Source organism: Desulfovibrio sp. 86 (assembly GCF_902702915.1).
Taxonomy (GTDB): Bacteria; Desulfobacterota; Desulfovibrionia; order Desulfovibrionales; family Desulfovibrionaceae; genus Desulfovibrio.
Window position 1 is genome coordinate 2,518,043 of record NZ_LR738849.1, and the last position, 57,671, is coordinate 2,575,713.

Consider the following 57,671-nt stretch of genomic DNA (forward strand, 5'->3'; position numbering starts at 1 on the left):
TATTGTGCTGGGCGTACTGTACGAAAGTTACATCCACCCCGTGACCATTCTTTCCACACTGCCTTCCGCCGGGGTAGGGGCTTTGCTGGCCCTCATGGTGGGGGGTATGGAACTTGGCGTGGTGGGCATTATCGGCATCATTCTGCTCATAGGCATTGTCAAAAAGAACGCCATCATGATGATAGACTTCGCCCTCGACGCCGAACGCAATGAGGGCAAAGCGCCGATAGCCGCCATACGGCAGGCCTGCCTGCTGCGCCTGCGCCCCATCCTCATGACGACCATGGCGGCCCTTTTGGGCGCGCTGCCCCTCATGGTGGGCTGGGGCATGGGCGCCGAACTGCGGCGTCCCCTGGGCGTGACCATGGTGGGCGGCCTTATTGTCAGCCAGATGCTGACGCTTTTTACCACGCCTGTCATCTATCTGTGGTTCGACCGCCTGAGCCGCCGCGTGCGCGGCAGGGGCGAAGCTGACCCGGCTGCGGCATCCGCAAGTGAAGCCGGGGGCATGAACGCGCCTGCGCGGCCCCAGGAGGACAGGTCATGAACCGCCCCCCGGAAGCCGGAACAGGCGGCAAGCCGGATACCCCCCGTGTGCGCAGAAAAGCGGAGCCCGGCCATCGCCTCGGCCCACTGGTGCTGCCCCTGAATATTTCCGCGCCCTTTATCCGGCGGCCCGTGGCGACGGCTCTTCTGACCATAGCCATAACCCTGGCGGGCATTGTGGCCTTTGGGCTTTTGCCCGTGGCCCCGCTGCCGGACACGGATTTTCCCGTGGTTATGGTGCGGGCGAACTTGCCCGGCGCAGGGGCGGAAACCATGGCCGCCACGGTGGCCACGCCGCTGGAACGTGCTTTGGGGCGCATAGCCGGCGTTACGGAAATGACCTCAAGCAGCAGTCTTGGCGCCACCCAGGTCATTTTGCAGTTTGACCTCAACCGCAATATCGACGGCGCGGCCCGCGACGTGCAGTCGGCCATCAATGCGGCGCGTTCCACTCTGCCGACCATGCCGTCCAATCCCTCTTACCGCAAGGTGAACCCGGCTGGCGCGCCCATCATGATATTGTCCATCACCTCGGACGTGCTGACCCGCTCGCAACTGTACGATGCGGCCTCCTCGGTGCTGGCGCAAAAAATATCCCAGCTTGCAGGCGTGGGGGAAGTCATTGTGGGCGGCGGGGCGCTGCCTGCGGTACGCGTGGAGGTCATACCCGACGCCCTCAACAGGTTGGGCCTGAGCATGGCGGATGTGCGCAAGGCCCTTGCCGCAGCCAATGCCTATCTGCCCAAGGGACAAATTGAAAACGAGACCAACTACTGGCTGGTGAGCGCCAACGACCAGTTGGACAAGGCGGAAGACTACAAGCCCCTTATCGTGGGCCGCAGCAACGGCAGGGTCATACGCCTCGCTGACGTGGCCGAGGTGGTGGACAGCGCGCAGGATGTGCGCGCCATGGCTGTGTCCAACGGCAAGCCCGCCGTGCTGCTCATTGTTTTTCGTTCGCCCGGAGCCAATATCATCGAGACTGTGGACAGGGTGAAAGAAATGCTGCCCCAGTTGCGCTCCTGGCTGCCGGAAAGCGCTGATCTTGATCTGCGCATGGATCGCTCGCTGACTATCCGCGCCTCGCTGCATGAAGTGGAAAAAAGCCTGGTGCTGGCCATGGCCCTTGTGGTGCTGGTGACGTTTCTTTTTCTGCGCAACGGTCGCGCCACAAGCATTCCGGCGGTGGCCGCGCCTGTGTCGCTCATTGCCACCTTTGGGGTCATGTACCTCTGCGGCTACAGCCTGGACAACCTCTCGCTCATGGCGCTCACCGTCTCCACGGGTTTTGTGGTGGACGACGCCATTGTGGTGCTTGAAAACATCGTCCGCCGTCTGGAACTGGGCGAAAGCCCCCTGCGGGCCGCCCTGCGCGGTGCGAGGGAAGTGGGCTTTACCGTTGTGTCCATTTCACTTTCCCTGGTGGCGGTGTTCGCGCCCATTCTTTTCATGGGTGGCGTGGTGGGGCGGCTGTTCCGCGAATTTTCCGTGGTGCTGACCACGGCGGTGCTTGTTTCAATGGTGGTTTCACTCACCACCACGCCCATGATGTGCGCCATGCTTTTGCGGCCCATGAACCAGAGCGCGCACGACGCCAGGGCCGCTGCCCAGGCGCAGCGGTTGAGCGCTGGCGGCCTTTGCGGCCTTGTACGCAGATTTTTCGCAAGGCTGGGTGACGCGTGGGGCCGGGTGCTTTCGGGCATGCAGTCGGGCTACGCCAAAAGCCTGCCTGTGGTGCTGCGACATACGCGCCTGACCATGTTTGTGCTGCTGCTTGTGGTGGCGGCCAATGTGTGGATGTATATCACCGTGCCCAAGGGCTTTTTTCCCGAGCAGGACACGGGCGTCATCATGGGCGGCATCCGCGCTGACCAGAGCGCGTCCTTTCAGGCCATGCAGGTCAAGCTGGCCAAACTTGTGGAAGTCATACGCGCAGACCCGGCGGTGCAGCAGGTTTCTGCCCATATTTCCGGTGGGCGTGGCGGCGGCGTCTTTATCGCCCTCAAGCCCCTGTCCGAACGCAAGGTGAGCGCGCAGGCCGTCATAGGCAGGCTGCGCGGCAAGCTTTCCGGCGAACCCGGCTTGCAGATATTTCTGCAACCAGCGCAGGACATCATGATGGGCGGGCGCGGCTCGCGTTCGCAGTACCAGTACACCCTTCAGGCCGATAATCTGGACGATCTGCGCACCTGGGGCCGACGCATGCAGCGGGAGCTTGCGTCATTGCCCATATTCAAGGATGTGGACAGCGATATTGAAGAGCGTGGCCTGCAAACGACGGTCACGGTCAACCGCGACGCCCTGGCGCGGCACGGGCTGACCATGAAGGACGTGGACTCGGCCCTGGGCACGGCCTTTGGGCAAAGCCAGGTCTCCACCATTTATCGCGACAAGAACCAGTACCGCGTGGTGCTGGAATACGGGCCGGACTGGCTGCAAAGCGAAGATGCCCTTGAAAAGGTCTATCTGCCGGGCAAAGAGGGGCTGGTTCCCCTGCTGAGCGTCGCCCATGTGGTTCCGTCCTTTGCGCCGCTCTCCGTCTCGCATCAGGGACAGTTCGCCGCCGTGACCCTTTCCTTCAACCTTGCGCCGGGTTCGGCGCTTTCACAGGCGCAGACGGCCATTGATGAAGCGCGGGTCAAGATTGGCATGCCCTCCACCATTGTGGGCAGCTTTCAGGGCACCGCCAAGATGTTCACCGATACTGCGGGCAATCAGGTCATCCTTATACTGGCGGCCCTGGCCGCGCTGTATATTGTTCTGGGCATGCTGTACGAAAGCCTCATCCATCCTTTGACCATTCTGTCCACGCTGCCTTCAGCCGGGGGCGGGGCCTTGCTGGCGCTCATGCTCTTCAAGATGGAGTTCAGCGTCATCGCCCTTATCGGCGTGCTGCTGCTGTGCGGCATCGTCAAAAAGAACGCCATCATGATGATCGACTTTGCCCTTGAGGCTTCGCGCAGCCGTAATCTGCCCCCGGATAAAGCCATTTATGAGGCATGTCAGCTACGGTTTCGGCCCATCATGATGACCACGGCAGCCGCTATCCTTGGCGCGGTGCCTCTGGTATTGGGCCAGGGCGACGGGGCCGAGATTCGCCAGCCCCTCGGCGTGACCATTGTGGGCGGTCTTCTGGTGAGCCAGATTCTGACGCTCTATACCACGCCCGTGGTGTACCTGTGCCTTGACCGCGCCCGCTTGCGCACGCGCCGCTGGTGGTGGCGCGTACGCTACGGCGAGGCCGTGGCGACCAGATTGCAGGTTTTAAGCAAGAAAGCGTAGGCGCAGGCAGGACGCAGAGAGTGAAGCAACGCCGCCAAACGGTATAAATCAGCGTTTCCTTTGAAATGTTTTGTGGGGGAGGGACCCTTTTGCAAAAGGGTCGCCTCCCCCACACCCCCTCCCCCTAAAACTCTTATTGTGGGTCAGAGTATTTTAACTTTGAAAAAGTGTAATGCTCTAACGCTGCACGAAAGTGCACCGCGCCACAACGTGGTGTGGATTCGGCCAAGCTTTAGCCGTTGCGACGAAGGAAGCTACGGATGCTTAAAGCGTTGTGACGCAGGAAACTACGCTTGAAGACAGCATGAGTAACTATACGTCTTGTTCTGTGTAATCGCTGTCGCCATTCGTAAGGCTCGCAGACTCGCTAACGACTGCCGCAAAGACAGCAATTGGTTAATTGAACGGACAGCCTACTGATGGCTGTCGCTATCCGTAAGCGGCAAAGAACCGCTAACGGCTACCGCAAATCGCATTTTTCGGCTGAATGAAAACTGCCCTAGCATGTTAAGGCTGCGCGCAACAGCCCATCGAGTATGCGAAAACGCCGTAACGTGCGTGGCTTCAGATCAGGTGCAAAGTAAAAACCCCCGTAAGGGGGGTTTTACTTTGCACGCGGGGATATTGAGTGAAGTGTCGGTGGTCGCGGGCAATCTGGATTTCAGGGGCGCACCGTAATGCTGTGGATGTTTTTCACAAGGATTTACCCATAATGCCATACGCAAGCATCATGAGATCAAACCATATAAACATGGAAATTGGCTGTAAGAACAGGCACATGACAAAAGTAGTCAGGGGTATTTTAATAAGAATTGAAGGGCAGGCCCTACGGCGAAAGCGTAAAAAATACAGCCCTGCTGACAGCAATGCAACTACCCCTGTCCACAGTGCGGCTTCTACTATTCTGTATACCCAAATGTCGTCAAAGGCGTCCTGTTGCAAGGCGCTCGTCAGTTGCGTTAGTTCAACATTAGTGAAGAAGAAAGTAACGCCAACACCTATAAAAACCTGCGCATACATCCAGAAGCTACGCTCGAACCGAAATATTTTCAGACAAGCAACCGTGCCCGCAAAACTTGTGATAGCAATGGCAGTATTGGTGACAACATCAGTCGTATCGGTGAATTCCAAAGATAACCGTACATTCTGCACAGCCCATAACGTAAGCAGCAATAACGGCCACTGCCGCACCCATAAATTTACTACGAACCTGGTCGTAGTATTTACCACATACTCAATACGTTCAACGATCATGCGCGCATCCTTGGGATAGAATGTAGCTCAATGTAGCATGACAGCATCTGTTCAAAATAAAATGGGACAGCGAATATTTGGTTAAAGAGTTTGTTACGCCATTGATAAAGTACATTTGAGATATCTAGAGCAGATTAACTTTGAGAATATATACTCTCAAAATTTAAGGCACGCTCACTACGACGGTTAACCGTGCAGATAAACTGCGCTTACGCCTCCGTAGCGAACGTCTGCTCTCGCAACCATCAGAGCATGTAAAAGTTAACGAACTCTATACAATGCGTATGTGATTAAGTAGGTTTTTGGCTATGGTGTTGTCAACAATATTTTTTATAGTTAACAAGCTATAAAAAATGGAGAAAACAAAAAACTGCACAGGTAAATATTTTTTTAATTAACTGGTTTCATTGATATAAAATTTTATAAAAGTGACCAAAAGCGCCCTTCGGTACCGGATAACCCGCACTAATCAAGCAAATAGCGGTGCTGAACCCGTTCAGTCTTACATCTCCGCGCGACTGGGCTATACTTCCGCCAAATCATCAACCATTGTCATACAGGAGGTTTCATAATGGCAGGAAGTTATGGCGGCAGGCACGGCGGAGCAGGGCATGACGTATCAGGGCAGCCCCGGTTGAAAAATGGGCAGTTTACCTTTGTGGCGGATAAGGCCAGGGCGGAGATGGCCGCAAAGCAGACTCAGGCGGCTCTCACCGCGCCCATGCCTGTTTCGCCCGACGCGCCTCTGGAAGAACGCATGTACGCCGAGAGCGTGGCTGATGTGGTCAAGAGACATTCAAAAAAAGATCACTCCGAGCTCAAACCCTATACAGCGGAACCCAATGCAACGGTGCCATACTATCGTATGGGTGTCAGGCCGATAGATGGGAAATATGTGCAAAGACTGTATGGCGATCCCGCTTGCGGATTCGGTCCACACTGGGACCATATGCACTTTGTGGGCAGCGACGGCAGTAACTTCGGCTTCTCATTGGGCGGGACATTCTCTGAGGACGTGAAAAAGCTGGAAACCTATCAGGTAGAAACGCCCAAATACCGTAAAGAGTATATTGACCGCGCGCGTGCGGAAATTGATGAAGAACACGGCCCGATAGAAATTTTTCATACTCAGCAAGATAGAAGCTTACGCTATCTTATTGATGTTAACTGCCAAAGTTATTTTGCTAAAGTACTCCAGAAAGCCAAACAGTATGAGACAAAGGCCAAACCCTTGGTGCTCCCGTAGAGGAGTTTACTCATATGTCTCATTTTTAAAAACATGTTCTGACAATCAAGCCCCGGTGGCATCAGAACTGCCGGGGCTTGCCTTTTATTCTGGTATGCCGAGAATGCCATATACCTGCATTATCAGGATAAACCATGTAAGCATAAAAAAAGGCTGCAAGAATAGGTACATGACAAAGGTAGTCAGAGGTATTTTAATAAGAACTAAGGGACTGACCCGATGCCGGAACCGCAAAAAATAAAGCCCGACTGACAGTGCTATAATGACTCCAGTCCATTGCACTGCTTCTGTAATTCGCCATATAATATTGTAGTCTAACGCTTCCAGATGCAGATATTTCTGTATTTCATGTATATTGACTGGATCAAAGGCTACAAAGGGAAGGCCCATAAATGCTAGTCCGTATATCCAGAAGCAGCGCTCAAGGTGAAACGCCTTCAGACAAGCAACTGTACCCACAAAACTCGCGGCGAAAACAAGCCTGCTTATGATGTCATCCGCGCCCAGGAAATCCAGGACAGCGCACAGGATGAGCAGCAATAACGGCCAGTGCCGCACCCAGAAGTCTACTACGAACCTGGTCGTGGTATTTACCACATACTCAATGCGTTCAACGATCATGCGCGCACTCTTTTGAGCAGATTTATGTTCGCCGTAATTTTCGCAATACCGGTTCCATAATGGACGGGGCCAGCCACAGGCATAAAGGCAAAAAAAGCAGCAAAAAGGCGCAGCCGCCCAGGGCAAGAGCCAGCAGGGCGGCCCACAGGGCATGCAGGCCAAGATCAGCCGCGCGGCTGAGGGTATAGGCGCTCAGCCACCACGCGGCAGCAGTGCCGGGCAGGGAGCAGCCTGTGGCGCGTAACGCAAGACCGCACAGGCCGGCAAAAGCGCCCTGTCCCTGCCGCCTGGCCCACAGCGCCATGAGCCACAGCACGTAAAGGCTCACGCTCAGGCCGGAAAGGGCGGCAATAGCCCATGCCCCGTGCGGCACAGCCCAGTAATAGTAAATGGGCAGGCAAACCACTGTCATGATTGTGCCGGTGACAGCCGGGGTTATGGTGTCGCCGTGAGCGTAATAGGCCCGTACCAGCACCATGTAGATGATCCAGAACGGCGTGGCGGCCAGCATGATTTGCGTGAGCGGGGTGGCGGCAAGGGTTTCGGCGGGGCCAAAGCGGCCGCCCTGAAAAATGACGCCCAAAATAGGCCCGGCGCAGGCCGTCATGGCCAGAGCGCAGGGGATGATAAGCCCCAGACTGGCCCGCAATGCCGTGCGCAGGGTGCGGTCAAAGCCCTCCCTGTCGCCATCGGTGAGCAGCTTGACCAGAAAGGGATACGACGCCACGGCGGCGGCCTGCCCCATAAGGCCCACAGGCACCTGCGTGATGCGCCGCGCGTAGTTGAGCAGGCTTACGGCTCCGTCGCCCACCAGTGACCCGAAAACGCGCAAGAACTGCTCGTCCAGCATCATGATGGTCTGCCCCAGCATGAGGGGCAGGGCGGTGACAAGAAATTTGCCCATGAGGGGATGCCGCCACACGGCCCGCAGGCGCATGCCGTCCTGCAGGGCAACCATGAGGGGCAGAATGAAGGTGCCGATGGCGGCCCCGAAGGTCACGCCGACGCAGTAGCCCGTCATGCCTTCAAGGTGTTTGAGTATGGAGGCGGGCAGCGCGTTCTGCACCAGGGGCAGCCCGGCCAGCCAGGGCAGGGTCAGGCCGCCAAGGATGATGCCGCCGTTATAGATGATGGGTGCCAGCGCGGGCACGCGGAACTGCCGCCGCATAAAAAGCAGGGCGGTTATGCAGGCCCCGCAGAGAAAGAAAATCTGCGCGGGCAGCACAATGCGCATGAAAAAGGCCAGCCGCAGCCACTGCTCCGGCGTAAAGCCGGGGGCTATCAGGCGGGCCAGCGGTTCGGCGGCCAGCATGCCCGCCAGGGTAAGGGCCAGGGAGGCTGTGCCCATCCAGCAGAACACGCAGGAAAAAAACTTCCAGGCGTCGTCCTCATCCTCCTGAAAGCGGCGCGACAGCAGGGGGATGATGGTGATGGACATAAAGCCGCCAGCCAGCATGTAATTGATGATGTCCGGCACCACAAAGGCGGCAAAGTACATATCCGCCTCGCCCCCGGCCCCGAACTGCCACGAGATGACCTTGTCGCGCACAAGGCCCATGAGGCGCGAAACAATGGTGCTGGCGGCCAGAATAAGGGCCGCCGCACCCATGCGCTGTTTGGCGGACAGAAGGCCCATCAGCCGCGTTTTCCTGCTGATTTCTTGCCGGGCCTGCCGGATTTTGCGGGCGCGGCCGGACCGTTTTTGCCGCCCTTGCTGCCTTGGCCGCCTTGGCCGTTGCCTTTACGGGCCGACGGTCTGCCGGGCTGGGCAGGTTTGCCCGCGCCGTTCTTTTTGCCTTTTCTGGCGGGTTTGCCCGATGTTCCGTTTTTGGAGCGGCCATCGCCGTCGCCGGGTGAAACCAGCTTCCAGCCGGAGGATGAACCCTTGCGGCCCCCGGCAGCGCGGCCCGCCCCGGCGCCCTTGCCGCGCACGCCTTTGCCGCGTGCGTTTCGCGCGCCCCGGCTGCCCATGCCCTTGGGCAGCTCCAGCGGCATGAGGCGGATTTCAAGGCGGCCCAGATTCACTTCGCTCAGGGCCACGTCCAGCTTTTGGCCCATGTGCCAGATGATGCCGGAATGCTGGCCCACAAGGCTCATGGTGCGGGCGTCAAAGTCGTACCAGTCGTCGCCCAGGTCTTCCACGCGGATCATGCCTTCCACAGGCATTTCGGTCAGTTCCACAAAGACGCCAAAGTCCGTCACGCCCGCCACAATGCCGCTGAAATGTTCGCCCACGCGGGGCAACAGGGCAAGGCAGCCCAGGCGGCGGTCCATCTCGCGTTCGCAGGCCATGGCCGCCCGTTCGCGCCTGTTCAGCTGGTCGGCGATGCGTAAAAGCTTCTGACCGGCGGGCACAGGCCCGACATCCAGCCCCAGCGACGTTTTGAGCGCCCTGTGGGTGAGCAGGTCGGCATACCGGCGGATGGGCGAGGTAAAGTGACAATAGGCCACGGAAGCCAGCCCGAAGTGCCCCTCGTTAACGGGCATGTAGCGCGCCTGGGGCATGGCCCGCAGGCAGAGGCGGTTGACCAGGAATTCCTGCGGCGTGCCCTGGACAGCGGCCAGTACGCCCTGCATGGAGGCCGCCGTGGGCCGGGGCGGCAGGTTTTCAAAACCCGTGGCTTCCAGCGTGTCAAAAAGGCTTTCAAGCCTTTCGGGGTCCGGTTCGGGGTGTATGCGGTAGAGAAAGGGAATGTCCGCGTCACGCAGGTGACGGGCCACGGCCTCGTTGGCCGCGATCATGAATTCTTCAATGAGGCGGTGGGCATCGTGCCGCAGGCGGTGCCCAAGCCAGGCCACGCGGCCAAGGTCGTCCAGCCGGCATTCCGCTTCGGGCAGGTCAAAGTCCAGCGTGCCGCGCTGGCGGCGCACGTCGCGCAAGACGGCATAAAGCGCAAAGGCCTTGTCCAGCATGGCCAGCACTTCTTCGCCACGATCCTGCGCCTTGAGGTCGGCGAGGGCGGCGGCGTCCTTGTCCAGCAGGCAGGCCTTGACCTGATCATAGGTCAGGCGCGCCGCCGAGCGCATGACAGCCTGCGAAAAACGCGGCTTGCCTGGCTGCCCCTTGGCGGTAAAGGGAATTTCCGCCAGCATGGCCAGCCTGTTCACGTTGGGGCGCAGGCTGCACAAACCGTTGGACAGAATTTCGGGCAGCATGGGTTCCACGGAGCGGGGAAAATACCAGGAATTGCCGCGCGAAAGGGCTTCGGCGTCAAGCGCGCCGGGGCAGCCGCGCCCGCGCGGGCGCACATAATGGCTCACGTCGGCAATGGCCACGCGCAGAATCCAGCCCTTGCCTCCGGGCTGCTCCTCCACGTGGATGGCGTCGTCAAAGTCCCTGGCGTCAGCGCCGTCAATGGTCACGAGCGCGAGATGGCGCACGTCCTGTCGGCCCTTGAAGTCGGCCTCTTCCGGTTCTCCGGGCAGGGCCTGGGCCTCGGCCAGAACTCCGGCGGGAAAGTCGCGGGGCACTTCGTGATTGAGCTTGACCAGTTCTTCCTGCACGGCCACGTCGTCCTCGCGCCCGTAGTCGCCCAAGAGGCGGGCGCTCCACAGGTCGGAGGCCAGCGACTTGACGGGTTCCAGCAGCACAAGGGTTCCCAGGGCCGGGACTGGCGTGCCTTCGGGCAGTTCCACATTGAAGTCGGCGGGCAGGCGGCTGTCCGCCGGGCGGCAGAAGAGGGTCTTGCCGTGGCGGTCGATCACATGCGCGGGCACTTCCTTGAGGCCGCGTTCAAGCACTTCAAGGACGCGCCCTTCAGCCGAAGGCCCGCGCGGCGCGCCGGGCGCAAGGGCCACGCGCACCATATCCTTGTGCCATGCGCCGCCGTTCTGCGCGGCGGGGATGTAGATGTCCTTGTCTCCGGCAAACTCCCAGCGCGCACCGCCCAGGTCGTCAGCATCGGCAAGACGCATGGGCGTCACAAAACCCGCGCCCTCGCGCAGGGCGCTGAAGCGTCCGGTAATGCTTTTCAGGCTTTCGGGCCGTATCCACAGGCCCCCGCGCAGTCGTAGCGCGCGGCCCTGCTGTTCAAGGTCTTCCAGCGCGGCTTCCAGTTCTTTTCTGTCGCGGCGGGCAAGTCCCAGAATGCGTAAAAGGCCGTCCAGGCGCATGGGGCGGTTCTGGGCGGCAAGCGTTTGCAGCAGTTCTTCATGAGAAGGAACGCTGCCAGCGATCGCGGTGGCACCAGTGCCGCCGCGAAGATTTTTTTGTTTTTTCATAAAGTTCATTCACTCTGCAAGGCACGAAAAAGGGGCAAAAGGCCAGACCTTTCGCCCCTCACTGCGTGCTTGCTCTCAGGCTGTGCCCAAGGCGCGGCTATCAGTTGCGGTTGCCGCCGAAAAGGCGCAGCAGCATGAGGAAAAGATTGATAAAGTCCAGATACAGGGTCAGCGCGCCCAGGATGGCGCCACGGCGCACGGCCGTCGCATCGTCCAGAGGGGCGCTTTCGCCGAACCGGCGCAGCTTTTGCGTGTCATAGGCGGTGAGGCCCGTAAAAATAAGTACGCCAAGGCAGCTCACCACAAAGTCCATCATGGCGCTCTTCAGGAAGATATTGACGACCATGGCGATGACAATGCCGATGAGGCCCATGAACAGGAAGCTGCCCATGGCGGTCAGATCGCGTTTGGTCACTGTGCCGTAGACGGTCATGGCCAAAAAGGTGCCTGTGGTGACCAAAAAGGCGTTTGTGATAGACGCGATGGGGTAGATTACAAAAATGGATGACAGCGTAGCCCCTGTCAGCGCCGAATACAGCAGAAAGAGGCCGGTGGCCGTGCCGCCGGACATTTTGTGCACGGCGGCTGAAATGGCGATGACCAGGCCGAACTGGGCCACGATCAGGGCAATCATGATCAGCGAATTGCCAAAAATGACCTGCTGTACGGCGGGCGTGCTTGCGACAAACCAGGCCATAAGGGTGGTGACGCCAAGGCCCACGGTCATCCACTGGTAAACCTGACGCATGTAAATGGAAGCAACGCTACTGACGCCGCTTTGCGCGACACTGCGGGTATTCAACATTATATCCTCCGAAAAACTGTTGAAGCCTGACCGGCCCCGGCATTCCTCCACGGACTGCCGCACGGCGCTGCCGTGAGGATGGTTCCTTTGCATGCCGGACAAGCCGTATCTCCTGTCTTCTGTCATATACTATATGACACAAGCCAGGTTTAGCAAGTCCCGCCCGGCGCAAAACGCCGCCAATGCCGGATGCGGCCACGCGCAAAGGCCGTATGTGGGCGCAGAATGCCGCACGAGGCGGCATGTGACATTTGTGCGGCCAATATGTCGCCAAAACGGCGTACAGCCGTTATCTGACAGTAACTTGATGAGCGCAGCCTGCCGTGGTAGCGTTGCGAAGCGGCCGGGCGGACGTCCGACCATCATACCGCAGCAATGTAAGGAGTTACATATGAAATTTTTCCGTTCCGGCGTCATGTTTCGCGCCCTGGCCCTGTCTTTCTGCCTGATGGCGGCCCCGCTCATGGCCGTGGGGTTCGGTTTTTCTTCCGCTCATGCCGCCACTCCCGATCCGGCTGTGAAGCTTGAGACAAACTATGGCGACATCATCGTGCGCCTGGACGCCCGCAAAGCCCCCATCAGCACCGCCAACTTTGTGCAGTACGTCAAATCTGGTTTTTACGACGGCACTATTTTTCACCGTGTCATCAAGAGTTTCATGATTCAGGGCGGCGGTTTCACGCCTGACCTGAAGCAGAAAGAAACCCGCGCCGCCATCCGCAACGAAGCGGACAACGGCCTCAAGAACAAAAAGTACACCATCGCCATGGCCCGCACCGGCGAGCCGCACTCGGCAACCGCCCAGTTCTTCATCAATACCAAGGACAACGATTTTCTGGACTTCAAGAGCCAGACGCCCCAGGGCTGGGGCTATGCGGTCTTTGGCAAGGTGCTCAAGGGGCAGGAAGTGGTGGACAAGATCGCCGCCGTCACCACTGGCAAAAAAGGCTATTATGACGACGTGCCTATGGAAAACGTCATCATCAAGAAGGCCGTGATTGTTGAGTAGTGCTGCTGCGCAGTGGTGATATGCGCTTTGGCGCAGGAAAAGGGGCCGCAAGGCCCTTTTTCAATACCCATAAACTTACGCAAAAGCAGACACGCTGTAGTTATTGGGGGGAGTATAGTAGGGTTTGTCCTTTGAGATGTGTTTTCTGTGCCCTGCGGGCGCGGGAGCTTTTCTTTTTTTGTTGTTCTGGCCGCCGCGCATACCCATGCCCCGCCGCGCTGGCGGCCAAATTGAAAAAGCCTCTACTTCCCCGCTAGGGCGGCAAAGCGCCTCATGGTCAAATGGCAGATGGCCACGGCCAGAGCGTCCGAAGTATCCAGCGCCCAGTCGGCGTTTTTGACGTTGAGCAGACGCTGCACCATAAAGGACACCTGTTCCTTTTCGGCGCGGCCCGTGCCCACAAGAGATTTTTTTACGAGCGTCGGTTCATAGTCGCGAATGACAAGTCCGTAGGCGGCGCAGGCGGCCACAGCCACGCCCCTGGCCTGCCCCAGCTTGAGGGCGCTGGCCGCGTTTTGTGCGGTAAAAACCTGCTCAATGGCGGCTTCGTCGGGTTTGAGGCGGGCCACGATGGCTGAAAGCTCATGATAGATGCGCGCCAGACGGTCAGAAAATTCCTTGCCCGCCGAGGCTGTGCGCACCACGCCGCAGTCCACCAGCTGCAAGACGCCTGAAGTCTCGCGCACCACGCCCCATCCCGTACGCTGCGAGCCGGGGTCGATGCCCAGAACCGTGACGGTTCCTTTGGTGTTGCACGTCGCCATGTTACAGCAAAAATGAAGTGATGACGTAGTCCGCCGCCAGAATCAGCACGCAGGATATGACCACGGCCGAGGTGGTGGCGTTGCCCACGGCTTCGGGGCCCACGCTGTCACGGCGCATGTTGGTGTAGTAGCCCTGGCGGCAGCAGATGGTGGAGACCAGCAGCCCGAACACAATGGCCTTGATGAAGCCGCCGGACACGTCCGTCATGGTTACGGAACTGGAGATGCGGTAAAAGTAGGCGCCCTGGTTGATGCCGAGCATAAGCACGCCCGTGAGGTAGCCGCCAATGATGCCGATAACGTCAAAAACCGCCGTAAGCAGGGGAAAGCTGATGAGCGAGGCCACAAGGCGCGGGCTGACAAGGTAGCCCATGGAGTTGATGTCCATCACGTCCAGAGCGTCGATCTGGTCGGTGATGCGCATGACGCCGATTTCCGCCGTCATTGAAGATCCCGCGCGGCCTGTGAGCATGATGGCCGTAAGCACCGGGCCAAGCTCGCGGATGAGCGTCAGCGACACGGCGGAGCCGAGCATGCCCACGGAGCCGAACTGCACAAGGCTGTAATACCCCTGCAATCCCAGCACCATGCCGCAAAAAACGCCGATGAGCATGATGAGAAAAAAGGACTTGGAGCCGATGATATATAGTTGCTGCAGGGTGCGCCGAAAGATCTTTCTGCTGCCAAATATCTGGGCGATCCCATCAAACATGAAGATGGCCGTGCCGCCCAAAGCGTCCATGCCGCGCAGGCAGGGACGGCCAATAAGGCGTAAAAAGCCTGTGAAGGTATGGGTTTGTGTCATGTGGACTCCTTCTTACAAGCTTTAGCGGCCCGTGCTGCGGCTTTTGCCGGGCACAGCCTTTTTGGACTTCTGTATGGGCGCGCCGAGTTTCATGCGGCCAAGCTCTTCGCGCAGGTTGGTTGCGTCAAGATCTGTGCCGCGCAGATTGACCATGACCAGTTGAACCTTGCCGCTTTTTTCCAGGCGTGTGCGTATGCCGCGCTCTTCAAGCTTTTTGCGCAGCTTGTCGGCGTCATCGGCGCTTTTGAACGCCGCCACCTGAAAAACAAAGTCGTACTGTGGCGCTTGCGGGGCCGCAGGCTTCTGGGCCTGAGCCGATGCCTGCGTGGCGGGAGCTTTTGAGGCAGCCTGCGCACCAGGTTGCGCGCCAGGCTGCGCTCCTGCCTGAGAGGGCTTGATGCCCCAGGCGGCCAGGCTGCTGGCGCTGGGCCGATCAAAGGGATAGGCCGAGGGGTTGGCCGGGCTGCTAGCCTCGGCGGCTGGAGGGGCGGCGGGCACTGCCGCCGCCTGCGGCCCTGCAGCAACGCCGTCGGGGGCGGGGGCTTCCTGCCCTTTGGGGGCTGCGGCGTCGGATTGATCCCCGGCGGCAGCCGCTATCGGCGTATTCGGGGCATCCACGCCGCCTTGCGCCGTCTGCTGGGCCTGTTTGTCCAGTTGCAGGCCGGTCATCTGCTCGACGCGCTGTTCCGGGTTTTGTCCCCGGCCCACCATAAAGCCCATAAAGAAAGACCAGCCCACGGCGGCCATGAGTATAAGTCCCAGCAGGGTGGCCATGGGGGCCGACAGGCGTAGGATGAGCCGTTTTTTATCGCTTGCGGCGGGGCTTGCGGCGGTTTTTTGTCTGGGCTTGCGTAGCGGTGGGGGCATTCCTGATCCTCGTGTGTGTTCTTGGAGCAATTTCACTGGCAATGCTGTCACCATCCGTAAGGCTTCTTCGTCGCCTAACGGCTGCCGCCTGAAATTGCTCTGGCGACTGCGTGAGCAGGCGCCTGCCGCGAAGGCGTAAGCGCAGTTTATCTGCGCGGTTAAACGCCGTAGTGGGCGTGTCTTAAACTTTGAGAATGTATATTCTCAAAGTTAATCTGTTCTACTGGCGTATGCGCCGGGCGGACAGGCTGAACCGCGCCCGCCCGGCGTCACAAACAAATCCTGCGATGTTACATGCTTTCCGGCGCGCTGACGCCGAGCACATCCAGGCCGTTGCGCACGACCTGTCCAACGGCACGCAGCAGGGCCAGGCGGGCCAGGGTGCGCGGGGCATCGTCGGCCAGCAGCACCTGATGCTTGGCGTAATAGCTGTGCAGAAGCCCGGCCAGTTCCGTCAGGTAGTGGCTCACATGGTGCACGCCCAGGCACTGCGCGGCGGATTGCAGCATGTCTTCGAAACCGGCGACCTTGCGCAGCAGGGCCATGTCTTCGGGCGTGTCCAGCGGGGCCAGCAGAGCGGCGTCCGTTTTTTCAGGCAGCTCGAAGCCGCGTTCGGCGGCCCTGCGCAGCACCGCGCAGATGCGCGCGTAGGCGTATTGCACGTAGTAGACAGGGTTGTCCATACTGCGCTGTTTGGCAAGTTCCAGGTCAAAGTCCAGCGGGCTGTCGCTTTTGCGCGATAAAAACATGAAGCGCGCCGCGTCCGCGCCCACTTCCTTGATAACGTCGGACAGGGTTTCAAAGGTTCCCGCCCTGGTGGACATGCTCACGGGCTGGCCCTCGCGCAGCAGGTTCACAAGCTGGATGAGCACCACGTCAAAACTGCTCTGATCCTTGCCCATGGCCGTGATGGCCGCGCGCATACGGGGAATGTAGCCGTGGTGATCAGCGCCCCAGATGTCGATAAGCCAGTCAAAGCCGCGTTCGAACTTGTCGTGGTGATAGGCGATGTCGGAGGCAAAGTAGGTCAGCGTGCCGTCGGACTTTCTGAGCACGCGGTCCTTGTCGTCGCCGAGCTGCTCGGTGGCGAACCAGAAGGCATTGTCCTTGTCATAGGTATAGCCGGATTTGCCCAGCGCCGCAAAGGCCGCGTCCACCGCGCCGTCTTCCACAAGGGTTTTTTCAGAAAACCAGCGCAGATGCTCCACGCGAAAATCGCGCAAGTCGTCCTTGATGCCGTTGAGGATGTCGTTCATGGCCTTGTCGTAGCACACGTTCTCGCCCTCGGCTGCGGGCATGTCGGGCAGGGCGGGATTGGCTTCAAGCATTTCGCGGGCGATATCAATGATATAGTCGCCTTTGTAATAGTCTTCGGGCCATTCCACCGTGCGCCCGGCCAGTTCCAGCACGCGCAGCCATACGGAAAGGCCCAGCAGGCGCATCTGGCGACCGGCGTCATTGATGTAGTATTCCGTATGCACGTGGTGCCCGGCCTTGCGCAGCAGGCGCGCCAGGCTGTCGCCCACGGCGGCCCCGCGCCCGTGACCCACATGCAGCGGCCCTGTGGGGTTGGCCGAAACATATTCCAGAAGCACCCTGCGGCCGGGTTCCTTGCTTTCGCCGTAGCTCTGGCCCGCACTTTCGATGTCGGCGACGGTTTCACGCCAGAAGGTCTGGCTGAAGGTCACGTTGCAAAAGCCCGGCCCGGCGACTTCGACCTTTTCCACGTCTGGGCAGCGTTCCTGAAGCTTCTGGGCAAATTTTTGCCCAAGTTCGCGGGGATTGGTTTTGGCTTCCTTGGCCAGCAGCATGGCCGAGTTGACGGAAAGGTCGCCGTGGCGGGGATCGCGGGGCGGCTCGATGACCGTTTTGGCGGGCCAGGCAAGGCCCTCTTCTTCAATAATGGCCGCCAGGGCCGTGCGCAGGGTTTCAATGGCGCGCATAGTGCTTTCGATCCTTTACGTATACAGGTTCTACTGATGCGGTTTGTCGCTGCGGCGGGGCAGTCGGCCCGCGTCCGTCAGTCGGCTCCGGCGTGGGGCCGCACACTCTTGCAAATGTATCTTCGCAAGGGTTCAGGCGTTCCCGCGTGGACGGGCAACCGCCCATTTCATTTGGTAACGGCTCTAGCCCGCCAGGGCCGCGGCGCTTTCGGCATTATTGACAAGCTCCACGGTCAGTTGATCCGCCTGGGCGCGGTCGGCCAGGCAGGGAGCGATCATCTTGCCAAGCACGGCCTTGGGGCCCAGTTCCAGCCAGCGGCGAGCGCCGTCATCATATTGATTGCGCATGGTGTCAATCCACTGCACGGATGAGGTCATCTGGGCCAGCAGACTTTCAAGGGCGCTTTCGCCCTCGTGAACGGCCTTGCCGTGGGCATTGCAGTAGACGGGAAATCTGGGCCTGCTCCAGGTGGCCTTGCGCAGTTGCGGGGCGAGCTCCTTGCTGGCGTCAGCCATCATGGGGCTGTGAAAGGCTCCGCTGACCTTGAGTTCAATGCCTCGGCCCTTGGCTTCCTTGGCCTTCTGGCAGGCCAGGGCCACGGCGGCCTTGGCGCCGCTGACCACAAGCTGTCCCGGCGTATTGTAGTTGGCCACAAGGATCATCTCGCCGCATTCAGCGGCGGTGTCGGCCACAATTTTTTCCACCTGGGCAAGATCCAGTTTGAGCAGGGCGGCCATGGCCCCCTTGCCTTCAGGGTCAGCCTCGGCCATAAGGCGGCCGCGCAGGCTGGTCAGTTCCAGCACGCTTTGGGGCGAGAGCACCCCTGCGGCGGCCAGGGCGCTGAATTCGCCAAGGCTGTGCCCGGCGGCAGCCAGGGGCTTCACACGGCCGGCCACGGCGCTCCAGAGGTTCAGGTTCACCACGGTCAGGGCCGGTTGCAGGGCGCGCGTGTCATTCATGGCGGCGTCGTCGCCGTCCCAGTAAATTTCGCGCAGGGGCAGGCCGCTGGCCCGCTCGGCCAGTTTCCAGAGGTTCATGGCGTCGGCTGAGGCTTCAGCCAGATCGCGGCCCATGCCCGCTTCCTGTGATCCCTGACCGGGAAAAAGCAGAACGGCTTGTGTCATCGGAATGTATCCTCCAAGGGCGCGGCAGGCAGGCCGCATATGGTCAAAAATGGCGCGGCGTGACCGCAAGCCCCCTTTTTTACGTTATCGGCGCGGGGCTTGCAAGTCCCGTTCGGCGGGGCTATGAGTATGCACCGGCATGCACAGTGAAACGCCGGACGGTAAACAGTACAGGAGCAGCACAAGACCATGCAGCGACAAGTGGTAGACAGGAAGGAACTGGCCCGGCTGGCGGCGGCCACAGGCGCGGACGTGCCGCAGGAGGCCCTGGAGCCTCTTGGCGTATACCTTGAGATGCTCTGTCAGTGGAACAAGGCCATGAACCTTGTGGGCCCGCACTCCTGGCAGGATATGCTCACCCGTCTTGTGGCGGACAGTTTTCATCTTGCGTCCTTTCTGGAAAGCCTGCCCGTGCCGGCCGCTCCCCTGACCTGGGATCTCGGCGCTGGCGCTGGGCTGCCGGGCATACCCCTGCGCATGTTGTGGGCCAGGGGCGCGTATTATATGGTTGAAGTGCGGGAAAAAAGGGCGCTTTTTCTCTCCAGCGTGCTTTCGCAGACCCAGTTGCCCAACACGCACGTTTTTCGCGGCCCTGTGGAGCATTTTTTTCACGGCCAGTATTATCCGGCGGATTGCATTGTAAGCAGGGCCTTCATGCCCTGGCGGCAACTTCTGGATCTGGCCTTGCCCAGGCTGCGCCGCGAGGGACACCTTGTGATTCTGGCGCTGGAGCCCGCGCCGGAAGTTCTGCCAGCCCCCTGGCGTCTGGCCGGGCAGCGCAGCTATGTGGTCGCGGGCAGTGGGCGCTGGTTCTGGGCGCTCACCCCCGATATGCCGGAAAGCGACCGTAAAGCTTTCAATGCCGGTCAGCATAAAGAAGACGGAGCATAGCATGCCCCAGCAGAGCCCTGCACCTGAACACAATCACTCGGCGGAACTTTCGCCGGAAAACGCGGCGCACGGCCTTTCCGCCAGCGCCGGGCCCATGCCGGAACCCTCTGAAAATTCCGGCGCCACTGGCGGGGCCTTGGGTGACGCCAACGGGCATGCGGGGCGCGAGACGCGCGTAAACCCGCAGGCTTTGGCGCATCCGTGGGCCTTGCCGCGTGCCGTGAACCTGGGTTTTCCGCCAGGGCCGGATGTGGCCGGGTACTGGCTGCGGGGATTTTTCTGGGGCGTCGTGACGCTTGTGATGGCTTTCGGGCTGCGCATGCTGGAATGGCCCTGCTGGCAAAATCCTGAATACCGTTTGGGCAGCCAGTGGCTCCTGGCCACGCACGACGCCTATCACTGGGTGGCCGGAGCAGAGGGCATCGGCCTGGCTGTGGGGCACCCCATGGCGGTAATGCTGCGCTTGCTGGCCGACGCCCTGGGCACGTATCCCGCCGCTGTGGCCTTCTGGTTTCCGGCGGTGCTGGCGAGCTTTGTGGCCCTTATCGTCTATGCCTGGGTATGGGCTTTGGGCAGCATGGAAGCGGGCGTGGCGGCCGGGCTGCTCACGTCGCTTGCGCCGGGCTTTCTGGCCCGCACCATGCTCGGCTATTATGACACCGATCTGGTGACGCTGTTTTTCCCCCTGCTCATGACCCTGGCCCCGGCCAGCTGGGCCATGCGCTATATGCTGCTGCCGCAGATGGTCTTGCGCCGTCTGGCCATAGGATCTGGCATCATGACGGCCCGGCGGCTGTTCAGCCGGGGCCTGCCCGAAGACGGGCTGGTCGAGCGGTTGCGCCATGCCGAGCACCTTGGCAATCCTCTGCGTTGGCAGTGGATCGTGCTGCTGGGCTGTTCGGGCGTCATTTCGTGGTGGACGCAGGAATGGCACTCGGTTTTTCCCTATCTTATCCGCTACAACGTGCTTTTGCTGGCCTTCATGAGCCTCATCATGGCTCCGCGCGGGCGGCGCGCGCTGCTGCTTCTGGGCAGCCTCGCGTATGCCCTGCCGACGCTGTCGGGCCCGGTGGGTCTGAGTTTCAGCCTGCTGCTTCTGCTGGCGGGCACAAAGTCCGGCCTCAAGGCGCGGCGCATGCTCTGCCGTCCGTGGGTTCTGGTGCTGCTGTGGGTGGGCGTTGCGGCCCTCCTGGTGCACGGTGAAATTCTCACCACGCTCATGAACCACGTCAACGCCTACCTGAAGCACGCCGGCGACGTCAAAAGCACGGGCGAGGGGGCGGTGCTCATGTATCCCTCGGTGAACCAGTCCATCATCGAGGTGCAGGATCTGAGCTTCGCGGCCCTGTTCCCCTATTTCCATCCCTGGACGGAAGCGGCCATCCTCGGCCTTCTGGGCTTTTTTGTGGTCATAGTGCGCCGGCCGGGAGCGCTTTTTCTGCTGCCCCTGGCGGCCCTTGGGCTTCTGAGCACCAAGCTTGGCGGGCGTATGGTCATGTTCGGCGCCCCCGTGGTGGCCCTGGGTCTGGCCCTGCCCCTGTACTGGGTCTGGCAGCGCCTTTTGCGCACCAACCTGCGCGGGTCCGTGGCCGGGCTGCTGACCTCAGCCGTGCTGGTGGCCCTGATGGTGGTTCCCTTTGTGGAGATGATCCCCGCCATGTCGCAGGGGCCCATGATCAACCGCCGCCACGCCGAAGCCCTGACGCGGGCGCGCACCATGACGCCCCCGGACTCCATGCTCTGGCTGTGGTGGGACTGGGGCTACGCCGCCCACTATTTTTCACGCCGCGCCACCATTGCCGACGGCGCGCAGCACGCCGGGCCGTCGCTGTACTTGCCCGCCGCCGTTTTCGCCACCGACAACGCCCGTTTTGCCCGTCAGCTCATCCGCTACACGGCCTTGCGCGGCAATGAAGCCGGCAACGTTTTTGAGGGGCTGGACGGAAATTCGGCCCAGGCCCTCATGGACAAGCTGCGCTCTGACGAAACGCCGCTCATTGAGGCCAAGGGCAAGCTCTATCTTGTGGTAAGCTTTGAAATGCTGCGGCTGGGCTTCTGGATAAGCAATTTCGGCAACTGGAATTTTGTCACGCACTCTGGCGAGGGCGGGGCGCTGTCCATTGTGCCGCAGGAGCTTGCCTACCGGCTGGACACGGGCGAAGTGCGCCTTGAGGGCAGCACCAGCGCCATCTACGCCTCATCCATCACCGTGTTTGAGGAAACCGGCGTCACGCGGCACAACTATATTCAGGAGTGGTTTGACGCGCACCCCAACGCTACGCAGCAACAGCAGCAGGAATTTTTGTCCAATCGGCGCAACATCAACTTTTTCTTCAACCGTGTGACGGACGAAAAGCTGGCCATGGACGAAGGGCTGTACAATTCCCTCATGGTGCAACTGCTTATGGGCGAACCGCAGAATCCGCGTTTTTCGCCCTATTTCAAGCTGGTGTATGACAACGTGTTCGCCAGGATTTACGAAGTGCTGTAAGAAGACGCGCCGCGCTGCCGCGTCAGTGGTGGTAGGGAACCTTGCGCAAGATGCATTCCGCGCGGTAAATCTGCTCCAGCAGCACCACGCGGGCCAGTTCGTGCGGCAGGGTCATGTCCGACAGGCGGATCATTTTACAGGCTTTCTGGCGCACGCAATCGTCCAGGCCCCAGGCTCCGCCGATAATAAAGCAGGCCCGGCCGCGCGCGTCCTGATCCATCTGCTGCAGCAGGGCGGCCATCTGGGGCGAGGTAAGCCCCTGGCCGCGCTCGTCCAGCACAAGAACCACGTCCTGAGGCGTCAGGGCCTCAATGATGCGCCTTCCCTCAAGGGCATTGCGCTGATCAGGGGGCAGGGCGGCGTCGCCGTCGCGCACTTCGGTATATTCCAGGGGCCGCCAGCGGTTGATGCGCGTGAGGTAGTGGGCTGCGGCGTCTTTCCAGAAAGGTGTTTTTAACTTGCCCACGCTGATGCATCGTAAGGGTTTGCCTGCCATGTCTCTCCAATCATTCTGTCAGGATCTGCAAGAGGCCGTTGCCTGTCTGCGCGGCGGTCATGCGCTGATTTTTCCCACCGAAACCTTTTATGGTCTGGGCTGTCTGGCCACAGACAGCGTGGCCGTGGCCAGAGTCTACCAGTTGAAGCGGCGTCCCGTCCATAAGCCCTTGCCCCTGCTGGCGGCCAGCGCGGAACAGGTGCGGGCCGTGGCCTGCCTTGAGGGCATGCCCGAAGCCCTTGCCGCCTTCTGGCCGGGGCCGCTCACGGTGCTGCTGCCCGCGAGGCCCGCAGTGCCTGCGGCTCTTGTGAATGAACGCGGTCAGGTGGCGGTGCGGGTGACGCCGCATCCCGTGGCGGCGGCTCTGGCCCTGGGCGCGGGCGGTCCGCTGACGGCCAGCAGCGCCAATCTCAACGGGCGGCAGCCCGTGTCTCGCGTGGAACAACTGGACCCCGAACTCCTGGCCGCGCTGGAACACGAGGGGCAGAGGCCCTGCGTACTGACCCTTGGCCCGTTCCCGCAGGGAGGAGAGCCTTCAACCCTTGTGGAACCCCTGGCGGACGGAGAAAGCGCCGGAGGGAGCTCGCGGCGGCTGCGTATGGTTCGCGCCGGGGCTGTGAGCGCTCAGGCCCTGAAGGCTGCGGGCTTTACGGTTGTCTAAGGTCACGCTGAAATATTTTTTGGCATGCTTTGTGGGGGAGGGACCCTTTTGGAAAAGGGTCTCCTCCCCCACGCCCCCACCCCCTAAAACTTTTATGGCGGGTTGGTATAGTACAAGACGCTATTTACTGATTTCGCGCCACGCCGGTTGTTTTCGGCCTGGGTCTTTACACCTCTGGCCGAAACCGTTGGCGGCTGGTCAGGGGCATTGCGCGGAGGGCCGTAATGCGGCGCTGACTGCCGGGGCAGCGGGCACACGGGGAGTCTCAGGGGGCTACGCGGGCTTCACGAAAACCTGCCGCCGTATTATGACGTTGATGTACTGGTCTGCGATCTGAATAAGCCCCAGCTTTGCGCAGATGTCCGCATAGCTGTTTTCACGGTTATCGCGGAACTTTTCTGTCAGGGCCATGAGCGGGCGCAACACAAGCCCCCACCCGCGTAGCTGCGGTTTTGCCACATCCACCAACAGAAATTTGCCGCCGGGTTTCAGCATGCGGGCAATATTGCTCAAGGCGGCGCGGCGCACCTCCGGGCTTGCCTCGTGCAGGGCCAGTGAGGTCATGGCAAGATCCAGCGCCCCATCGGGAAAAAGCGCCTCATCCATAGACGCCGTGCTGAAATGCAAGGCCCCGCCCTGACCGCCAGGGCGGTTGCTGGCATAGATCGTCTGATCTTCGGAAAGATCCACCCCGTGTATGGTGCAGCGCGGCGACGATCTGTGCGCCAATGCAAAACTCAGGGCTCCCGTGCCGCACCCCATGTCCAGAGCCTTCATGCCGTCTTCAAGACGCAGGTCGCCAACGGCGCGCTTGTAAAAGTCCTCGTTCAGCCCGAATATTCTGGCCATGCGTTCGTAGTGTTTGCCCGCGCGCATCCCTGTAAAAGCCTCGCCTTTTTCCACTGTGTTGTGGCTGTTCATATTTTTCCCATCACTGGTTAGGGTGAAGCCGTGCAGGCCAGGGCGCGCCTTGCGTCAATGATGCCGCGCATGCCGCTTGCGATGCCGGTGGGCGTGGCATGTATCGATATTTTGTATGGTAGCCATACAAAATATCCCAAAAAAAAGGCCGCCGCGATCAGCCCTTGCTGTAGGCGACGAGCCTCATCAGAATGTTATTGAGCATCTGCGTAAAACTTTTCAGTAGTTCCGGGCCATATTCTGCCACCACTTCAAGCACAAGATTGTCGAGTTTCTGGTGCAAACAGATGTGGTTCTGGTGGGCGAGCAATCCTTTATCCGTAAGATAAATGTTCAGCCTGGTCATTTTCAGCGGGTCCTTTTCCTTGCGCACAAGCCCCTTGCGTTCAAGTTTGCGCAGCATTTCAGAAACGCTGCCCTTGGTTATCCTAAGTTTTTCGGCCAGGCCGTTCACATGAATGCCCTGGGCATTGTGAATGGTCATGATCATCTGGATTTCCGCCAGATGAATCTCCACATCAGTGCCAAAATTGCGGCATTGACGTTCCAGCATGTAAAACTGGTTTACCAGCGAGAGCAGAGCGAAGCAGATGTGATTATTGCGCAGGCGCTGGATGTCCGGGTCGTCGTGGTCGTCGAGAATTGACTGCTGAATGCGCAGTTCGACGGCGGTTTTTTTGTAGTCCTTATCGTACATGTGGGGTATGTATGGTAGCCATACTATTTTGTCAAGAACTGGAGACGCCCGACTTTGCATGCTTGCGGCCCGACCCGTGCTGGCTTAATATGCCTGTGCCTGCGGCAGTCGCCGCCTGGCAAAGACACTGAGGCTGAAATGAAAAAAGACGTCGTCTGCCCCCACTGCGGCAAGCCCTATTCCTGCTTTCGCAATCCCGCGCCCACGGCGGATGTGATCATTTACGAGCCGGGCAGGGGGGTGGTGATCATCCGGCGCAGGCACACGCCCATCGGCTTTGCCCTGCCGGGCGGATTCATAGACGAGGGCGAGCAGGCTGAAGAGGCCGCCGTTCGTGAAATGCGTGAAGAAACAGGGCTTGACGTGGAACTGACGGGATTGCTGGGCGTGTATTCACGGCCCAAGCGCGATCCCCGCCAGCACACGCTTACCGTGGTTTTTACGGGCAAGGCGCGTAATCCTGACGCCATCTGCGCCGGGGACGACGCGGCCCAGGCCGCTTTTTATCCGCTGGACGCCCTGCCGCAGCCGCTGGTCTTTGACCATGCGGAAATTCTGGAGCATTTCAGGCAGGCCCTGGCCGGACAGCGGCAGGTGGCGGCCGTGCAGCCCCTGGCCTGCCACCATCTGCCCGATATGAACGCCGGTACGGACAAAAGCGTGAGCTCAGCCGTATCCGCCGCGCCCGCCACATCGTCAGGACATGAAGGGGAGAAGTGCTGATGGGCTACCGCAACATGCAGGAATGCCTCGCCGATCTGGAGAGTCGTGGGCACCTCAAGCGTATCGACGCAGAGGTGGACCCGTATCTGGAACTGGCGGCCATCCAGCGGCGGGCCTTCAGGGCCAAGGCTCCGGCCCTGCTGTTCACGCGGGTCAGGGGCACGTCCTTTCCCATGCTGTGCAATCTTTTCGGCACGCGCGAGCGCCTGCAGTATATTTTCAGGGACAGCCTGCCTGCCGTGCGGGCCGTGCTGGCCGCCAAGGCCGATCCTGCGGCTGCCCTTAAAAAGCCCTGGGCCGCGCTGCCTGCGGTGCCGGGACTCTGGCACATGCTCCCCCGGCTGCGGCGCGGCAAGGGCGGCAGCCAAGGCGGCAACGTGCCCGTGCTGGAGCGCCGTTGCGCGCCCGCCGACCTGCCGCAACTGACCTGCTGGCCTATGGACGGCGGGGCCTTCATCACCCTTCCCCTTGTGTACAGCGAAGACCCCGCCAAAACGGGGGCAGACGCGTCCAACCTGGGCATGTACCGGGTGCAGCAGAGCGGCAATGACTACGCGCCGGACGAAATGGGCCTGCACTACCAGATACACCGTGGCATCGGCGTGCACCACGCCCACGCCATCGCGCAGGGGCGTCCGTTGCCCGTGCACGTGTATGTGGGCGGCCCGCCAAGTCTCACCGTGGCGGCGGTGATGCCCCTGCCCGAGGGCCTCAGCGAACTGCGCTTTGCCGGTCTGCTTGGCGGACGGCGCATGGATATGGCCAGGGTTGACGGCCTGCCCTTGCCCGTGCTGGCCGAAGCGGATTTTTGCATCAGCGGGCATATCATGCCCAGCGCCAAGCCCGAAGGCCCCTTTGGCGATCATGTAGGGTATTACAGCCTTACCCACGATTTTCCCGTGCTCAAGGTGGATGCCGTGTACCACCGCAAGGGGGCGGTGTGGCCCTTTACCGCCGTGGGGCGGCCGCCGCAGGAAGACACCGTTTTTGGCGAATTCATCCACGAGCTCACAGGGCCGCTGGTGCCGCAGGTTTTTCAGGGCGTGCGCGAGGTGCACGCCGTGGACGCGGCAGGGGTGCACCCCCTGTTGCTGGCCCTGGGCAGTGAGCGCTATACGCCCTATGAAGCCGCGCGCAGGCCGCGCGAGCTTTTGACCATGGCCCTGCATCTGCTGGGAACCACGCAGACGGCCCTAGCCAAGTACGTTCTTGTGGCCGCCCACGAGGATGCTCCCGGTCTCAGCGCGGCCCATGCGCCGCAGTTTTTGCGTCACCTTCTGGAACGCACGGATTTTGCGCGCGATCTGCACTTTATCACGCACAGCACCAATGACACTCTGGACTACACGGGGCTTGGCCTCAATGAGGGGTCAAAGCTCATATGGGCTGCCGCCGGGGAAAAACGGCGCGACCTCGGTCAGGAACTGACAGGCCAGGCGTCCGATCTGCCGCCCCTGCCCCAAGGCTTTGGCGACGCGCGCGTGGCTGGCCCCGGTCTGCTTGTGCTGCGCGGCCCACGGCACGCCCTGGGCAGAAACGAGCCTGATCCGGCAATGGAAACCCTTGCGGACGCCCTGGCCCACTGGCCCGGACGCGAAGCCTTTCCCCTGGTGGTGGTTGCGGACGATGCGGCGTTCTGCGCCAGGGATATGGACAACTTTCTCTGGGTGGCCTTTACCCGGTCCGACCCGGCCACGGATGTGTACGGGGCCCGTGCGCAAACGCGGGCGAAGCACTGGTCGTGTGAAGCGCCGCTGGTTATGGACGCCCGCCTGAAGCCCTTCCACGCTCCCCCCCTGGAAGAGGACCCGGCCATCACCCGCAGGGTGGATGCCCTGGCCGCACCAGGCGGGCCTTTACACGGATACCTTTAACATGGGGGAGGCAGCGGCATGAAAATAGCCCTTTTGCAGTGCAACAGCGTCACTGGCGATGTGGCCGGAAATATGGAACGCATACTTGACGATGTGCGGCAGGCCGCCGCAGCCGGGGCGGAGTTGTGCGTGACGCCTGAGCTGGCCTTGTGCGGCGTGGCTCCGGGGCACTACCTTTGTGCGGATGATTTCGCGGCGGGGTGCCGTAAGGCGCTGGACCATATGGCTGAAGTTCTCAAGGACGGCCCGGCCCTGCTGGTGGGCACGCCCGTGCCCAGCGTGTACGCCTCGGGATTGCTTTCCAATGCCGCCGTGCTGGTTCACAAGGGCGCGTGGCAGGTGGCCTCGCGCAAGGTCTACCAGAGCGGACAGGGCGGCGCACAGGGATCCGGGCCGGATGGCGAAGACAGCCGCTATTTTGACAGGGGCATTTCATGCGGCATTCTGACCCTGGGCGGCTGGCGCATGGGCGTTGTGCTGTGCGAAGACGCCCAGCGCGAAGAAGACGCTTTTTGGAAAACCCGCTACGCCAGCGGACACAATCCGCTCATGGAACTGGTGCAGCGCGGCGTTGACGCCCTCATCCACATGGCGGCGGCTCCGTATACCGAGGGGGCGCAGGCCGCGGGCGAGCATATGCTTTCGCACGTGGCCGCTCGGCACCATGTGCACCTTCTTTCCGTCAACCTTGTGGGCGGCAATGACAGCCGCGTGTACAACGGGCAAAGTCTGGTTTTTGATCCCACGGGGCAGTTGCTGGCACGGGGAAAGGCTTTTGACGAGGACGTGCTTCTGGTGGATACGGCCCGCAATACCGCAAGCGGCGCGCCATCGGGCGGCAAGGCTCCGGAGCCGCTGTGCGCCAGCGTTGAGGAAGACTGCTGGCGGGCGCTTACCCTGGGCACGCGCGACTTTGTGCGCAAATGCGGCGCTGCAAAGGCCATTGTAGGCCTGTCGGGCGGTATAGACTCGTCCCTTGTGTGCTGCGTGGCCGTCGAGGCTCTGGGCGCGGAAAACGTCACCGGCGTGCTCATGCCCTCGCCCTACAGCAGTGACGGCTCCATCGGGGATGCCCTCGGCCTTGCCAGCAACCTTGGCATCACCACGGTTACGCTGCCCATTGAACCTGTCATGAAGGCCTTTGCCCAGACGCTGGCTCCCGGCCTTGATCTTTTTGAGGCCCGCCCCGGCGACACCACCTTTGAAAACCTTCAGGCGCGCATTCGCGGAACGCTGCTGTCCTCCCTGGCCAACCGCGCCGGGGCTCTTGTGCTCAATACGGGCAACAAAAGCGAGGCCGCCATGGGGTACAGCACCCTGTACGGCGACACCGTGGGGGCCCTGGCCGTCATAGGCGATCTGACCAAGACGCGTACCTATGCCGTGGCGCGCTGGTATAATGAGCACAAGGGAGAACAGATCATTCCGCAGCAGGTTTTTGACAAGGCCCCCTCGGCGGAGCTGCGCCCCGGCCAGAAAGATGCGGACAGCCTGCCGCCCTACGAAGAGCTTGACCCCGTGCTTGAAGATCTGCTGCTGCCCACGACGCCGCCTGTGGCCGGGCATTCCTCGCCCCTGCGCCTTGAGGTGCGGCAGAAGCTTTTTGCGGCCGAATTCAAACGCAGGCAGGAGCCATTGACGCTTTTTGTCAGCCGCATGCCCTTTGGCGAAGGCTGGCAGGCCCCCGTGGCCGGACGTTATAGGCTGCCCTAGAGCAGTTTACGAATGAAATGAGTTAAATGCTCTAGAGCGTTGCAAGGAAACGCTGATTTATGCCGTTTGGCGGCCTTGCTTCACGTTTTTTGAAACAGTCGAGGGCGGAAGAGTCCACTCCTGCTTCAAAAAACGATCGCGCCTTGCCAAACGAAACAACTGCGCGTTCCAGGAGGCTCTTTAATCAGTGTTTTCGTAACCTTGAAAAAGGGCACATGCTCTAAGACTGCTCGCGGCGCAGCGCGCCGCAACGTGGTGTACATTTTGCCGAAAAATACGATGTTCGGCAGAATGACAAATTGTACTATAACGCATTTCAAAGTGTATCTGTTCTCGTGGCATCGTACTGTGAGAGAAGGGTTTTTCGCCATGCTCTCACTGAGGGGATTTTGGAGTGGGGGCCGGGCGTGCGCGTCAGGCCGGATTGGCTGTGGTCATGCGCCCCGGCGCTGTAGGCGTGCCTGTATGCTCTTTGCCGCAGCGGCTGCGGGCGTATGGAAGGCCCGGGAAGGGCGGCCCGCCTGAGGCTTGGCGGGCTGGGGTTTTTTCTTGAAGACGGCGGCGCGCTGGGGTAAGAGCAGTGTGTTGCACAACGCAGAACGAGTGGAGGAAGGTATGGTGGAAGCACCGGAAAAAAATCTGGCCCTGGATATTGTGCGTATTACCGAGGCGGCGGCCCTGGCGTCAGCCCGCTGGCTCGGGCGCGGCGACAAGGAGGCCGGAGACGGCGCTGCCGTTGACGCCATGCGCATCAGCTTTGCCACTCTTCATATCGACGGTCTGGTGATCATCGGCGAGGGCGAAAAAGACAACGCCCCCATGCTGGCCAATGGCGAAAAAGTGGGCATGGGCGTCGGCCCCTGCCTTGACGTGGCCGTGGACCCGGTGGAAGGCACAAGCCTTCTGGCCTATGGCCGCCCCAACGCCATCTCTGTGGTGGGCGTCGCCCCCCAGGGCAGCATGTTCAATCCCGGGCCGAGCTATTACATGCAAAAGCTCGTGGTGTCCCGCGAAGCCCGCGATGTGGTCGATCTGGACGCGCCCGTCAAGGTGAACCTGGCCAACGTGGCCAAGGCCATGGGCAAGAGCGTGCAGGACCTGGTGGTCTTTGTGCTGGACAAGCCCCGGCATGAGAAGCTCATCAGTGAAATCCGCCAGGCTGGCGCTCGCATTCAGCTCCACACCGACGGCGACGTGGCTGGCAGCCTTATGGCTGTGGACCCGCGCTCTGAAGTGGACATCATGATGGGCACGGGCGGCACCCCTGAAGGCGTGCTGGCCGCTTGCGCCATCAAGGGCATGGGCGGGCAGCTGCTGGCCCGGCTCGATCCGCAGTCCTATGTGGAAAAAGAAGCCATCAACGAGGCCGGTGTTGACGTGCGCGAAGTGCTCACCGTCAATGACCTTGTGCGCAGCGATGACTGCTTTTTTGCGGCCACCGGCATCTCCGGCGGTGATTTCTTGCGCGGCGTGCGCTACAGTTCCAAATACGCCGTGACGCATTCCCTTGTTTTACGTGGTAAAACGGGAACGTTGCGGTATGTGGAGTCGTATCATAATATGGATAGGCTCTCGAAATTCAGCGCGGTTCGGTATTGAATGAATACTTTGTTGTCGGGCTCAGGGGCGCAGCCGCGCCCCATGGCGTCACTGAATATGAATTTTTTTGCACGTGCGGCCACCATGGCTGCACGTGCGCTCCTGGTCGGAACGGTCATCCTCTGCCTGACCCTGGCGTCCGGTTTGCCGGGCGGAATTTTTTCCGGCCAGGCCCTGGCTGCTACCAGCCATGCGAAAAAACCGGCTCCAACCCCTTCCACTGTCTATGAAAAGCAGCCGCCGGTTACGGACAAGGAGTTGCTGAACTTTCTTGAAGTGCTGCCGCAATTCCGCTCCTGGGCCAAGACCAATAATGAAGAAGCCCACCCCACGCTGAACAACGGCAAGGCGGACTTCATGTACTCGCCGCAGGCAGCCGCCTGGGTGCAGCAGCATGGATGGGACCCGGTGCGCTTTTTCTGCGTCATGGGCCGCATGGCCGCCGCTCTGGCCATTGTTGAAGAAGGCAATGACATGACCGGCGTCCGTTCCAAAGACATGCCGGAAGTGACGGAAAGCGAGCTGGCTCTGGCCAGACGCCACCTTGGCACCATGCTGAAGGTCAGCACCGATGTGCCGCCCATAAGCCGGTAGGCGAGGGCGTGCCCGGCGCGCGGCGCGGCTGGCGACGATGCTTTTGGCGGCGGCGCAGACACGGGAAAAGCGGTTCGGACTCGTAACATGAAAACCAGCCGCAGGCTTGCCTCCTGTGGGGCATTGTGGGCGATCCGGGGCGGAGCTCGCCAGTTTTCGTGGCCTGCTGCGAGCGACAGTGCCGCGCAACACAGGCACAGCATAAAATCCGCAAAGGTGGTTTTGCATGTCAACCCGGCGGTATGCGTTCAGTTGGGACTATGTCGGCAATGTTCATGACGGTCGGCCAAATCTCGGCAACAGCGCGCGCATCGAGGTATACCGGCTGTTTCAGTATACCCTGCGTGACGTCATTGAGGTGCGCTACGGTACGGCCGAATCCGAAGAAATCATGCGCGAGAGCGGAAAGCTGGCCGGGCGGAAATTCTGCGAAAGATTTATCGGCCGCCGTGAGCGGTTTGACGATTTTGTGGCGGCGGCGCAAAAAGCCCTGCTGGACTTTGGCATCGGCATCATGCGCATCGAAAGCGCCGACTACGAAGCCTTGCATTTTACCCTGACCGTGGCTGAAGATCTGGACTGTTCCGGCCTGCCGGACAAAGATCACACGGTCTGCCACTACGATGAGGGATTTCTGGCAGGCATGCTTCTGATTCAGACCGGCGAGGAGTTTCACGTGCGTGAAATCGATTGCTGGTGCACTGGCGACAGAACATGCCGCTTTGAGGTCAAACGGCTGCTCCAGACAGATACTGGCAAGGCAGATACTGGCAAGGCGGTTCCTGACACGGTCTGAAGCAACATCCCGCAGCGTGTATGCCGCCTTCCAAGCCCTCCCTCCTTTATGCAAAAAAGCCCCTGTCCGTTGTAGTGCGGGCAGGGGCTTGATGTGTTATGGATCAGGAACCAGGCAGGTTGCGAATAAAAAGAGTTAACCGTCCTGCAGGGATTTTCCTGAAAATCCTTGCCGCGAAGTGCTCTGTCGATTGCGTGAGCAGTCGCCCGCAGCGAAGGCGTAAGCGCAGTTCATTTCTAGTGGTTGGCCGCTTCCAGACCCGTATCGTCAATGACTTTGGCGGACTGCGGTGAAGCGAGATATTTCAGCAGAGCCTTTGCCCCTTCCGGATTTTTGGCTCCCTTGACCACGCCGGCGGAAAACAGCGTCACTTCCTGCACGGCATCGGGGATCAGGCCCACGATGAGGATGCCTTCAACGGGCTTGAGTTCGCTGAGCTGCTGAAAGCCGATCTCGGCTTCGCCTCGGGCCACCACCTTGCCAACAGGTTCAGCGGGTATCATGCGGGCCTTGTCCTTGAGGGCGTCCGCAAGACCCAGCTTGGGGATCATGACCTTGGCGATATACGTGCCGCTGGCGCTGTCAGAATAGGCAATGCTTTTGGCTTTGAGCATGGTCTGCTTGAGGGCATCCACCGTTGCGATATCAGGGGCGGGCGCTCCGGCGCGCACAGCCAGCGCGATCTTTGAGCGCGCCAGCAGTACAGTGCTCGACGGATCCACCTTGCCTTCCTTCACCAGTTTGTCGAGTGAATTGCCCACCATGATGACCACGTCAATGGGTTCCCCGCGTTCCAGGCGCTGGGGAATGGCGTTGTGGGTGTCGCCCATGGACGGCCCCCATGCGGATTTGAGGGTATTGCCCGTGGCTTTTTCAAATTCCGGGGCAAGGGCCTTGTAGGCGGCGGCAAAGCCGCCGGAACTGACAACGTTGATTTCAGCAGCGCTGGCAAGGCTTGTAAGGGCCAGAAAAGCCATGCTCCATATGACCAGACGTACAGACCTGAGTAGCATTTTCATCTTGGTTCCCCTTGGTGCAGAGTATGGTTGAACACGCTGTCAGCTACAGCGAAAGAGCTTTTTTCAGCCCGTCAGGGGCCACAATGAGCCTGTCCAGCCCGATGGAATCGTGCGGGGCTCCCAGCGCAAGGGCCAGCAACTGGGGCAGATGCAGGGCTGGCACCGTCGCCTTACTGCCTGTCACGTCAGCGGCATTGCCCTGATACATGTCCAGTTGCATCTGGCACAGGGGGCAGGGCGACACAACGCAGTGGGCCTTGGATCTGGCGGCATCCGTCACCAGTGACGAAACCATTACCATGGCGTCGTGTTCTGCGGGATACACCGCGTGGAAACCGCAGCAGTCGAGACGACGGGGGTAGGGAACCGGCGTAGCGCCCAGGGTGGTGACGATATCTTCCAGGCTGTGCGGTGTGCGCGAGCTTTCAAAGTTCATGATGGGTTCGGGCCGCACGCTGTGGCAGCCGTAAAAACAGGCCACGTTAAGCCCCGTGAGCGGCTTTGCAACTTTTGCCTTGAGGGCGGGCAGGTCTTTGGCCAGTTCCCACAGAAGCGTAGTGACTTCGGCCGTGCCTTTGTATTCAAGGCTGGCAGCCGAAAGCCACTGGTTTGCCTGATCTTTTTTGCCTTGATCCAGTTGGGATTTGGCAGTGCGCAGCATGAGGGAGCAGGTGCTGCACGCGGTAATTACCGGTGCGCCAAGCTGCTCGCCCAGCGCCAGATTGCGGGCATTGGCCGCCAGCGCCTCGTTGGGGGCGATGTCCTGCACATGTGATGCGCCGCAACAGCTCCAGCCCGGTATTTCCACCAGTTCCACATCCAGCAGTTTTGCGCTGGCCTCAAGGGCTGTGCGCGCTTCACTGGCGGCGGCATTCAGCACGCAGCCGGGAAAAAAAGCATAACGCTTCAGCATGTTTTACTCCTTACCCTTGGCATCAGCTTTTGCCAGATCAAGAATGCGGACAAAGTCGGCCTGCCCCTTGATGGGGTCGTTGCCCAAAAGCTCTGTGGGGTGAACCTTGCCGTGACGCAGCAGATCGACGGCGAGCCCAACCCTGGTCATGGCGCTTATGCCTTCCGTTCGCAGGGCCATTTTCATTTCGTTGAGGCGGCCCGTGTCGCGCATGTCGGTCAAGAACGCCTCGGCATGTTCCGGCCCCTTGCCCTTATTGAGGCCCCGGTTCACGGTGATGTTGCGCATCATGCTTATGCCTTCCACCGGCTTGACGTGCTTGGGGCAGACGTTGGAGCATTCCTGGCAGTGCACGCATTTCCACAGGCCGGAGTCATACGCCGGTTTGGCGTGTACCATGGGGTCCTTGCTGCGCGAGTCCACCGACATGCGGGCGGCGGTGTTGAAGACAAAGGGCTCAAGATAGTCCGCCCGGTTCACGGTAAGCTTGTTGCAGGAAGAGGCGCAGCATCCGCAAAGGATGCAGTCCCACATGCCCACAATCTGATCCATTTCTTCGCCGCTTTGCGTACAGCCTTTTTCCTTGGAAAACTCTTTGCGGGCCACAAGCGAGGGGTGAACCTTGCGCAGATTTTCAAGCGCGGGCTCCCAATCCACGACCAGGTCTGAAATGACCGTAAAATTGGCAAGCGGCGCAATGGTCACCTTGTTGGTGTTGTACAGGGCCAACTGGTCTTCCATGCTCGTGTCGCAGGCGATGATGGGTTGGCCGTTGAGCCTGACGCCGCAAGCGCCGCAAATGGCCATGCGGCACGCTGCGGTAAAGTTGAGGGTGGGGTCCAGATGTTCCTTGATAAAAATCAGTGTGTTGAGCACCGTTTTATTGTGCACGTCCGCGCGGGTCAGCGTATACTCCTGCGGGTACCGCTTTTTGCCGTCAAAACGCTCGATAACTATGAATACTGCGTCGCTCATCAGTACTTACGCTCCTGAGGCTTGAATTTGGTGATGCTCACATCGCGCCAGTCCAGCTTCATGCCGCCGTCAGCCAGGGTAACGAGCGAGTGCTTGAGAAAATGCTCGTCATCGCGTTTGGGAAAGTCCGTGCGGTAGTGCGCGCCGCGTGATTCCTGTCTGGCCCTCGCGGCAAAGGTGGCCGCCTTGGCGCAGGCGAGCAGGTTGCCCAGCTCCACGTACTGCGTATAAAGCGTGTTGTAGTTCGGATTGGTGCAAGGGACGCTGGCGTCCTCGTACGCCCTGGACAGGGAGTCCAGATCGTCGGCGGCCTGCCGCATATTGTCTTCAGTGCGGAAGATGCCCATGTTGTCCCACATGACCTCGCCAAGGCGCTCACGGATGGCAAAGACGTCAGTTTTGGCGGTGCGGGCCGTGACAGTGGCATAGTGGTCTGTCCACTTCTTGCAGAGTTCGAGCAGGTTTGTGCCCTCGGCAGCGGGCGAGTCCCCCCTGGCATAGGCAGCGGCCCCCTGCCCGGCCCAGTTGCCGGTGGCGGAAGCCTCAGCCAGAGAATTGCCGCCAAGGCGGTTGGCGCCGTGGATGGAAACGTTGGATGCCTCGCCAGCGGCGTACAGGCCCGGCAGGCTGGTGTTCATCTCGTGATAGTTGAGCACGTCAATGCCGCCCATGCAGTAGTGGGCCGTGGGCCTGATAATCATGGGTTCCTTGACGAGATCGATCCCCTCAAAAAGCTTGCCGATGTGGCGGATCATCGGCAGATCCTTGTCGATTTTGGCTTCACCCAGGTGGCGCAGATCAAGGTAGACGTATGCCTCCATGCCTTCGCCAAAGGCCCGGCCAGCGAGAATTTCCGATTCTATGGAGCGGGATACGATGTCGCGGGGGGCCAGCTCCATGCGATCCTTGGCATAGCGGGACATGAAGCGTTCGCCCAGGCGGTTGACAAGGTAGCCGCCCTCGCCACGGGCTGCTTCAGTGATGAGCACGCCGCCGTGGACAACGCCTGTGGGGTGAAACTGCGTCATCTCAGGGTCCTTCATGGGAACTCCGACGCGCAGGGCCGCCGCAGGCCCGTCGCCTGTGGCCACGTAGGGCGTGGAAGAGCGGTTCCAGTACACCCGGCTGTAGCCGCCGCTGGCCAAAATCACAGCCTTGGCCCGCACGGGCATGATCTCGCCGGTGCGGATGTTGCGCAGCACAACGCCCTCCAGCGCGCCATTGCTTTTGCCGATGTCGAGCAACTGGTAATCCATGAGAAACTTGACCCCGCGCGTAAGGGCCTCGGCAAACAGGGTCTGGATGACGATGTGGCCGGTTTTGTCGGCCGAATAGACACACCGGACTTTGGACGCGCCACCGGCGTAACGCGCCTTGGGCAGGCCAGCCTCGTCACGCGAAAAAGGCATGCCAAGGTAATCAAGGGCGTGGATGGTGCGTCCCGCTTCTTCGCAGAAATCCAGCACAGCGTCCTGATCCACAAGGTAGTCGCCGCCTTTGACCGTATCAAAGGCGTGCAGGTCAAAGGAATCGCCCTTGCTGAAATCAATGACGCCGTTGATGCCGCCCTCGGCCATGGCCGTGGCGCAGCGGGTGGGCATGGTTTTGGCTACCACACAGATTCTGGCCTTGGGATTGGCCTCCATGGCGGAAACAGCCGCGCGCAGGCCAGCGCCGCCGGAGCCGATGACGATGATGTCGAAATCCAGCAGGGGTTTATTGTTGGCGGCCCACAGGGTGGAACCCAAGCCGCCCAGACCCAGGGAAAAGGTCAGGGCGCCTGCGGTGACCACTGAGGCCTTGATAAAGGTGCGTCGATCCATGAACAGTCTTTTGTCTGACATTGTTTCCTCCAGATGCAATGAACAAAGAGGGAATTTACAAGTGTCCGCCTTTAACAATATTTGTGCCAAAAAGCGCAATTGACGGCGCGATGGGCAGGCAATGGGTGTGTCATACATTATTTTTTAAATAAAAATGCATAGTTATGTATATTTTTCCAGGTGGTGCTCCATGTCGCAAGCGTCCCTTGTCAGGGCAATAAGGCGTTTCAAAAGCATTTCAAACTGCTTCATGAAACATGCTGAAACTTGCCTTTGTGCGACGCGCGGCCTATCCTGCCGGACAGCAAGGAGTTTGCATGAACGCTTCCCCTGTCATTGGTCTGGTTTTTTCGTCGCAACGCAATGTGGACAATGTGCGCAAGGTGCTGGAGGGCAAGCCCTGCCGTCTTGTGGAGGCGGTCTTCGACCTTGAGGACGCCGTTGAGCCGGTACGGCAGATTATTGAGGAGCAGGGGGTTGAGGTTATCCTGTCCCGCAGGGGAACGGCCTATATTCTGCGGCAGCTTTCCGTGCCGGTCGTGGCCCTGGCGGATACGACGGCCAGCCAGTTGCGGGCGCTCAAAAAGGCCTCAACCATGGGGCAGCGCATAGGCATCACCCAGATACGCACCGGGGAATGCAATGTCGCCCTGTGCGAGGAATTGCTGGGATTTCAGCCGGAGATCATCCTGTACAGCGACAAGCGCAGTCTCGAAGAGGGGGTGCTGCATGCCCAGCAGCGGGGGATTGAGATCGTCGTTGGCGGCGACATTACTCGCCGGGCGGCCCAAAAATGCGGCCTGCCCTTTGTGGACCTGCACGATCAGCCCGAAATCCCGGCCAGTTTTTTTGACAGCATCGTTAATATCGTGCAGACGCAGCGCAAGGCCCTTAAGGAAAAAGAGCGCTATCGCAGCATCCTTGATGGAATTTCTGAAGGCATTCTGGCTGTGGACGAGCGCGGCGCCATTGAAGAAATCAATCCCCAGGCATGCAGCATGCTGCAGGTCAACGCACTCAAGGTCATCGGCACGCCCGTGAACAGCGTCTTCCCCGCCTTGCCCCTTGCCGACGCCCACGAGCGGCACGAACCCCTGCACAATGTGACGGCAGTCTGCAAGCAGCGCGAGCAGTTCATCGTCAACACCATCCCCATCCGCGTGGGCAAAAAAGCTGCCGGTGCGGTTTTCAGCATACAGCCCGCCGCGCGCATCCTCCAGGCGGAGGAAAGCGTCCGGCAGGCCTACAACCGGGGATTTCGGGCGCGGTATACGCTTGAGGACTTTTTGCACATGAGCCGTGCCGTGGCCGTGCTTTTGGAGCAGGCCCGCTTGTACGCCCCCTCGGAAGCAGGCGTGTGCATTACCGGCGAAAGCGGCACCGGCAAGGAAATCCTGGCACAGGGCATACATAATGCCTCCCCCCGAAAGCACGGCCCCTTTGTGCCCCTGAACTGCGCGGCCATGCCCGAATCCCTGCTGGAAAGCGAACTTTTTGGCTATGCGGAAGGCACATTTACCGGCGGGCGCAGAGGCGGAAAAATCGGCATTTTTGAGCTGGCGCAGGGCGGCACGCTGTTTCTCGATGAAGTGGGAACCATTTCTCCTTCGTTTCAGACACGGCTGCTGCGCGTGCTGCAGGAAAAGGAAATCATGCGCCTTGGCAGCAATGTGGTGGTTCCGGCGGATGTTCGCATCATTGCCGCCGCCAGCAGCGATCTTTGGCAGGACGTCGCTGAAGGAAGGCTGCGCGAGGATCTGTACTATCGCCTGCATGTGCTGCCTTTGCATATCCCCCCGCTACGGGAACGAAAGGAAGATATTCCCCTGCTTGTGGAGGCTTTTCTGCATGAGTTCCACGCCCAGTATGAAGCGGAGCAAAGGCCGCGTCTGCATCTGCCCGAGGCGTTTGGCCGGGCCTTGCAGACCCTGCCCTGGCCAGGCAATGTGCGCCAGCTGCGCGCTGTGGCCGAGAGGCTGACGGTTATTTCCCCACATGGCTATGATGCCGGCGTTTGCGGACGCCTGCTTGAAGAGCTTCGCCATCCCGGCCTGCCGCAGAATCCAGCGGCATCTGTCAGACAAAAGACGCCCCTCACCCTTGAGCGTGTGCGCGAGGCTCTGCAAAGCTGCGGCAATTCAAAGGTGCGCGCGGCTGCTCTGCTGGGCATCAGCCGTAGCACCTTGTGGCGTCTGTGCAAGGAGTTGGACTGAGAGAAGAGCGGGCTGCAGCCGGGATTCGGTCAGGATTGCTGCCGCAGACCGACAGCCCGCTGGCGCAGAGGCCAGGGCGCTTGGCGCGGGACTTTTGCCCCCGCCGGGCGTTGCAGTGCGCGCTGTCTGCCCGTTTCGGCGCATCCTCCCGCGTGCTGACGGCAGAAAAGCTGGCAGCATATGCTGGTAGGGATTGAACAGTATGGGAAATATGCCATGAGGGGCAGCAGGAACGGGCACAGCGGTGCGAGACGCAGCGTGGTGGTATGCAGCAGGGTGGTTATGCTGCGGAGGGTGAGGAGCGGCAGGGGTGGGCACACTGCCTGTGGCGTCGGTAAAAATTTAGGGGGGTGCAGACGCGATGCACCCCCCTTTGGCCATGGGGCTTGAGGAGAAGTGATTGTGAACCTTGTATGCGGCCGGAGTTGCCTCAGGCGGCGTCGCCCAGCGCAGCCTCCCTGCGATTGCGCTGTTGCCCGCGCCACATGCCGCCGAGGATCATGCCCGCGCCAACGAGCAGACCGGCGCACATGGTGATAAAACTGACGACCTTGAGCACGTAGAGAAGCCCAGGCCCCATATGGATGAGCCCCAGCGCGCTGAGATACCCCGGCAGAGCCACAATGCGGCTTGCCGCCACAATGAGCATGATGGCGGCCATGACGTATTTGATCATGATGGGCTTGACGTAGGTGGTGCCGATGGCCCCAAGCTGCACGCCCAGCAGGGAGCCAGCCAGAATGATGAAGACAAGGCGGATGTCTATCATGCCGTGCATGGCCCAGTTGACCGAGCCGCACAGGCCCATGACAAAGGCCGTGACCAGTTCCGTGCCGGAGGCGATGAGCCCTGGCACGCCGATGACATAGATAAGCCCCGGCACGCCCACAAATCCGCCCACGGCGATGGTGGCGGCCAGCATGCCCGTGGCTATGCCCACGGGCAGGGTGAACCACAGCGAAATGCGCAAGCCGGATTTGGGAAAGGAAATCATGGGCGGCAGGTTGATGGCCTGCAGCTTTCTGGCCAGCGGCGGCGTGCTTTCGTCATCGTCCTTGCCGGAATGGCTGGAGCGCAGGGCGTCTTTAAGAATATAGCTGCCCACCACAACCAGCACCACCACAAAGGAAACGCTGACGTACAGGTCAGACCCGGCCTGCCCCCAATTTTCCAGAATAAAACGCTGGATGCGGATGCCGATCTGCACGCCTATGCCCGCAGTGGCGGCGATCACCATGCCCAGCTTGATGTCCACCTGGCCGAAGCGGTAGCGCTTGATGGCTCCAACCATGGCCTTGGGAAATTTGTGGCACATGTTGCTGGCCACAGCCACTGCGCCGGGCACGCCCAGCCCCATCATGCCCGGCGTGAGAATAAAGGCCCCACCGGAGCCGATAAATCCGCTCACAAGCCCGCCCACAAAGCCCACGGCCAGCAGAAAGGCCACGGAAATGGGCGTGAGCGTAATGAACTGCGTTGGGTCAAGACTAAGCAGATCCATGATTACCTCCGACTTGCAAGCTGACTGCCGTAACTACTTGGCGTAACAGCCTGGCAAACTGCCTGCCATAGACTGTTTGTCCGGCCTGGGCGGGGTTGCCGCGCCCTGGCTGCCGCTCCTTAGAGCATTTAACACTTGAAATGCTCGTGTACGGCAGGCAAAAGCCCGCCTACTCGCATTTCGTGGCAAGGATTTTTAGAAAAATCCTTGCAGAGCATTTAACTCATTTCATTCGTAAACTGCTCTAGAGCATTTTCGCGTTGAGAATATCCATTCTCAATGTTTCCAAGACGCCCGCTTCGGCGCGGCCAGGGCATGCACTACGTATGTGTTTAGCCGTGCGCCACCGCAGTCGTGTCCAGCCGGGGAGCGGGCGCGGTGGTGTGGCGGGCCGCAGGTTTGGCTGCGGTTTTTGTGCTCTGCTTCTGTCTGCCGGTAATGCCGCACAACTCCCAGAGGGCTCCGGCAAAATGACCGTGCACGTAGGAGAGCAGCAGCACCGAGGCAATGGGCAGGGCTGTCCACAGCCCGCCCTTGGCGCACAGGGCGGCAAAGACGTCGGCATTGGCAAAGGCCAGCACATAGATGCATATGCTGCCAGCGCCATAGAGCAGCGTCTGTTTCAGCGCCGGGCTTTGCCGCTTGCCGCGTATGCTCCACAAATCGTCTGTCCAGCCGGGTTGCCCGGCATCAGCGTATGCCACAGCGGTAAACCAGTTTTCCATCGTTTTTTGCAGGGTATTCATGTCGGCCTCCTGCACGGACAATTACAACTATTGTGCCAAAAAGTTCAATTTATAATATACTGTATTTAAACGGTTTTTTATGCTGAAGGGTGTGGCGGCAATGCGCCTGCCACTGTTGCATTATGACATGGCAGGACGTGTTGCGACCGCAAATTAATGCGGCGCAAGGCTTGTCAGCTTTGTTTTATTTTTATACGCTGTCGCAAAATGAAACGGCGTCGGGCGCATGTCTGTGAGCATGTGCCTGCGGGGGTGAGAGCATGCTTCCCCAATTTTCTGTCTGGCATACCATTCGCGGCAAGATCGCCCTGGGCACGAGCCTGTTTCTGGCCATGCTGCTGCTCTTGGGCGGCATTGCCTGCTATGATCTTGAACGTATCGACAGGGCGACCCGCCTCATCGACATGGTGGACGACCTGCGCAGCGATGTGCTTGAGATGCGCAGGTACGAAAAGAATCTGCAGCTTTTTCCCGGCAGAAAGGGCGATCTCATTGCCCTGCGCAGCTTTGTGGATCTGGCGCGGGATCGGGCCACATCCGTGGGGCAGAGCTATAATGCCGCCATGGGCCGCCGGGTGGGCGACGGCGCGCACCACAATCTTGACCTGCTGCTTGAAGGCATTGGCGTCTACGAAGCCCTGCTGAACGCCGTGCCCACAGACGGCGCGGCGCTGACAGATCAGGGGCAGCGGCTGAGCGAACTGGCGGATTCGGCGGTGCGGCGCATGCGCCAGGGCATCTTTACCGCCGTGGGCGACCTGCGCGCCCAGCTGCTGGGGGCCATTGCGGCCCTGCTGGCCTGCGGCGTAGCTTTTGCCTGGCACATAGGCAGGCACATCATGCGCGCGCTTGGAGCCATAGAAAACGCCGCGCGCAGCGTTGGCGCAGGGCAGCCCCTGCCGCCGCCCCCGCCCCAGCTTGAGGAAGAAGCGCGCCATGTGCTCCAGACCCTCGACGGCATGGCGGTGGAGCTGGAAAAGCGGCACGCTCTGCTGTTGCAGGAAAAAAAGCTGGCTTCGCTGGGCGTGCTGACCTCGGGCGTTGCCCACCAGCTGAACAATCCCCTCAACAATATTTCTGTGGGCTGCCAGTTGCTCGGCGAGGACGTCAACGACGCCAGACAGGGCCTGCGCCCCATGCCCACGGCGGATGACGTGACCGCGCAGTTGAACGAGATTCAGGCCGAGGTCGTCCGCGCCCGCGACATTGTGCGCGGTCTGCTGGACTTTGCGCGCGACAGGCCCTTTACCGTCGCCCAGCACGATCTGGCTGGCGTGGTGCGCAGGGCTGTGTCCCTGGTGCGGCACGACATGGGCGCGGCGGTGCGCATTGTGGTGGACGTGCCTGACGGCCTGCAACTGCCCATGGATGCCCAGCGTATTCAGGAAGTGCTCATCAACCTGCTGCTCAATGCCAGCCAGGCCATGAACGGCAGCGGCGAGGTGCGCATATCCGCCCGTGTGGACGAGCCTGCGGGCATGGCGGAGTTGCGCGTGCACGACACGGGCAAGGGCATAGCGCCGGAGCATCTGGGCCGTGTGTTTGATCCCTTTTTCAGCCTCAAGCCCGTGGGCGAGGGAACGGGCCTTGGCCTGTCCATAGCCTTTGGCATTGTGGGCAAGCACAAGGGAACACTGGAGGCGCAGAGCGAACCGGGGCAGGGCGCGTGCTTTACCCTGCGGCTGCCTCTTGAGTCCCGGCGCGACGCAAACGTTTCAGGAGCAGAGTCATGACTACGGAACGGTTCCGGCTTGCCGAACAAGCCTCCATACAGGCAACGCCCGACGAACCCCGGCGCAGCAGCCACGGGCGCGACGCCGCGCAGCGTGCCGGCGGCGGTGGCCGCCTGTTGATTATCGATGACGAGCGCATGGCCCGCGCAAACCTCGCCCGCGCCCTGGAGCGGGGCGGGCACGAATCGGCTCAGGCGGGCAGCGGCGAAGAAGGACTGAAACTGCTGGCAGAGCAGGATATTGACGTGGTCATCACCGATATCGCCATGGCCGGCATGAACGGCATGGAGGTGCTCAAGGCGGTGCGCTCCAGCAAGCCGGATGTGGAAGTCATCATGGTCACGGGCTACCCCATGATTGAAAGCGCCGTGGAGGCCATGCGGCTCGGGGCCTTTCATTATCTGGCAAAGCCGTATTCGCTGGAAGAAGCGCGCATACTGGTGGCGCGCGCGCTGGAAAAGCGCCGCCTGCGGCAGCAGGTCGTGCAAATGCGCGCCCAGCTTGAGGCCAGCGGCTCCGTGCCCGAGATGGTGGGCGCATCGCCAGCCATGGGTGGTCTGCGGCAGGCGCTCATGCGTCTGGCTCCCACGGACGTGGCTGTGCTGCTGCAGGGCGAAACGGGCACTGGCAAGGAACTGGCGGCCCGCACCATGCACGCCCAGAGCCAGCGGGCGCGGCGGCGTTTTCTGGCCATCAACTGCGGCGCGCTGTCGCCGGAACTTCTTGAAAGCGAGCTTTTCGGGCATGAGCAGGGGGCGTTTTCCGGCGCTGTGCGGCGCAAGGAGGGGCTCTTTGAGGCCGCCAGCGGCGGCACGCTCTTTCTGGACGAAATTGGCGAAATGCCCGCAGGCATGCAGGTCAAACTGCTGCGCGTGCTTCAGGAGCAGACGCTGCGCCGGGTGGGCGGCACGGTGGACATACCCGTGGACGTGCGCATCATCGCCGCCACCAACCGCAACCTCAAGGAAGAGGTGGAGGCAGGGCGTTTTCGCCGCGACCTTTACTACCGCATTGCCGTGGTGACGCAGGAACTGCCGTCCCTGCGCAGCAGGGTTGAGGACATCCCCATGCTGGCGCGCTTCTTTCTTGCGCGGCTGGCGGAGCAGGGCGGGGCTGCGCCCCTGGATATCGACGAAGCAGCCCTTGATGCGCTGCGGCAGTATCCCTTCCCCGGCAATGTGCGCGAGCTTGCCAATATCCTGGAGCGGGCGGCGGTGTTCTGCCCGCCGGGCGGCAGCATAGGGCTGTCGCATTTGTCGCCGGAAGTTTCCGAGCCAGGCCTGCATCCCTCCACAACACCATCAGCCGCGCCTGTCGCCGCGAGCCCGCATCTTTCAACGACGGTTTCTGCCGCGCCTGCCGCCACGGGTGCGGGGCGGGCGGACGTCGCACCTACCATTGCCGCTACGCCCATGGCGTCTGCGACGCCAGTGCCGCCTGAGCCGCAAGCGCCGCCCGCGCCCCCTGTCTCCTCTGCGCCTCCTGCGCCCGAGCACGGGCAGGGGCAGGATACGCCGCTGGTTCCACTGGCAGAGATGGAAAAACAGCACATCCTGCGCGCTCTTGAACTGGCGGGCGACAACCGCACCCTGGCTGCCGACATGCTTGGCATCAGCCGTTCGTCCCTGTGGCGCAAGCTCAGGGAATACGGCGTGTAGCCCCTCTGGGGATCAGGCATTTTTTGCAGCGGGCTGTCCGTTATGAAAAGCTGCCCTTGCGCCCTGCGGCTGCCATATGTGCGTCAGCGGTTCCTGCCGGGAAACCGGGTTGCTTCCAGATCAGAATATCGTAGAAAAAGGTCACATGATCTGTATTTTGTCCAGAGGAAAGCCCGACGTGATGACGTGCCGTTGTGCTGGCGCGGCATAAAAAAAATCCCTGAAAGGACATTCAGGGATTTTTCGCTGTAGCTGCGTTTCCACGCCAGAGGGCCGAGCGGCCCGCAGCGGGTGAACAGCGTGGTCCATTCCCCCTGGAAGAGATTTTCCGGCCCCGGCGCCTGCCAGGGGCCGGAAAATCATGTGGGGAGGGGAGTATGTTTTGGCAGCGGCATGGCCCGGGGGCCATGACTACGCGGCCATTGTGTCAAAAAGTTCTTTGGCGTTGTTGTTGGCGGGGTTGGCGCCAAGCACAGTTTCCAGATGCTGACGGGCATCTTCACTGCGGCCAAGGTAGATAAGGCATCCGGCCAAGGTCACGCGAACGGCTTCGGCTTCAACGCCGGTGCGCAGGGTGTCTTCCAGATGGGGCAGCACGTTTTCAACGCGGTCCAGCTGATAGGCTTCACGCACAAGGCAGTTCAGGGCGATGATGTTTTCAGGGTTTTTGTTCATGGCGCGGGCAAAGTAGTCAAAAGCCCCTTCGTGCTGGCCCTGTTCCATAAGAACCAGGCCGATGCCGCACAGGGCCTTGTCGGTCTCTTCAACCGCGGCGGCCTTTTGGTACAGAACCAGAGCCTTGTCAAGCTCGGAGCGCTGTACGGCCACAGTGGCCAGGCCCATGTACGGGGCCGCGCTCTGGGCGTCGCTGTTGGCAGCCTTGCGGTAATATTCTTCAGCCTTGTCAAAGTCGCCCATGAACAGGTAGCATTCGCCCAATTCTTTATTGATTTCGTAATCCAGTTGATTGCTCATTTTTTCCTCCCCAACTTGAGGCTGGTTTGCGAAGGCGCAGAATGCGCCTTTGGCTTGCCCCGTACTATGCACTGCGCGTGCCAATTATGAATTCTACAAGCAAATCAGCATATTATTTTTTTGATAAAAAGGGGGCTGTGGAGGAGCGGCAAAGGACGCCGCGCAAAAAACGCCAAAAATCCGCCACTGACGGGGCGGGCGGCAGATTTTGCCGCCAGATTTTGCAGCCGAGTTTGCCGCCAGAATCTGCCGCAAATGCGTAAAAAGCCTTTTGTCCACAGGGCAAAAGGCTTCAGGCCAGACCGGCCCAGACCGGCCCAGACCGAGCCAGAGCAGGCCAGACCGGGCCAGATACTCTTTGAAACAACGTGACGGCTGAAGGGGCTGCCTCCCCTTTCGCTTCAGATATGAAAACACCGGGAGCGTAGTACCCTGCCACCCCCGTTACGGTGTTTGGCCACGCAGATACACGGCGTTGATGTTGACTCGGCGGGTAACTGCACGCAGCCGCCAGAGCGTTTCAATATTGAAAGGCCCTGGCGGCATGGTAAACTACGAAAAGAGTTTTGGGGGGTGGGGGTGTGGGGGAGGGACCCTTTTGCAAAAGGGTCCCTCCCCCACAAAATTGCAAAACGTAACTGCCCGCCTGCGCGCAAAGAAGGCCAGGTTCAGGCGTGCAGGCTCTGGCTGCCCCCGTGCACATTGATGTGGTGCAGCATGACGCCAAGAACGCCTTCAATGTCCAGGCGCGACGTATCCACGATAAGGGCGTCCGGGGCAGGGCGCAGCGGGGCCACGGCCCGGTTGCGGTCAAGGGCGTCACGCTGGCGTATCTGTTCTGTGAGGCTTGTCAGTTCAGCGGCTTCCCCCCGTTCTTCAAGGTCGCGCAGTCGCCGCATGGCGCGCACTTCCGGGGCCGCATCCAGAAAAAACTTGAAGCGCGCGTCGGGAAAAACCACGGTGCCCATATCGCGGCCCTCGGCCACCAGGGGCGAGCTCTCGCCAATGGCCCTTTGGGTCTGGCGCAGGATGTCGCGCACCACCGGCACTGTGGCGATGCGGGCTGCCAGCATGCCCACCTGCTCGGTGCGGACTTCACCGCGCACGGCCACGCCATTGCAGAACAGGGTTGATTGCTGCCCCATGCCGCTGAGTGTGAAGGTCCATTGCCCACAGCGGCTGCGCAGCTCATCTTCCGGGAGTTTTTCCGCCCCGGGCCCCAGCTTGAGGGCCATACAGCGAAACATGGCGCCGGTATCCAGATAGGCCAGGCCCAGACTTTCGGCCATGCGGCGGGCCAGGGTGGTCTTGCCGACCCCGGCCGGGCCGTCCAGCGTAACAACGGGCAGGCGGGCGCTCATTTGTGTTCCTTAAGCGCGGCATCGGCTTCGGCATGGCGGTTTTGCAGAAGAATTTCGTCCATGGCCAGCAGAAAGGCCCTGTTTTCCTGTTCATTGCCAACGCTGACGCGCAGATGGTTGGGCAGATTATAGCTTTTGAGCGGGCGGATAATGATGCCCCGGCGGAGCAGTGCCTCAAAACAGTCCTCGGCCCCCAGCGTGTTTTCCGGCAGTTTGAAAAGAACAAAATTTGCAGCGCTGGGCCAGACGTAGCAGCCCAGAGCCGTCAGGCCAACGGTAAGGGCATTGCGCCCCTGCCGCACGGTCTGCATGGTGAGCGCGTAGAACGTGGCGTCTTTCAATGCGGCCAGGGCGGCCTCTTCTGCCAGAATATTGACGGAAAAGGGCAAACGGGCCCGCCAGCAGTAGTCGGCTATGGCCGGAGGCAGGATGCCGTAGCCCACGCGCAGGCCCGCAAGGCCGAAACTTTTGGAGAATGTGCGCATAAAGGCCGTGTTTTCGGGCAAATGGCCGCTGGCCAGAAGGGAAGATTCCGGCTCGTTTTCCGCAAAGTCCATATAGGCCTCGTCCACGACCAGCAGGCAGGCGGGCGCAATTTCGGCCAGTTTTTCGGCCAGGCGCGCCACGTCTTCGCGCGGCGGGCAGTAGCCGGAAGGATTGTCGGGCGTGGTGACGAACACGAGGCGTGTATTGGCGTCCACCCTGGCGAGCAGGGCGTCAAAGTTGAAGGAAAAATCGTCATTGAGCGGCTGGCGGCGCACTTCGACGCCGCAGACGCGCCCCTGGATGGGGTAGATGCTGAAGCATGGTTCAAAGCAGACCAGATTGTGCACGCCGGGTTCTGCCAGAATGCGGATGAGCAGGTCTATGATCTCGTCGGAGCCGTTGCCGACCACAATACGGCGGGCATCAACGCCGTGGAGCTGCGCCAGCGCCGCCGCAAGGCGGGGATTGCCCCCCTGGGGATAACGAAAGCCCATGGCCGCGTGCCGCTGTACGGCATCACACGCCAGGGGCGACATGCCCAGCGGATTTTCGTTGCTGGCCATCTTGATGACCTTGGCAAGGTTGTACTTCTGCTGAATTTCGGCAATGGACAGACCGGGAACATAGGCCTTCAGGGCAAGAATTTCCTGCCGCACGCTGATCTCAAACATGTCTTCTCCACAGCCGGGCATGGGGGCGCTCTCGGCAACAAGAGGATTGTTGACGGGCCGCGCCTCTATTACGGAGACGCGGCCCTGATGTGACGTCATGCCTTAAGTGTATGCGGAACATCCGGCTGGCTGCCCGGCAACGTCAGGCGTTATTGCGAGTGGCCGCATGGGCGGCGCGGCGTACTGTGCACCTGTACGCCCTCAAGGGTATTCGGCACTAGCTGGGGCGTACGGTCAGCACGGGCATGTCGGCGTTTTTGACCACCTTTTCGGCAACGGAGCCAAAGAGGATTCTGTCGATGCCCTTGCGGCCGTGGGTGCCCATGACGATGATGTCCACCTCTTCTTCCTTGGCGTGGGCCAGGATTTCTTCGGCGGCGTAGCCGATGAGCACCTTGCCTGTGGCCGTTACGCCAGCAAAGTTTTCAGCCACAAAAGATTCCATGGACTTTTCAGCGCCGGAGACGATTTCGCCCACAAAGTTTTCTATGGTGTTGGGGGGCACGTGAAAGCCCACATACTGGCTCAGCGAAGGAGCGGTGTATACAACCACAACGCTTGCGTTCAATCCCTTTGCAAGCAGAACGGCGTATTCAGCCACATCCTTGCTGTGTTCCGATAGGTCTACCGCGCAAAGAATCTTTTTGATTTCCTTCATGGCTAGCTCCTGTTCCCCGTGGGAGGATAAGGTTATAAAAGGCGTAGCCTGCATACGTTCAATGTTTTCGCCATGCGGGCGGGGTTCGCGACTGTTTGTCGTAATCTTTATTAAATTTTAGTTTTTTTTACAACAATAGACAAGGTCTTTTGGACAGCATATGCTTGCGCTGTGGGAAAATTTTTCCCTTCCACAAATACGGTATGTTATAAAATCAGCTAGTTGAGTCTTCCAGCGATTTGGCAGACTTCTTGCACAAATGGCGCAAATGCGGAACGCCAACCCTGGAGGCGACATGAAGATCAAGAATGAGCAACTGGAAGCCCTGCTTCGCCAGCAGGAGCAATCCTCCGGCACAATCCGCAGGTCGGGCGATCAGGGATCGGGCTTTGAAGCCGCTCTGGCCGAACAGTTGGGGCTTGTGGACGGGGGCGCGTCTTCCACTGCCGAGGGTACGCTCCCGGTGGGCGGCATGCAGACGGCCCAGGCGTCACAGGCATCCATGATAAGCCAGATGCTGCTGGGCGCTACCGGGCAGACTGACGAAGCCAATCCCACTGAAGACGTGCTGCAGGAGGCCTTTACCCAGGCTTCCGGCACGCTGGATATGTGGGATTCTTACGTCAATACCCTTGGCGATGCCGGCAAAAACGGCTCTCTGCGTCAGGCCTATGCGCTCCTGCAGGGCATTGACGGACAGGTTGCCTCACTGAAGGAAAATACCGCGGGCCTGCGCGGGCAGAATCCCGGCCTGGATACCCTGGTGAACAATCTGGAGGTGCTCGCCACCACAGAAAAGTTCAAATTCAACCGCGGAGACTATAACGTCTGATTTTTCCTCAGCGACAGATTGCAAAAAAGCCGTGAACATCAGGGGTTCACGGCTTTTTTGTTTTCGTGGGAGTGTCGTTGGAGAGGGAGTGTGCGTGTCAGTCTGCGTGTCAGGGATGGACTTGTTTGATCCCCCGGGGCGCTGAAGGGCTGGCGCGCCCCGGAGGATCGGTTCAGGGAACAGGTTTTATAACGTGGCTATATATCAAGAGAGTGGCGCTCTCGAAATCAACGGGCTTACCGTCATGAACGTGCGCAGGCAAATTGCGCGGGTTCTGTTGCCGGGCGGCTGCCTCAGGCAGCCGCCCGTGGGTTGGCATCAGCTGTAAAGCTTAGGGAAGCATTGATTAAAGAGACTCCTGGAAACGCGCAGTTATTTCGTTTGGCAAGGCGCGCTCATTTTTTGAAGCAGGAGTGGACTCTTCCGTCCTCGACTGCTTCAAAAAAAGTGAAGCAACGCCGTCAAACGGAATAAATCAGCGTTTCCTTAGTTGGTCTTGGCGTCGGGGGCGTTGCCGGCGGGCTGGTCCATCATGCCCATGCCGGGGCCGCCCTGCATGCCGTAGCCGCCGTGATTACCGGGGCCGCCGTGCATGCCGTAGCCGCCGTGATTACCGGGGCCGCCATGGCCGCCGCGCGGGCCCATCATGCCCCTGCCGCCCATGCCGGGGCAATCGCCCATGCCGCCCGCCATGCCGTGACCGCCCATGTAGGGAACGCCCTTGTCCTGCATCTGCTTGCGCATGGCGCCGTCAAGCTGGTACAGCTTGCCGTCCACGTCCTTCACATCCTTCTGCAGGGCCACGATCCTCGGATCGTCAGGCTTGACTCCCTGATAGAGCAGGGCGTTGATTTCGGCCTGCTTGCCGTACTTCTGCTGGAAGAGCGGCTGCATCTTGGGGCCGAACTCTTTATGGATGTCCTGCAGGGCGTTCATCTGTTCAGGAGTCAGGTTCATATGGGGGCCCATATGGGGGCCCATCTGGCCTGCCACAGGGGGCGCGGGAACTTCGGCCGGGGCGCTGCTGGCGATGCCGGCGGTGCCGAGCAGGGCTACAAGAGCGAGCGCCGCAGTGGTTGAAGCAAGTTTGGATGTTTTCATGATAATATCCTTTATGATGTTCGGTTGAGGCCGAAGTTTTTTGTCTCTGTGCGGGCCGTGGCGCCGCCATATCATTGTCGTGTGTGCGAGGGTGTGATTCAGGGGGCCGTATATGCCATTTCTGCCTTGCCAGCCCGGCCCCCTATGGCCGCCGCAGCCGGACAGCGACGCCGCTGTTGTGATTGTCTGCCAAGAACTTCAATAAGGCGTCTCATGTGTTGTCCTTGGGGTCTCAGGGCGTCTGCGGCCGGGGCTTACCGGCCCATGTGATTGCCGCCATGGGGGCCGTGGGGGCCGTAGCCGCCGTGACCGTAGCCGCCGTTGCCGCCGTTGCCGCGCCAGGAAGAGGCAGTCCCGGTGCTCGTGGCATTCTGGGCCAGCGCGGGCAGGGCGGTGAGGGCCATAGCGAACACAAGGGCCAGGGATGCAAAGATGAACGTAGGTTTGATGGTTAAGGTTTTCATGGTGGTCTCCTTGACTTTATATGTATCGTGCTCTTGAATCTTTCCCTTGAAGGAAAATCAGATCACGTTTTTGAGCTTTTCGTATTCTTCCTGCGAGATTTCACCGGAAGCAAGGCGTCGTTTCAAAATGTTCAGCGTATCACGGCGGTCAAAGTTGCACGGTTTGCGTCCTATAAGACGAAAGATAAAGTATACCGCCAGAACCAGCACCGTAATCGCAAGAAGCATTCCTATCCAACCGCCCCCCCAGCCGAAAAAATTCAGATAATTACAAGCATGCATTATGTTTCCTCCCGGTGAGACCGGGCACGCCCTGCATTGGGGCGGGGTTGCGCTGTCACCTGTTTGCGCGTTTTCACGCGCTCTTGCCCCCTATAAGGCAAAGCCCGTGCCAACAGCGACCATAACTTCATAATACACTGTAAATATTTAGTTTGTTGTTTTATGGCCGTTTTATGGCAACACTGTGACCAGGTAAAAAGTGTCCATTTTTTACCCATATTGTCAGGGCTGTGTCCGATTTTTACCAGCGCCCTTGACCATATGGGTAAAAAATACATAATAGGGACATTCAGCCACACAAGGACAGGCCATGAAGAGCAGATTTTCAAGAATATTTTCCGTCAGAGGGGTGCGCGCCCTGCATTTGGGGCTTTCGCCCTGGATGATTATGGGCATGGCCATCATTCTCGGGCTGACCATTTCGGCTCTTGCGGTGCGCAGCAACCAGCGCGGCAAGACATATATGATACAGAACCTCCTGGACCGGGCCGAGGCCCTCATATGGGCCCTGGAGGCGGGCGCGCGCACGGGCTTGTGCACACCCCTGGGCAATTCGGACGGCCTGCAGTCCCTGCTGGCGGAAACTGCCAAGCAGCCCGGCATTGTTTTCATGGCTGTGGCCAACAATGCGGGCGAAATGCTGGCCTACAGCGTGCCAGGGCGCACCCGCCACAAAAACCGGGGCAATGACGACACTTCTTCGTCCGGGCAGGGAGCAGGCGGCGATGGCAGGATTCCCGCGCAGGCGCAACAGGGCGAAAAGTCCTTGGCCATTATCATGCCCACGGCGGTGCAGGTGACGGAAAAGCCCGCATGGCGTCTGCGCCAGTGGGGCGACAGAAAGGTTTTTGAGGTGTACCGCGCCTTTGTGCCGCTGGAAGATGACCGCCCCATGCCATTGCCCATGCGCGGGCACGGGCAGCACAACATGGGGCGCAGCAGGGGCATGATGGGCGTGGATATCCCACATGGCCCCATGTCGCCCAGAAGGATGGAGCCCCAGTCCCAGCCCCAGATCCAGCCAGAGCCTCAGGCCGCAGGGCCAGGCATGCCGGGCTTGAGGCCACCGCCGCCCCATGCCGGAATGTGGGGCGACGGCAGCGCCTGGCCATCTGCCCAACTGCATCCGGGCCAGCCACGGCAACCCCAGGGCGTGGTCGTGGTGGGGCTTGATCTCAAACCATTTGAAGCGGCCCTGGCGGCGGATCTTCGCTATAACGCCATGTCGGCTGCCCTGGTGGCGGCTCTGGGCCTTGCGGGCTTTGTTTCACTGTTCTGGGCGCAGAATTACCGCCATTCACGCAAGATGTTGCGCGATTCACGGGCTATGGCTTCAGAAGTGGTGGCCAACCTGCCTCTGGGCCTTCTGACCAGCGATCCTTCGGGCAGGGTGGCCATGGTCAACGACACTGCCCTGCGCATGTTCGACCTTGTCCGGAATACGGCCGTGTACGCGCCTTTGACCGGGTTGCCGGGGCTGGACTGGAAGGCGCTGGTGGCGGAACTGGCAGGGGGCCGCAAGGTTCTTGAGCGCGAATGTGTCCTCACCACAGGGCGCGCGGGCGCGGTGATCAGCCTCAGCGCCGCCGCCATGCGCAATCAGGACGGCGTTTTTCTGGGCAATGTGTTTATTCTGCGCGACATTACCGAGGTCAAACGCCTGCAGGCAGACGCGCAGCGCAACGACCGCCTGTCGGCTCTGGGCCATCTGGCCGCCGGTGTGGCGCATGAGGTGCGCAATCCTTTGAGCACCATCAAGGGCGTGGCCCTCTACATCGCCAAGCGCATGCTGCCCGGCGGCCGTGAAGAGGAAGCCGCCCAGCGCATGATTGACGAAGTGGACAGGCTGGACAGGGTCGTCTCCGAACTGCTGGAATTCGCCCGGCCCGGAGCCATCAACACCACGGACGCCGATCTTGCCGAAATCGTCAACCGTGCCCTGCGCCTGACCGAAGCCGATGTGCGCGCCAGAAACATTCAGGTCACGCTTGACGTGGCCCCTGATCTGCCGCCGGTACGGGTCAATGCCGAACGCCTCACCCAGGCGCTGCTCAACCTCTTTCTTAATGCCGTGCAGGCCATGGGTGATGGCGGGCAACTGCACGTGGGCGCGCGCCTGTCGCCTGACGGGCAGAGCTTCAGCCTTTCTGTCCGCGACAATGGCCCCGGTATTCCCAGAGACATTCAGGCGGCCATCTTTACGCCCTATTTTACCACCAAGCCTTCGGGCACGGGCCTTGGGCTGGCCATTGTCTACCAGATTGTCGAAGGGCACGGCGGCAGCGTGAGCGTCAATTCCGATCCGGGGCACGGCACGGAGTTCATCCTTGTGCTGCCTGTTCGCGGCAGGGATGCAGCCGTTTCGGCGTGACGGCGCAGGCGCAGTTTGTCCGCGCCGTTGCGCGCAGTTTGTCTGCACGCCGCCAGCCGTAAGGGACACGCAGTAACCATTTGGAATAAATAGTAGTATCATTGCCCTGCGCTGGCTATCAACCAGGATGATCAAGGAATATTGTCATGAGTGCGACTTCAGCTGTCAGACTGATGGTGGTGGACGACGACCGCAACCACCGCGAAATGCTCCGGGCCCTGCTGGAAGAGTGGGGCTATGATCCCGTTACTGTAGACAATGGGGAAGAGGCCGTGGCCATGTGCCAGGAAAGCCCCTTTGACCTCATCCTTATGGACGTGAGGATGGGAGGCATGAACGGCATTGAGGCCACCCGCGCCATCAAGAGCTATAATCCCGCCATCCCCGTGCTGATCATGACGGCGTACTCCGATGTGGCCAACGCGGTGGAAGCCCTCAAGGCCGGAGCGTATGACTACCTGACCAAGCCCCTGGCCTTTGACGCCCTCAAGCTGGCGCTGGAGCGCGCGCTGGATCACGCCAATCTGCGCGACGAGGTGCGCGCCCTGCGTCACGAATTGGCCGCCAACGTCGATTCCCGCAACGTCATCGGTCAGAGTCCGGCCATGCGTCAGGTGCTGGGCCTGGTTTCAGCCATTGCGGCTTCCGAGGCCACGGTGCTCATCACCGGTGAATCCGGCACGGGCAAGGAGGTCATCGCCAAGCTGATCCACGCCAACAGCAACAGGGCCAAGGGGCCGTATGTGGCCGTCAACTGCGCGGCCCTGACGGAAACCCTGCTGGAGTCCGAACTGTTCGGCCATGAAAAGGGGGCCTTTACCGGGGCGGAAAAACGCCGCGAGGGGCGTTTTCTGGCGGCCAACAAGGGCACAATCTTTCTGGATGAAATTGGCGAGATTCCTTTGTCCATGCAGGTCAAGCTGTTGCGCGTCATTCAGGAGCGCGAGCTGCAACGTGTGGGCGGCGATCAGACCATCAAGGTGGATGTGCGCATCCTGGCCGCCACCAACAAGGATCTGGCGCTTGAAGTGGAGGAGGGACGCTTTCGGCAGGACCTTTACTACAGGCTCAACGTGGTTTCCCTGCAGTTGCCGCCCCTGCGCGACCGGCTTGAGGACATCCCCCTGCTGGCCATGCATTTCATGAAAATTTTTGCCGATCGTAACGGCAAGATGGTCAAGGGCTTCACCCCTGCGGCCATGGACAGGCTCGTCAAGCACACCTGGCCCGGCAATGTGCGCGAACTGGAAAACGCGGTGGAACGCGCCGTTGTGCTGCTGGTGGGGGAATACATCAGCGAGCGCGAACTGCCGCCCACCATTGCCGAAGCCGAGGAGGAAAGCCCGCGTTCGTCAAGGCTGGACTTTGCCAACATGACGCTGGAAGAAATCGAGCGCCTGGCCGTGCAGGATACCCTTGAACAGGTCGGCGGCAATAAGAGCGAAGCCGCGCGGCGTCTGGGCATCAACCGCAAGACGCTGCTGGCCAAGCTGGGCGACGGCAAGTAGGCAAAGCCGGAGGGCGTGCGGGCAGCGGCCAGGGCCGTTCCAGGGTGCAGCCGCGTACACGCGGAACTGAAACGGCTGCGGTTCAACAGACGGAAGTTACGCATAGTAAAAAGCAGACCATGCCTTCAGGCTGGTCTGCTTTTTGTGTCTGGCTTTCAGCGCGGGGCTTACACTGTGGGCGTCTGCTCCCGCAGCCCCCGGAGCATCTCAATGTTACCATGCCCCAAAATAAAGGTTTTAGGGGGTGGGGGCGTGGGGGAGGCGACCCTTTTGCAAAAGGGGCCCTCCCCCACACTATTCTTCTTTATGCTGCGGCCGGTGCGTTATCTGCGCAAAGCCAGCAGGCCGTCCAGTATGGTCCAGGGATTGGGCGGGCAGCCGGGCACAAAAAGGTCCACGGGCAGGATGTCGGTAATGCCGTTATTGCACTGCGGCCCGTTGCGGAAAAGCCCGCCCGATATGGCGCAGGCCCCCACCGCCGCCACAAGGCGCGGTTCGGGTATGGCGTCATAGGTGTCAATGACGGCAAGGCGCATGTTTTCAGAAACAGGCCCGGTGACCAGGATGCCGTCGGCGTGGCGTGGCGAGGCCACAAAATCGATGCCGAAGCGCGGCAGGTCAAAGACCAGGGTGCCAAGCACATTGCAGTCCGCCTCGCAGGCGTTGCAGCCTGCGGCGCTGACCTGACGCAGCTTGAGCGAACGCCGGAAAAGGGAAAATTTGCCGGGGGTGGAAGGTGTGGCCGCCTGCGGGGCCGGCTGGCCGGGAACCACCAGCAGGTCTTCACGCCTGAAAACCGCCATGCGGTGCTCGCCGGTGAAGACGATGGCCTGTTGGGGGCAAGCATCGCGGCACGCGCCGCAGAAGGTGCAGCGCCCCATATCCAGGGTGGGCGTGCTGTCGGGCGCGCCTTCGGTGGGCAGCAGGGCTCCTGTGGGGCAGGCCGCGTAACAGGCTGTGCAGCCGCCGCAGTTCACGGGCGTGAGGTTGGGCCTGCCCATATATCTGGGCGAAAGCACGGGCTGCTGGTGGGGGTAGTCCAGCGTGCGGTATTTCTGGCGGATGCGTTCCTTGATTATGTGCAGCATGGTAGAGCCTTACAGGTCATGCCCGCAATAAGAGAGGTTGAAGCTCTTGTTGCAGAGGGGGAAGTCTGAAATCTGGTTGCCGCGCAGGGCCACGGCCAGCCCGGTCCAGTTGTGGAAGGAGGGGTCTATCACCTTGTACACAAGGATGCGGCCTTGCGAGTCGGTGAGCGCCACATGGCAGACTTCGCCGCGCCAGCCTTCCACCTGGGCCACGGCGAGGGTGTGCGGCGGCAGGGCCGCAAAGTCGGTGGCAGGTCCGTGGGACTCGTGCCCGGCCGTCGCAAGGGCCGCTTGTAACGGGGTCGTATGGGTCGGGGGCGTAGGGCCTTCGGACGCGGGCCAGGCGGCGGACGTTTCGCTTTTCTGACTGGGCTGACTGGGCTGGCAGGGCTGACCAGGATGACCGGGCAGGGCCGCCAGACGGGTGAGGTCAAGCTCAAGCAGACGCAGGCTGTCGTCCAGTTCGCGGCTGCGCACGCAGGTGCGCGCCATGACGTCTCCCGTGATTTCCAGCCGGGGGGCGCAGTTTTCACAGGAAAGGTCGCTGAGGGGCATGTGAAAGCGCGCGTCCACGTCCAGGCCGCAGGCGCGGGCGGCCACTCCCACCAGTCCCAGTTCGCGGGCCACGGAGGGCTCCACCGAGCCGGTTTCCGCAAGGCGGTTGCGCACGGTCACGGCATCCAGCATGACATCCACAGACCCGCGCGCGTCCTGCCAGGCCGCCCGTACGCGGCCAAGCAGATCAGCGCATTCCTGCGGGCTGAGGTCATGGGCCACGCCGCCGGGCCGCAGCAGGCCGCGTCCGAAACGGTTGCCGCACAGGCTGGCGGTCATGTTCAGAAAATCTCCGCGAATGCGGCCGTTCCAGGAGGCTGTGGGCAAAAAGCCCGTGTCCCCGGCAATGGCCCCAAGGTCGCCCGTATGGTTGGCCAGGCGCTCCAGCTCAAGGCCGATACGGCGCACAAGCTGGGCGCGTTCGTCAGGCTGCTGCCCTTTCATGCGCTCAACTACGACGCAGTACGCCGTGGCGTGGGCCACAGTGGAATCTCCGGCTGCGCATTCCAGCAGGGGAAGGCGGCGGGCAGCAGGGCCGTGAACAAGCATGCTCTCCAGCCCCCGGTGCTGGTAGCCCAGGGCAATTTCCAGATGCAGCACATTTTCGCCATAACACTGAAAACGGAAATGCCCCGGCTCGATGATGCCCGCGTGAACAGGGCCAACGGCCACCTCATGCACGTCCACGCCCTCAACCCGGTAAAAGGGGTAGGGCTGGGCAGGGGACGGTGGGACTGCAGTATCCGTCGGGGCAGCCGCTGGCGCGGCTTCGTGCGGCACGGCGGATTCCGCGC

General features: G+C 60.7%; 47 protein-coding genes (2 of these 47 running past the window's edge). 19 read left to right on the forward strand and 28 right to left on the reverse strand.

The genetic code is table 11. The features are described 5' to 3' along the window. A protein-coding gene (locus tag DESU86_RS10300) for an MdtB/MuxB family multidrug efflux RND transporter permease subunit (RefSeq protein ID WP_232088331.1) crosses the window boundary here: on the forward strand, positions 1-547 show its end. The gene continues 2,609 nt to the left of window position 1, outside the view; the window shows 547 of its 3,156 coding nt (coding positions 2,610-3,156); its start codon lies off the left edge, out of view; its stop codon occupies positions 545-547. Further along, entirely contained in the window at positions 544-3,828 is a 3,285-nt protein-coding gene (locus tag DESU86_RS10305) for an efflux RND transporter permease subunit (protein WP_269474314.1), read from the forward strand. The genes DESU86_RS10300 and DESU86_RS10305 overlap by 4 nt, the downstream gene beginning before the upstream one ends. Positions 3,829-4,521: 693 nt before the next feature. On the opposite strand, the gene DESU86_RS10310 is transcribed toward DESU86_RS10305, so the two are convergent. Then, positions 4,522-5,082: a hypothetical protein gene (locus tag DESU86_RS10310; protein ID WP_179980960.1), complete on the reverse strand. Its 561-nt coding sequence runs from the start codon at positions 5,080-5,082 to the stop codon at positions 4,522-4,524. 571 nt (positions 5,083-5,653) lie between these two features. Between DESU86_RS10310 and DESU86_RS10315 the strand changes: the two genes are divergently transcribed. Beyond that, positions 5,654-6,328 carry a hypothetical protein gene (locus tag DESU86_RS10315; protein ID WP_179980961.1) on the forward strand — a complete coding sequence of 225 codons (675 nt, stop codon included), beginning with the start codon at positions 5,654-5,656 and terminating at the stop codon, positions 6,326-6,328. Between the two features lie 84 nt (positions 6,329-6,412). On the opposite strand, the gene DESU86_RS10320 is transcribed toward DESU86_RS10315, so the two are convergent. From DESU86_RS10320 to DESU86_RS10335, 4 genes are all read right to left on the reverse strand, one after another. Continuing rightward, the gene (locus tag DESU86_RS10320) at positions 6,413-6,949 is read right to left on the reverse strand and encodes a hypothetical protein (protein ID WP_179980962.1); all 537 of its coding nucleotides are present in this window, start codon (positions 6,947-6,949) and stop codon (positions 6,413-6,415) included. Positions 6,950-6,971: 22 nt separating this feature from the next. Beyond that, on the reverse strand, positions 6,972-8,585 hold the full coding sequence (murJ, locus tag DESU86_RS10325) for a murein biosynthesis integral membrane protein MurJ (RefSeq protein WP_179980963.1): 1,614 nt from the start codon (positions 8,583-8,585) through the stop codon (positions 6,972-6,974). Next, positions 8,585-11,170 carry a ribonuclease R gene (gene rnr / locus DESU86_RS10330; protein WP_179980964.1) on the reverse strand — a complete coding sequence of 862 codons (2,586 nt, stop codon included), beginning with the start codon at positions 11,168-11,170 and terminating at the stop codon, positions 8,585-8,587. Before rnr ends, murJ begins: the two co-directional genes overlap by 1 nt. Positions 11,171-11,270: 100 nt before the next feature. Next, complete coding sequence (locus tag DESU86_RS10335; protein WP_179980965.1) at positions 11,271-11,975, reverse strand: Bax inhibitor-1/YccA family protein; 705 nt, start codon at positions 11,973-11,975, stop codon at positions 11,271-11,273. Between the two features lie 391 nt (positions 11,976-12,366). Between DESU86_RS10335 and DESU86_RS10340 the strand changes: the two genes are divergently transcribed. Then, positions 12,367-12,984: a peptidylprolyl isomerase gene (locus tag DESU86_RS10340; RefSeq protein ID WP_179980966.1), complete on the forward strand. Its 618-nt coding sequence runs from the start codon at positions 12,367-12,369 to the stop codon at positions 12,982-12,984. Positions 12,985-13,226: 242 nt separating this feature from the next. Here the strand turns inward: DESU86_RS10340 and ruvC are convergent, their stop codons facing one another. The 5 genes from ruvC to DESU86_RS10365 form a co-directional block, all read right to left on the reverse strand. Beyond that, positions 13,227-13,748 (reverse strand): crossover junction endodeoxyribonuclease RuvC, encoded by a 522-nt coding sequence (ruvC, locus tag DESU86_RS10345; protein WP_179980967.1) that lies wholly within the window; start codon positions 13,746-13,748, stop codon positions 13,227-13,229. A 1-nt stretch (position 13,749) separates the two neighbouring features. Beyond that, positions 13,750-14,553 carry an MlaE family ABC transporter permease gene (locus tag DESU86_RS10350; protein WP_179980968.1) on the reverse strand — a complete coding sequence of 268 codons (804 nt, stop codon included), beginning with the start codon at positions 14,551-14,553 and terminating at the stop codon, positions 13,750-13,752. Positions 14,554-14,574: 21 nt separating this feature from the next. Further along, positions 14,575-15,420 (reverse strand): SPOR domain-containing protein, encoded by an 846-nt coding sequence (locus DESU86_RS10355; RefSeq protein WP_179980969.1) that lies wholly within the window; start codon positions 15,418-15,420, stop codon positions 14,575-14,577. Between the two features lie 290 nt (positions 15,421-15,710). Next, a complete protein-coding gene (gene argS, locus DESU86_RS10360) occupies positions 15,711-17,363 on the reverse strand; it encodes an arginine--tRNA ligase (RefSeq protein ID WP_179980970.1) in 1,653 nt (550 codons plus the stop codon). A 183-nt stretch (positions 17,364-17,546) separates the two neighbouring features. Then, on the reverse strand, positions 17,547-18,488 hold the full coding sequence (locus DESU86_RS10365) for an ACP S-malonyltransferase (protein ID WP_179980971.1): 942 nt from the start codon (positions 18,486-18,488) through the stop codon (positions 17,547-17,549). A 189-nt stretch (positions 18,489-18,677) separates the two neighbouring features. Between DESU86_RS10365 and DESU86_RS10370 the strand changes: the two genes are divergently transcribed. Continuing rightward, entirely contained in the window at positions 18,678-19,379 is a 702-nt protein-coding gene (locus DESU86_RS10370; protein ID WP_179980972.1) for a 16S rRNA (guanine(527)-N(7))-methyltransferase RsmG, read from the forward strand. Between the two features lies 1 nt (position 19,380). Further along, complete coding sequence (locus DESU86_RS10375) at positions 19,381-21,870, forward strand: dolichyl-diphosphooligosaccharide--protein glycosyltransferase subunit STT3 (protein ID WP_232088332.1); 2,490 nt, start codon at positions 19,381-19,383, stop codon at positions 21,868-21,870. 22 nt (positions 21,871-21,892) lie between these two features. Here the strand turns inward: DESU86_RS10375 and DESU86_RS10380 are convergent, their stop codons facing one another. Continuing rightward, positions 21,893-22,366, reverse strand: coding sequence for a 23S rRNA (pseudouridine(1915)-N(3))-methyltransferase RlmH (locus tag DESU86_RS10380; RefSeq protein ID WP_179980973.1), 474 nt, complete (start codon positions 22,364-22,366; stop codon positions 21,893-21,895). Here DESU86_RS10380 and DESU86_RS10385 point away from each other — a divergent pair. Beyond that, positions 22,365-23,027, forward strand: coding sequence for an L-threonylcarbamoyladenylate synthase (locus DESU86_RS10385; protein WP_179980974.1), 663 nt, complete (start codon positions 22,365-22,367; stop codon positions 23,025-23,027). The two genes, DESU86_RS10380 and DESU86_RS10385, sit on opposite strands and share 2 nt — an antisense overlap. A 273-nt stretch (positions 23,028-23,300) precedes the next feature. On the opposite strand, the gene DESU86_RS10390 is transcribed toward DESU86_RS10385, so the two are convergent. Continuing rightward, positions 23,301-23,948, reverse strand: a complete 648-nt coding sequence (locus DESU86_RS10390; RefSeq protein ID WP_179980975.1) for a class I SAM-dependent methyltransferase — start codon at positions 23,946-23,948, stop codon at positions 23,301-23,303. A gap of 157 nt (positions 23,949-24,105) precedes the next feature. Then, a complete protein-coding gene (locus DESU86_RS10395; RefSeq protein WP_179980976.1) occupies positions 24,106-24,645 on the reverse strand; it encodes a MarR family winged helix-turn-helix transcriptional regulator in 540 nt (179 codons plus the stop codon). Between the two features lie 138 nt (positions 24,646-24,783). On the opposite strand from DESU86_RS10395, the gene DESU86_RS10400 reads away from it, so the two are divergent. From DESU86_RS10400 to DESU86_RS10425, 6 genes are all read left to right on the forward strand, one after another. Beyond that, positions 24,784-25,368: an NUDIX domain-containing protein gene (locus DESU86_RS10400; RefSeq protein WP_179980977.1), complete on the forward strand. Its 585-nt coding sequence runs from the start codon at positions 24,784-24,786 to the stop codon at positions 25,366-25,368. Beyond that, positions 25,368-27,242, forward strand: coding sequence for a UbiD family decarboxylase (locus tag DESU86_RS10405; RefSeq protein WP_179980978.1), 1,875 nt, complete (start codon positions 25,368-25,370; stop codon positions 27,240-27,242). The genes DESU86_RS10400 and DESU86_RS10405 overlap by 1 nt, the downstream gene beginning before the upstream one ends. Before the next feature lie 18 nt (positions 27,243-27,260). After that, complete coding sequence (locus DESU86_RS10410) at positions 27,261-28,955, forward strand: NAD+ synthase (RefSeq protein WP_179980979.1); 1,695 nt, start codon at positions 27,261-27,263, stop codon at positions 28,953-28,955. 615 nt (positions 28,956-29,570) lie between these two features. After that, positions 29,571-30,554, forward strand: a complete 984-nt coding sequence (gene glpX, locus DESU86_RS10415; protein WP_179980980.1) for a class II fructose-bisphosphatase — start codon at positions 29,571-29,573, stop codon at positions 30,552-30,554. Positions 30,555-30,611: 57 nt separating this feature from the next. Continuing rightward, positions 30,612-31,148, forward strand: coding sequence for a serine/threonine protein phosphatase (locus DESU86_RS10420; protein WP_232088333.1), 537 nt, complete (start codon positions 30,612-30,614; stop codon positions 31,146-31,148). A gap of 226 nt (positions 31,149-31,374) precedes the next feature. After that, positions 31,375-31,944: a V4R domain-containing protein gene (locus DESU86_RS10425; protein ID WP_179980981.1), complete on the forward strand. Its 570-nt coding sequence runs from the start codon at positions 31,375-31,377 to the stop codon at positions 31,942-31,944. Positions 31,945-32,180: 236 nt separating this feature from the next. On the opposite strand, the gene modA is transcribed toward DESU86_RS10425, so the two are convergent. The 4 genes from modA to DESU86_RS10445 are packed head-to-tail and all read right to left on the reverse strand — an operon-like array spanning position 32,181 to position 36,695. Further along, positions 32,181-32,963 carry a molybdate ABC transporter substrate-binding protein gene (gene modA, locus DESU86_RS10430; RefSeq protein WP_179980982.1) on the reverse strand — a complete coding sequence of 261 codons (783 nt, stop codon included), beginning with the start codon at positions 32,961-32,963 and terminating at the stop codon, positions 32,181-32,183. Between the two features lie 43 nt (positions 32,964-33,006). Further along, positions 33,007-33,876 (reverse strand): CoB--CoM heterodisulfide reductase iron-sulfur subunit B family protein, encoded by an 870-nt coding sequence (locus tag DESU86_RS10435; protein ID WP_179980983.1) that lies wholly within the window; start codon positions 33,874-33,876, stop codon positions 33,007-33,009. A gap of 3 nt (positions 33,877-33,879) precedes the next feature. Next, positions 33,880-34,851, reverse strand: coding sequence for a succinate dehydrogenase/fumarate reductase iron-sulfur subunit (locus DESU86_RS10440; protein WP_179980984.1), 972 nt, complete (start codon positions 34,849-34,851; stop codon positions 33,880-33,882). Further along, on the reverse strand, positions 34,851-36,695 hold the full coding sequence (locus DESU86_RS10445) for an FAD-binding protein (protein ID WP_179980985.1): 1,845 nt from the start codon (positions 36,693-36,695) through the stop codon (positions 34,851-34,853). The genes DESU86_RS10440 and DESU86_RS10445 overlap by 1 nt, the downstream gene beginning before the upstream one ends. A gap of 296 nt (positions 36,696-36,991) precedes the next feature. On the opposite strand from DESU86_RS10445, the gene DESU86_RS10450 reads away from it, so the two are divergent. After that, positions 36,992-38,887, forward strand: coding sequence for a sigma 54-interacting transcriptional regulator (locus DESU86_RS10450; protein ID WP_179980986.1), 1,896 nt, complete (start codon positions 36,992-36,994; stop codon positions 38,885-38,887). 430 nt (positions 38,888-39,317) lie between these two features. On the opposite strand, the gene DESU86_RS10455 is transcribed toward DESU86_RS10450, so the two are convergent. Together DESU86_RS10455 and DESU86_RS10460 are read right to left on the reverse strand one after the other, a co-directional pair. Next, a complete protein-coding gene (locus tag DESU86_RS10455; RefSeq protein ID WP_179980987.1) occupies positions 39,318-40,388 on the reverse strand; it encodes a sulfite exporter TauE/SafE family protein in 1,071 nt (356 codons plus the stop codon). A 332-nt stretch (positions 40,389-40,720) separates the two neighbouring features. Next, complete coding sequence (locus DESU86_RS10460) at positions 40,721-41,134, reverse strand: hypothetical protein (protein ID WP_179980988.1); 414 nt, start codon at positions 41,132-41,134, stop codon at positions 40,721-40,723. Positions 41,135-41,394: 260 nt separating this feature from the next. Between DESU86_RS10460 and DESU86_RS10465 the strand changes: the two genes are divergently transcribed. Beyond that, a complete protein-coding gene (locus DESU86_RS10465; RefSeq protein WP_179980989.1) occupies positions 41,395-42,867 on the forward strand; it encodes a sensor histidine kinase in 1,473 nt (490 codons plus the stop codon). Then, entirely contained in the window at positions 42,864-44,525 is a 1,662-nt protein-coding gene (locus tag DESU86_RS10470; protein WP_232088334.1) for a sigma-54-dependent transcriptional regulator, read from the forward strand. Before DESU86_RS10465 ends, DESU86_RS10470 begins: the two co-directional genes overlap by 4 nt. 411 nt (positions 44,526-44,936) lie before the next feature. Here the strand turns inward: DESU86_RS10470 and DESU86_RS10480 are convergent, their stop codons facing one another. The 4 genes from DESU86_RS10480 to DESU86_RS10495 all read right to left on the reverse strand — a co-directional run bounded on the left by DESU86_RS10480 (position 44,937) and on the right by DESU86_RS10495 (position 48,676). Further along, positions 44,937-45,500 (reverse strand): tetratricopeptide repeat protein, encoded by a 564-nt coding sequence (locus DESU86_RS10480; protein WP_179980990.1) that lies wholly within the window; start codon positions 45,498-45,500, stop codon positions 44,937-44,939. A gap of 668 nt (positions 45,501-46,168) precedes the next feature. Then, positions 46,169-46,861, reverse strand: a complete 693-nt coding sequence (cmk, locus tag DESU86_RS10485) for a (d)CMP kinase (RefSeq protein ID WP_179980991.1) — start codon at positions 46,859-46,861, stop codon at positions 46,169-46,171. Continuing rightward, positions 46,858-48,018, reverse strand: a complete 1,161-nt coding sequence (hisC, locus tag DESU86_RS10490) for a histidinol-phosphate transaminase (protein ID WP_179980992.1) — start codon at positions 48,016-48,018, stop codon at positions 46,858-46,860. The genes cmk and hisC overlap by 4 nt, the downstream gene beginning before the upstream one ends. A 217-nt stretch (positions 48,019-48,235) precedes the next feature. Further along, positions 48,236-48,676: a universal stress protein gene (locus DESU86_RS10495; protein WP_179980993.1), complete on the reverse strand. Its 441-nt coding sequence runs from the start codon at positions 48,674-48,676 to the stop codon at positions 48,236-48,238. 295 nt (positions 48,677-48,971) lie between these two features. Here DESU86_RS10495 and DESU86_RS10500 point away from each other — a divergent pair, with 295 nt between their 5' ends. Further along, the gene (locus DESU86_RS10500) at positions 48,972-49,508 is read left to right on the forward strand and encodes a hypothetical protein (protein ID WP_179980994.1); all 537 of its coding nucleotides are present in this window, start codon (positions 48,972-48,974) and stop codon (positions 49,506-49,508) included. Between the two features lie 486 nt (positions 49,509-49,994). Here the strand turns inward: DESU86_RS10500 and DESU86_RS10505 are convergent, their stop codons facing one another. The 3 genes from DESU86_RS10505 to DESU86_RS10515 all read right to left on the reverse strand — a co-directional run bounded on the left by DESU86_RS10505 (position 49,995) and on the right by DESU86_RS10515 (position 51,355). After that, the gene (locus DESU86_RS10505; RefSeq protein ID WP_179980995.1) at positions 49,995-50,609 is read right to left on the reverse strand and encodes a hypothetical protein; all 615 of its coding nucleotides are present in this window, start codon (positions 50,607-50,609) and stop codon (positions 49,995-49,997) included. Positions 50,610-50,863: 254 nt separating this feature from the next. Further along, positions 50,864-51,073: a hypothetical protein gene (locus tag DESU86_RS10510; RefSeq protein ID WP_179980996.1), complete on the reverse strand. Its 210-nt coding sequence runs from the start codon at positions 51,071-51,073 to the stop codon at positions 50,864-50,866. A 57-nt stretch (positions 51,074-51,130) separates the two neighbouring features. Beyond that, complete coding sequence (locus tag DESU86_RS10515; protein ID WP_179980997.1) at positions 51,131-51,355, reverse strand: SHOCT domain-containing protein; 225 nt, start codon at positions 51,353-51,355, stop codon at positions 51,131-51,133. A 310-nt stretch (positions 51,356-51,665) separates the two neighbouring features. On the opposite strand from DESU86_RS10515, the gene DESU86_RS10520 reads away from it, so the two are divergent. Both DESU86_RS10520 and DESU86_RS10525 read left to right on the forward strand, forming a co-directional pair. Next, on the forward strand, positions 51,666-53,726 hold the full coding sequence (locus DESU86_RS10520) for an ATP-binding protein (RefSeq protein WP_179980998.1): 2,061 nt from the start codon (positions 51,666-51,668) through the stop codon (positions 53,724-53,726). 146 nt (positions 53,727-53,872) lie between these two features. Beyond that, positions 53,873-55,234, forward strand: coding sequence for a sigma-54-dependent transcriptional regulator (locus tag DESU86_RS10525; RefSeq protein ID WP_179980999.1), 1,362 nt, complete (start codon positions 53,873-53,875; stop codon positions 55,232-55,234). 323 nt (positions 55,235-55,557) lie between these two features. Here the strand turns inward: DESU86_RS10525 and DESU86_RS10530 are convergent, their stop codons facing one another. Continuing rightward, on the reverse strand, positions 55,558-56,322 hold the full coding sequence (locus DESU86_RS10530; RefSeq protein WP_179981000.1) for a 4Fe-4S dicluster domain-containing protein: 765 nt from the start codon (positions 56,320-56,322) through the stop codon (positions 55,558-55,560). A gap of 9 nt (positions 56,323-56,331) precedes the next feature. Beyond that, positions 56,332-57,671: the 3' portion of a hydrogenase gene (locus DESU86_RS10535; protein WP_179981001.1), read on the reverse strand. It continues 481 nt past the right edge of the window; the window shows 1,340 of its 1,821 coding nt (coding positions 482-1,821); its start codon lies beyond the right edge, outside the window — the gene reads right to left on this strand; its stop codon occupies positions 56,332-56,334.

Coding starts and splice junctions, on each gene's coding strand:
- DESU86_RS10305 (WP_269474314.1), top strand. CDS start 544: ATGAACCGCCCCCCGGAAGCCGGAACAGGCGGCAAGCCGGATACCCCC.
- DESU86_RS10310 (WP_179980960.1), bottom strand. CDS start 5,082: ATGATCGTTGAACGTATTGAGTATGTGGTAAATACTACGACCAGGTTC.
- DESU86_RS10315 (WP_179980961.1), top strand. CDS start 5,654: ATGGCAGGAAGTTATGGCGGCAGGCACGGCGGAGCAGGGCATGACGTA.
- DESU86_RS10320 (WP_179980962.1), bottom strand. CDS start 6,949: ATGATCGTTGAACGCATTGAGTATGTGGTAAATACCACGACCAGGTTC.
- murJ (WP_179980963.1), bottom strand. CDS start 8,585: ATGGGCCTTCTGTCCGCCAAACAGCGCATGGGTGCGGCGGCCCTTATT.
- rnr (WP_179980964.1), bottom strand. CDS start 11,170: ATGAAAAAACAAAAAAATCTTCGCGGCGGCACTGGTGCCACCGCGATC.
- DESU86_RS10335 (WP_179980965.1), bottom strand. CDS start 11,975: ATGTTGAATACCCGCAGTGTCGCGCAAAGCGGCGTCAGTAGCGTTGCT.
- DESU86_RS10340 (WP_179980966.1), top strand. CDS start 12,367: ATGAAATTTTTCCGTTCCGGCGTCATGTTTCGCGCCCTGGCCCTGTCT.
- ruvC (WP_179980967.1), bottom strand. CDS start 13,748: ATGGCGACGTGCAACACCAAAGGAACCGTCACGGTTCTGGGCATCGAC.
- DESU86_RS10350 (WP_179980968.1), bottom strand. CDS start 14,553: ATGACACAAACCCATACCTTCACAGGCTTTTTACGCCTTATTGGCCGT.
- DESU86_RS10355 (WP_179980969.1), bottom strand. CDS start 15,420: ATGCCCCCACCGCTACGCAAGCCCAGACAAAAAACCGCCGCAAGCCCC.
- argS (WP_179980970.1), bottom strand. CDS start 17,363: ATGCGCGCCATTGAAACCCTGCGCACGGCCCTGGCGGCCATTATTGAA.
- DESU86_RS10365 (WP_179980971.1), bottom strand. CDS start 18,488: ATGACACAAGCCGTTCTGCTTTTTCCCGGTCAGGGATCACAGGAAGCG.
- DESU86_RS10370 (WP_179980972.1), top strand. CDS start 18,678: ATGCAGCGACAAGTGGTAGACAGGAAGGAACTGGCCCGGCTGGCGGCG.
- DESU86_RS10375 (WP_232088332.1), top strand. CDS start 19,381: ATGCCCCAGCAGAGCCCTGCACCTGAACACAATCACTCGGCGGAACTT.
- DESU86_RS10385 (WP_179980974.1), top strand. CDS start 22,365: ATGTCTCTCCAATCATTCTGTCAGGATCTGCAAGAGGCCGTTGCCTGT.
- DESU86_RS10380 (WP_179980973.1), bottom strand. CDS start 22,366: ATGGCAGGCAAACCCTTACGATGCATCAGCGTGGGCAAGTTAAAAACA.
- DESU86_RS10390 (WP_179980975.1), bottom strand. CDS start 23,948: ATGAACAGCCACAACACAGTGGAAAAAGGCGAGGCTTTTACAGGGATG.
- DESU86_RS10395 (WP_179980976.1), bottom strand. CDS start 24,645: ATGTACGATAAGGACTACAAAAAAACCGCCGTCGAACTGCGCATTCAG.
- DESU86_RS10400 (WP_179980977.1), top strand. CDS start 24,784: ATGAAAAAAGACGTCGTCTGCCCCCACTGCGGCAAGCCCTATTCCTGC.
- DESU86_RS10405 (WP_179980978.1), top strand. CDS start 25,368: ATGGGCTACCGCAACATGCAGGAATGCCTCGCCGATCTGGAGAGTCGT.
- DESU86_RS10410 (WP_179980979.1), top strand. CDS start 27,261: ATGAAAATAGCCCTTTTGCAGTGCAACAGCGTCACTGGCGATGTGGCC.
- glpX (WP_179980980.1), top strand. CDS start 29,571: ATGGTGGAAGCACCGGAAAAAAATCTGGCCCTGGATATTGTGCGTATT.
- DESU86_RS10420 (WP_232088333.1), top strand. CDS start 30,612: ATGAATTTTTTTGCACGTGCGGCCACCATGGCTGCACGTGCGCTCCTG.
- DESU86_RS10425 (WP_179980981.1), top strand. CDS start 31,375: ATGTCAACCCGGCGGTATGCGTTCAGTTGGGACTATGTCGGCAATGTT.
- modA (WP_179980982.1), bottom strand. CDS start 32,963: ATGAAAATGCTACTCAGGTCTGTACGTCTGGTCATATGGAGCATGGCT.
- DESU86_RS10435 (WP_179980983.1), bottom strand. CDS start 33,876: ATGCTGAAGCGTTATGCTTTTTTTCCCGGCTGCGTGCTGAATGCCGCC.
- DESU86_RS10440 (WP_179980984.1), bottom strand. CDS start 34,851: ATGAGCGACGCAGTATTCATAGTTATCGAGCGTTTTGACGGCAAAAAG.
- DESU86_RS10445 (WP_179980985.1), bottom strand. CDS start 36,695: ATGTCAGACAAAAGACTGTTCATGGATCGACGCACCTTTATCAAGGCC.
- DESU86_RS10450 (WP_179980986.1), top strand. CDS start 36,992: ATGAACGCTTCCCCTGTCATTGGTCTGGTTTTTTCGTCGCAACGCAAT.
- DESU86_RS10455 (WP_179980987.1), bottom strand. CDS start 40,388: ATGGATCTGCTTAGTCTTGACCCAACGCAGTTCATTACGCTCACGCCC.
- DESU86_RS10460 (WP_179980988.1), bottom strand. CDS start 41,134: ATGAATACCCTGCAAAAAACGATGGAAAACTGGTTTACCGCTGTGGCA.
- DESU86_RS10465 (WP_179980989.1), top strand. CDS start 41,395: ATGCTTCCCCAATTTTCTGTCTGGCATACCATTCGCGGCAAGATCGCC.
- DESU86_RS10470 (WP_232088334.1), top strand. CDS start 42,864: ATGACTACGGAACGGTTCCGGCTTGCCGAACAAGCCTCCATACAGGCA.
- DESU86_RS10480 (WP_179980990.1), bottom strand. CDS start 45,500: ATGAGCAATCAACTGGATTACGAAATCAATAAAGAATTGGGCGAATGC.
- cmk (WP_179980991.1), bottom strand. CDS start 46,861: ATGAGCGCCCGCCTGCCCGTTGTTACGCTGGACGGCCCGGCCGGGGTC.
- hisC (WP_179980992.1), bottom strand. CDS start 48,018: ATGTTTGAGATCAGCGTGCGGCAGGAAATTCTTGCCCTGAAGGCCTAT.
- DESU86_RS10495 (WP_179980993.1), bottom strand. CDS start 48,676: ATGAAGGAAATCAAAAAGATTCTTTGCGCGGTAGACCTATCGGAACAC.
- DESU86_RS10500 (WP_179980994.1), top strand. CDS start 48,972: ATGAAGATCAAGAATGAGCAACTGGAAGCCCTGCTTCGCCAGCAGGAG.
- DESU86_RS10505 (WP_179980995.1), bottom strand. CDS start 50,609: ATGAAAACATCCAAACTTGCTTCAACCACTGCGGCGCTCGCTCTTGTA.
- DESU86_RS10510 (WP_179980996.1), bottom strand. CDS start 51,073: ATGAAAACCTTAACCATCAAACCTACGTTCATCTTTGCATCCCTGGCC.
- DESU86_RS10515 (WP_179980997.1), bottom strand. CDS start 51,355: ATGCATGCTTGTAATTATCTGAATTTTTTCGGCTGGGGGGGCGGTTGG.
- DESU86_RS10520 (WP_179980998.1), top strand. CDS start 51,666: ATGAAGAGCAGATTTTCAAGAATATTTTCCGTCAGAGGGGTGCGCGCC.
- DESU86_RS10525 (WP_179980999.1), top strand. CDS start 53,873: ATGAGTGCGACTTCAGCTGTCAGACTGATGGTGGTGGACGACGACCGC.
- DESU86_RS10530 (WP_179981000.1), bottom strand. CDS start 56,322: ATGCTGCACATAATCAAGGAACGCATCCGCCAGAAATACCGCACGCTG.